The sequence below is a fragment of the Bergeyella zoohelcum ATCC 43767 genome (assembly GCF_000301075.1).
Taxonomy (GTDB): domain Bacteria; phylum Bacteroidota; class Bacteroidia; order Flavobacteriales; family Weeksellaceae; genus Bergeyella; species Bergeyella zoohelcum.
This window is the reverse complement of sequence record NZ_JH932293.1, coordinates 595,248-644,372: the sequence shown is the minus strand read 5'-3', so window position 1 is coordinate 644,372 and position 49,125 is coordinate 595,248. Positions and strand designations below refer to the sequence as shown.

Genomic DNA, 49,125 nt, shown 5'->3' with positions numbered 1-49,125 from the left:
ATGAACAAAACAACAATCAAGATCAGTGTGTTAGCGTTCTTAGGTTTTATGACCTATGGCTATGCACAGCAACAGCAGCAAGACCCTTACAAGGGTAAAGTAGGGGTAAACACTATAGAGCCGAGTGCTACGATGGACATCCGCCCAAGTACAGCCAATGCTCAGAAAGAAGCCACCACTAACGAAGGGATTATTGCTCCGAAGCTAAGCAAAACGAGAATTGCTAATATTGAAACTCCCGTAGAAGGTACTTTGGTGTATGCTACGGATGAAACTACTTCTCCTATTTCTGCTTACACGGGAGGAGATACGAAAGTAGCAAAGATTACGGAAAAAGGGTACTATTATTACAACGGTACCGAGTGGGTAAAAGCGGGGAGTGATGCTACTGACCAACTTTGGGCTCAGAGAGATAATGGTGGAGTTACAGAGACTTATTTGAAACCAGCCCTTACAAACAATGACATTGTAAGCTATCAAGAGAATAGACGATTATACAATAATTTAGGAGAATTTAAGTTTGATACGAATACTTTTTCATTAGGAACAAATTTATTAGGAGCAAAAGATTTACCATTCTTTAATGGAATTTCTTCTGATGCTTTGCCTATGGCAGCTAATTTAGGAGCAGGGAATCCTTTTACATTTGATAATGCTTATTTATTCAGTGCTAATGCTGGACAAATAAAACAGACACATGTGCAAAATGCACAAAATACAAGTAGTATTGGAGCAAAAAAATCTTATTCTGGTGGTGCCTCACTACTCTTTACAGATAGAGATGTAACAGGAGATTTAGGTTATTTATCAGGATTTAGTGCTAACGCAAAAGTGAATTCTAATGTTAATGTAGGGTTTTTATTTGGTTTAGGCACTAATCCTACCGCTGGTGATTTTGCAGGCAGTACAAATCCTAATGTAAGTGTAATGGAAGGGGTTAGAGTTTTTACATCGTCACTAGCGAACTCCACAGTTTCAAACCTAATTGGTATATCTTCTACACCTGTTGCTTACAAATCTAAAAATGATAATATTATAGGTGTTAACTCATTGGCAGAGAGTGGAAGTGGGTTTTGGTACACAAAAAATGATGGAGGTGTTTTTACTAAAACTACTCTAAAAAGTTTATTAGGTGTGAAATCAACCGCAGAAGCTAAACCTAATTCTACGATAAATGTACTCGCTTCATCATTTAATGTTTCTAAGTTTTATAATACTTCTAATGTTACTCATGGATACGGAATTTCTAATCATTCTTTTTTTGAAAACGGGGCAACAGTAAAAGATTTTAGTAGTTATGAAACGGGATTAAATGCTGATGGAAGTGTAAATATAGACAACTATGCAGTTTTTAAATTTTACAAAACTCCATCCCAAAACATGGAAAGTTTTAATCCTAAGAGAATGTTTGGACTTTGGTTATCAGACATTAATAATGGTACAGAGTTCAATTATGCTATCCATACAGGAGCAGGAAACATCCGTTTTGGAGATTTACAACATTCTGTTAGTACCAATGTAGCAAGTACAGGAGACCGTCCGGTATTCGTCACGGCAGATGGGGTATTAAAAGTAGGTACAGCTTCTACTATCAGATCTGCATGGGTTCCAGATACAGCGAGTAATTCTGTGCAGCTTGCCATTACATCTGCTAATGGAGATAGAACTACTCATCCAATAAGCATTACAGATGATGGAATGGTAAGAGCTACTTCTTTCCAAGGAGTTAATGGAGCCACTATCTTCCCAGATTATGTATTCCAAAAGTACTATACAGGGACTTCGTCTATCAAGGCAGATTATAACTTTAAATCATTGAGCCAAGTAGAAGATTTTGTAAAAGCGAATGGACACTTACCAGGGTATAAATCTGCGGCAACCATTAAAGCACAAGGATATGTAGATTTAATGGAAACTCAACTGACCAATGTAGAGAAAATAGAAGAGCTTTACCTACATCTTATGGAGAAGGAAAAAGAAGTGAAAGAGTTAAGAAATAAAAATCAAGAACTAGAGAATAGATTAGAAAGATTAGAAAAACTGCTAAAATAACTTCCTATTCTTCAAATCAATAAGCTGACCATAGGTCAGCTTATTGATTATTTAATGACAGCTATGTCCAGAAGAATGATGCATCTTCTTATCCGTTTTAAGTTCTAAACTCTCTTTCGGTGGAGAGAGATAGGGAATCCCCAAATCTAATCCTCTCAATACAAAGAGTACTCCCATCACAAACATCAGCATAGGAACCAATTTTAATACGCTATTCCTGAGCTTCTGAGTGATAAATCCACCAAATAAAACCACTGCAAACATAAAAGGAAATGTCCCTATACCAAATAATGCCATATAAGCAGCCCCTTGCCATACGCCACCAGCGGCCAGTGAAGCCGTGAGTGCTACATAGACCATCCCGCAGGGTAAAAGCCCATTAAGCAATCCCGTGATAAACCTTCCGCTGAGATTCTGACGCTGAAGAAATTTTCCTAAATTCTTTTTTACCGTATATAATAAACCATTGATGAAAGGAATTTTAGTAGCAAAATCTTTTCCACCAAAAGAGAACGCTGCCATGAGCATCATGATAATACCTACTCCTATAGATAGAGGCTGCTGAACGCCCGCCATCTCAAATCCTTGTCCTACAAGTCCTAAAACCCCACCTAAAAGTGCATACATACTAATTCTGCCGAAATTATAGCTTAGGTTATGAAGTTGAAATTTTAGTGCTTGAGTTTTCGTCATTCCCATAGAGAGTGCTATAGGTCCGCACATGCCTACACAATGAAATCCTGTGGCAAATCCTAAACCTAATGCAGAGATAACCATTGCTATTTCCATAATATATCGTAATCTATTTGATAGGGCGTATTATTTTTTGTCCATCTAAGTTTCAAGGTATAAGAGCCTGATGATAGTACTTTGGCTGGAATGGTAAATCCTAATTTACCTCCCATGTCTTCTTCTTTCTTAATATCTAAATTGGCATCATCTGTTCTAAATAATTCGAATTGAGTTTTTCCATTTTCAGGAAGAACAGAAACGGGAAAAACCACACTAATTCCTTGAGGTGTTTGGGTAACGGTAGGTTGTTCTTTGAGCTGTGCTGCATTATTTTTCGCATCAATTACTTCCTGATACCTCAGCTCTTCTTCATAATAGTTATGAGAAACCATTTCTGAATTTTGCCAATTTCTGGAAAAATAAAATATCATAGAAAGGATAAAGAGCATAAAGGACAATAATGCCACTACAATGCCGTGTCCCCAAGTAAATTTTTTAAACATAATGAATTAGAAATTAGAGGTGAGAAATTAGAGGTAAGAGCCATCAGCCCATCGTCTAAAACGCTATCTTAAACGGCCCTTCAAAATAAGTTTCAAAACTATCCACCATTTCTCCTTTTTCATTGAAAACACCAATCACAATATTCTGTTTAGACAGTTTTATTTCAGACTCTGGGAAAGAAACATTCGCAGAACCTTTTACCATTTTATCCCTCTTAAGATAAACTTTTTGGCTTCCACTCAGGGTAATCTTACCATGGTTCGGGCTGATTACTTTCACGGTAACCACTTTGTCTTCATTAGATTTGTTCAGGATGGTATAATTATAAATATTGGTAATCTGCCCTTCATTAACAAAATAATTGACTCCTGCAGGCTTAATAAACTTGGCTTCTAAATCTCCACGATTATAAAGCAAAAAGCCTAAAAACCCTACCAAAAGTGTAAGCACCACGGTGTAGGCTTTCATTCTATTGGTAAATTTGAATTTTTCCTCCTGCTCTATTTCTCTCTCTGTAGCATAGCGAATTAATCCTTTCGGTAAGCCTACCTTTTCCATCACTTCATCACACGCATCTATACACGCCGTGCAGTTTACGCATTCCAGCTGCTGCCCATTTCGGATGTCTATCCCCGTAGGGCATACCACTACACACTGGTTACAGTCTATACAATCTCCTTTTCCTAAGGCTTTTCTGTCTTCATTTTTTCTCCATTTAGAACGGTTTTCTCCTCGTTTAAAATCATAGTACACATTGATGGTTTCTTTGTCAATGAGTACTCCTTGTAATCTTCCGTAAGGACAAACCAAAGTACATACTTGCTCCCTAAACCAAGCAAATACAAAATAGAAAGCCCCTGTAAATACAATCATCACAATAAAATTGGTAGGATGAGCAAATGGCCCTTGCTTCATGATACGGAATACCTCATCTTTCCCTACGATGTACATAAACATAATGTGCGTAATGACTAGAGAAATCACCACATATATGGACCATTTCAATCCTTTTTTCCAAATTTTCTCAGCATTCCAAGGCTGGCTATCCAGCTTCATCTGTTTATTTCTATCCCCTTCTATGGCATATTCTATTTTTCTGAAAATCATTTCCATAAAAATAGTTTGTGGACACAGCCATCCGCAAAAAATTCTTCCGAAAACCACGGTAAATAAAATAATGAATACCAGCGAAGTAATAGCCCCCAATGCCAAAATAAAAAAGTCTTGAGGGTAGAAAGGTTGTCCCAAGATAAAAAACTCTCTTTCCAAGATGTTAATCATCAAAAAGGGATTTCCATCAATGGTAATAAATGGCAAACCAAAAAGCACAGCAAGTAAAAAATAGCTCACCCAAGTTCTATAATTGGTATATTTTCCTTTGGGTTTTCTTGGAAAAACCCACTTTCTCTTCCCTGTGCTGTCCATGGTGTTCACGGAATCACGAAAAGTCTCAGGCTCTACCACTTGTCCTTGTCCTCCTTTGTATTCTTTTATTTCTTTTTCAGACATTCTGATTACTATTTATTTGTACAAAATTACTAATAAAGCCGTAACCAATACCCAATAAAAAACTGATAAAACACCATGAAAAGGTATTTTAATTTAGAACAATTCTAATCAATGTGTTTTATAATCTATTTGAACATGATTATTGATGATTACTGAAAATAGGCTAAACATATAAGGCTTGTGTCAGTTGCTCATTAGCTGTTTTATATGGTTCAAACGAAAAAAGCAAGAAGAAAACAAAGCTATTGAGAGATTGTACGATGTGCAAAGTATAATGATTTTAGAAGTTAGAGATTAGATGTTAGAAATTAGAAGCTATTTGCCAAGAGCCAAAAGCTAAAAGCCAATCGTTAAAATCCCATTTCTTATGCTGACTCCATCGGAATCAAATGTCTATAGCCATAGCAACCGTTTTGTTATTCGACCCCATCGGGGTCGAATGTTATACCAAATCATGTCCCATGCTATAAACATAAGACTTTTACAAGGTCAGACCAAAAGCCTACTGCTTTTAGAATTTAGAAATTAGAAATTGTACAATGTATAAAGTATAATGTACAAAGATTTTGGAGGTTAGAAAGTGAAAAGCCTACTGCCTATTGCTTCCTGCCTCCTGCTTATAGCACTGTAAAACAAGGGCTGAACTATTTGGAAACCTTGAAGAAGCATTAGCGACTTTATTTCTCTTCAAAACATCATCTTTCATTATCCCTCCCAGTATAACTTTGTGTTTTTATTATCAGAAAATTTTAAACTGGCTCTTATAATAATTTTATGCACTTGACCGATTCCATTTTTGATTCCCATAAGAAAGTCATAACTTTGAAAGAAAAATGGGAATTATCCTTATCACTGGTGCCAATGGAATGTTGGCACAAAAGTTAGAAAAACAACTGAGCGTACATCACGAAGTACGATTTCTTACCCGAAAACCGATTCGAGAAAACGAATTTCTTTGGGATATAAAGAAAAAATTCATTGATGAAAAAGCATTAAAAAACATCACACATATCATTCATTTAGCAGGTGCAAACATCGGAGATGGAAGATGGACTCCAGAGCGAAAAAAAGATATTTTGGAAAGTAGAGTGCTGTCTGCCCAGCTTCTTTTAGAGGCAGTAAAAAGAAACAAAATTCAGTTGGACGCCTATATTTCGGCATCTGCGGTAGGCTATTACGGTGCAGTTACCCGAAACGAAACGCTCACAGAAAACTCCTCTACGGGAGATGACTTTCTCAGTCATGTTTGTACAGCATGGGAATCGTCTGCAAATGCTTTTCAGCCTTTTTCAAAAAGAGTCGTCATTCTGAGATTCGGTGCCATTATCAGTAGTAGTGGCGGAATGCTAAAAAAAATGATAGTACCTACCCGAATGTACATCAATGCTGTAATAGGTAGTGGAAAACAAAATATCCCATGGATAGATATAGAAGATGCTGCTAGGCTCTTACACTTTTGCTTAGAAAAAAACAATAGCCAAGGGATATATAACGCCGTAAGCCCTCAAAATGTGGACAACAGGACATTTACTATGATTTTGGCTAAAGTTTTAAAAAAGAAAATATTTCTTCCCGCCATTCCAGCATTCATTATAAGATGGATTTTCGGTGAAATGTCTGTACTCCTTTTAGAAGGCACCCCTATTTCAGCACAAAAAATCATAGCAGAAGGATTTGAGTTTCAATATGCGAATTTAGAAGAAAGCCTTAAGAAAGAACTCAAAAAAATAGGGCATTAAAAAACCACTTCTCAAAGAAGTGGTTTTTTGTAGTATCATAGAAAAATATCTTATTTCCATTTTGCTTCTTCTCCTTGTGGAGCTGCTCCTCCTTGAGCATCTGGAAGCTCTTGATTGATATGATAGATATAAGCCGCAACTTTCTCAATATCATTTCCTGTAAGCTGTCCATTCTGACCGAATGCCACCATGGCAGGGTTATTAGGAGAGCCGTTATACACCACATGGAATACACTTTTAAACAATGTTTCCTCTGGCTGATTTATCCAGTAGTTATCTGTTAAGTTCGGGCCAATACCCCCTGCACCACCATCCATATGGCAAGACACACAATTGGTTTTGAACACTTCTTCCCCTTCAGCGATAAGGTCAGAATTGTATTCTGCGGTCTCTATTGTTTTTTGAGGAACGGTTTTCATGTATTCATCAATCGCTGCTATTTGCTGTTTGTATTCCGTTTCGTACTCATCTGTAGGATTCGCAAAGCTAGTAAACGCAAAAGAGATGATATACACCACACAGTACGCTACACCAAACCAGAAAAGACCTAGCCACCATTTCGGAAGCTGATTATCTAGCTCCATAATACCATCAAATCCGTGGTCAATAAGAATATCTTTCTCATCTTTAGTAGACTGCTTTTTAAATGCAGACTCCCAAAGTGATTTGAAGTAAGGTTTGTTTTTTGCCTCTAAATAGGCTCTTCTTTCTTCTTCAGAAAGCTCTTTAAATTTAGCATTTTCTATCAAATCAGAGATTGCATTATGAATTAATGCTAATACACATGCAATTACAACTGTTCCCCAAAAGTAAGCAGAAGAAAGGAATGCTGTACTCTGAATGAACATATAGTAAACGATGAAAAGTATAGTGAGAATCACTAGTATGTTTACGATAATGGGCGTTCTTGGTTTCATAATTATTAATATTAAAACTTATAGAAGATTTTGATCATTTTCATCTCCTTCTAGAGGAGCATTGGCAGCATCACGATAGTGGTTTTTGGACCTACTCAGCGTATAGAGAATAATACCGATGAAAAATATCATGAAAAGTATCAAAGCCAATGTCTGATAAAATCCTGTTCCATTTTCACTAGCAACGAGTTCTTTTACACTTTGTGGTATCATGATGCTGACAATTTAAATATGATTCAAAAATATTTACTTAACACTCGCAGTTTGAATATCGGTAGTTTTGATATCCGTTCCTAGTCTCTGAAGATAAGCAATCAAAGCGATAATTTCTTTCTTCTCTAGCTCGCCTTCAGGTCTTGATGCATAAGCCTGCTTAAGGTCAGCCGCTTCAGAGAAAATATCTTTTACAATCGCTTTTGCCTGATTGTCTGCCCATGCTTCAGCCGTATCTATCTGTGCTTTAGTATAAGGCACATCAAAGGCATCTTTCATGAGTTGGAGTTTATTCACCATCTCTGAACGGTCAAGGTCATTCGCTATTAACCAAGGATAACGCGGCATGATAGATCCTGCAGAAGTAGATCTTGGGTTATACATGTGCTTGTAATGCCAAGAGCTTGGGTTTTTCCCTCCTTGTCTATGAAGGTCTGGTCCTGTTCTCTTAGATCCCCAAAGGAATGGTCTATCGTACACGAATTCTCCTCCTTTAGAATATTGCCCATTTTTACCATTAAATCTTACTACCTCATCACGGAACGGTCTAATCATCTGTGAGTGACACGCATTACACCCCTCTCGGATGTAGAGATCTCTACCCTCTAGCTCTAGTGGAGTATAAGGCTTTACAGCAGAAATAGTAGGTACATTTTCTTTTACCGTAATTGTAGGAATAATTTGTACGGCACCACCAATTGCTACTGCAATAAATGAAAGTACAGTAAGGTAAAGTGGCATTCTTTCTAACCAAAGGTGGAAGCCTTCCCCTTCTTTTCTTCCATCTCCAATATTTGCTAACGCAGGAGCTTCTGCTGGAACTTCTTTTTGGAATGAACCTTTTCTCACCGTAGCCACCACATTGATTACCATCAAAATAGCACCTGAGATGTACAATATTCCTCCTACAAATCTAGAAATATAGTGTGGAATAATAGCCGTTACAGTATCTAACCAGTTTTTCCAAACCAGCGTACCATCTGGGTTAAACTGTTTCCACATAAGTCCTTGAGTAAACCCTGCTATATAAAGTGGTACGGCGTAGAAAATAATCCCCAAAGTACCTAACCAAAAATGCCAGTTAGCAAGTTTAGTGGACCAAAGTTTCGTTCTCCACATAATTGGCAATAGGTAATAAATCATACCGAATGCGATGAAACCATTCCACCCTAATGCACCGATATGCACATGCCCAATTACCCAATCGGTATAGTGACCAATCTTATTTAAAGTTTTAGTAGCTAAAAGTGGTCCTTCAAAAGTAGCCATACCATAAGAAGTAACCGCCACTACAAAGAATTTCAATACAGGATTTTCTCTCACTTTATCCCATGCACCTCTCAATGTCAATAGACCATTAAGCATACCTCCCCAAGATGGAGCAATAAGCATGATAGAGAAACCTGTTCCTAATGCCTGAGCCCACGCAGGAAGTGCTGTGTACTGCAAGTGGTGTGGCCCTGCCCAAATATATACGAAAATCAATGACCAGAAGTGGATGATAGATAATTTATATGAGAATACAGGTCTATCTGCCGCCTTAGGCAAGAAGTAATACATAAGCCCTAGTACTGGTGTAGTTAAGAAGAATGCCACAGCATTATGGCCATACCACCACTGAACCAAAGCGTCTTTTACTCCTGAATAAGCAGAGTAAGACTTCCACATATTTAATGGAACAGCAAGGTTATTGAAAATATGAAGCATCGCCACAGCTAACCAAGTTCCGATGTAAAACCAAATTGCCACATAAAGGTGACGCACTCTTCTTTTAGCAATGGTACCAAACATATTAATCCCAAATAATACCCAAGATACCGTGATTAAAATATCTATTGGCCATTCATGTTCAGCATATTCCTTAGAGGTATTAATTCCCATAAAGAATGTGATGACTACGGACACTATCATAATTTGCCATGTCCAGAAGTGAATCCAAGATAGTGCATCACTGTACATTCTCGCTTTTAGCAAACGCTGAAGTGAGTAATAAATCCCAGCGAAAATACAGTTCCCCACGAATGCAAAGATTACTGCACTGGTGTGCAACATTCTGATTCTACCGAAGCCGAATGCCCCATTGGTATTAATAAGCCCTTCAATATTCCCTGCTGCCAATGACTTAATGGTAGAGTCATCGGTACCGAAAAGGTACTCCGGTAATTCAGGATAGAAGAGCATCAAAGCGGCCGTGAGTCCTAGCAAGAACCCTACAACCCCAAACACCACAGTAGCATATAAAAATGCTCTTACGATGCTGTTGTCATAACTGAACTTTTGTGTTTCCATATAGTATATTACTTATTTTTTTCTTTTTTTGTTTTTTGTTCTTCTGCATCTACCTCTTGCTTTTCATCCCTCAGCTCATCATCTAATAATATCCTCACTGCGGGAGATTCATCATCTTCAAACTGACCTTTCTTTGCATTTATGATGAACATAATGAGAAAAATAACAGCCAAAGAAACACTGCATATAATCATCAAATACAATATATCCATCAGAAGTACAAATTTAGGGTTTATCCGCCCCCAAATTTAATGATTTTTAATGACTTTAATCATGAAATGTTAAAAAAGGTTAATTTAAAACCGTTCTAAATTAACTTTTTCTCAATAAATACAAGAAAAACTACACATAAAAACAAAATAAACCCAATAAAAAACCGAATAATTCAATTTGAGAAAATATTATTTTTCATCAAGTATCAATTTTTCCTCAACTCGAAATATTTAAAGCTCCTTAACCATGTAGCCAAAGAAGTAAAAGCAATGACAGAAATGGAACTGATAGGCATCAAAATAGCTGCAAATAATGGAGACATATATCCCATCACTGCAAAACTAATCCCAAAGACATTGTACGCCAAGCTAATGGCAAAAGTCATCTTTACTATGGTGATGGCATCATGGCTGTACTTCATATACTGATGCAGATTCGTTACCCTTTCTCCGTGCATGATAACATCCGATGCTGGAGTGAAAGAGTTAGAGTCATCTGCAATGGCAATACCTACATTGGATTGCTTTAACGCCCCTGCATCATTCAGTCCATCTCCCAACATAACAACTCGCTTACCCTGCTCTTGTAAAGATTGTATATACAATAATTTTGATTCGGGATTTTGATTAAAAACAAATGCACCTCCCTCTCCAAAGATAGCCATAAGCCTCTCTTTTTCAGATTCATTATCCCCACTGAGCACATGCAGCTGATAACCAGAAAGTGCCTCCACCATAGTGTTTAGCCCTTTTCGGTATTCATTTTCAAAAACAAATCGCCCTAAAAGCACATTATTTTTAGAAATATAAACTGCCGTTTCCAGTGTCTTGGCTTCTGTTCCATTAAAACTCGCTGCACCTATTTTATACAGCTGCCCTCTTACTTTTGCACTATACCCTTTTCCTGTTTGAGCTTCGAAATTTTCCACCTCATAATATCCATCTTCCACATCTAAATATGCATACAGTGCCTTAGACAGCGGATGAGACGAATTTTTAAGCAAAGATTTTATATTTTCTTGGTCAAAATCCGAAAGTGGTGCTCCGTGAAAAACGATAGAAGAAGATTTAGAATGCGTAAGTGTCCCCGTTTTATCAAAGACCACGGTATCCATTTTTGCCAATTTTTCTACCGTGAGTGCATCTTTTACATAAAACTGATTTCTACCAAAAATCCTCATCACATGCCCAAAAGTAAAAGGAGCTGAAAGCGCCAACGCACACGGACACGCCACGATAAGAACCGCAGAAATCACTTGCCACATCTTCTCCGTATCGATTTGATACCAATATCCTCCCGCTACAATGGCAATACCTAAAATAATGAAAGTAAAATACTTACTTATAGCATTAGTCAGGGTATCCAGTCCCGTTTCTTTTTTCTTAAACGCCTCTTTATTCCAAAGCTGTGTAAGGTAACTTTGATCCACACTTTTAATGACTTCCAGCTCTAAAATAGCTCCCATCTGTTTTCCTCCCGCAAAAATTTTATCCCCAGATTTTTTAGCAATAGTAGCACTTTCTCCTGTGATAAAACTATTATCTATATTCCCTTCGCCTTTAATGAGAATAGTGTCCACGGGGATGATTTCTTGATCTCTCACCATGATCCTATCTCCTACTTTCAGCTCAGAAAGCAAAATATTTTCCTGAGCACCATCAGATTTGAGCCGAGTAACCGCTATAGGATAAAAAGATTTATAATCTCTATCATAAGAAAGTGTACTATAAGTTCTTTTTTGGAAATACTTCCCTAAAAGCATGAAAAAGAGCAAGCCACAAAGTGTATCAAAATATCCTGGCCCATCATAAGCACTAAATGCCTCATAGATACTTCTAAAATAAAGCACCAAAATCCCTAAAACGATAGGCACATCTATATTTACTACTTTATTTCTGAGCCCATACCATGCCGATTTAAAATAATCAGATGCAGAATAAAATACCACTGGTGTGGACAAAAGGAAAAGAATATACCTAAAAAGATATTTGTACTTCTCCATCCAGTAATCTGTAGTACCCATGAGCTGCTCCGCGTATTCTGGATAGCTAAAAAACATCCCATTTCCAAAAGCAAAACCCGCGATGCCCAGTTTTATCAAAAGGGTTTTATCCATTTTTTCCTCTTTCTTATCGGCAGTTTCCAGATTCACCACAGGCTTGTAGCCCAATCGGGTAAGAAATTTTGCCAGCTCACTGAGTTTTAAATCATTTTGATTAAAAGAAACCTGAACTGTCTTTCGGGTAAAGTGCACTTGAGAATAGTGAATTGCAGGATGAATGGTGGCCAAAGATTCCAACAGCCAAATACATGAAGAGCAATGAATCACAGGAATCTTAAATGTTACCAAAGAGGTATTTCCTTCTGAAAAATCAGTTACCTTATCAAATATTTCTGGCGTATCTAAATAATCAAACTCCGAAACATTTTCATCAGGACGAGTTCCCGCCTGACGATTGAGCTGATAGAAATTATCCAGACGATTACTATGCAGTATTTCATATACCGACTGGCACCCATTACAGCAAAATATCTTTTCATCATACTGAATGGGCGTCTTATCTGCAGGCTGTCCACAATGGTAACAAGAAGTTTTCACACGCTAAAGAAATAAAAAGACAAAATTATGATAAAATACTTTGCCAATGGCTACAAAAACCATTACTTTTGCTGATAAATATCATGACACAGTACCGATATGCAGGAAACCATAATGAAACCCAGTGATGATTTTATTTCATTTTTTGATGAAAGCTCGCTTGAGCACCGCATTCCAGAATGCTTATTAAAAAGGGTAAAAGAGCATAAAGTATCCATAAAATACAATAAAGGAGAACATCTTTTTGACGAAAAAGAAAGTCCTGAAGCAGTATATATCATTAAGAGTGGAACCGCTAAACTTTCTAAAGTAGGAGCTTATAAAAAAGAACAAATCCTAAGATTCATTACCGAAGGAGACCTCATCGGTTATCGTTCCCTACTCTGTGGAGAATCTTTCCGTGCCAAAGCCGAAGCACTTACCGAAGTAGAAGCACTTAAAATCCCTTCAGACCTCTTCGTAGAACTCCTCCAAGAGGATAAATCTTTGGCTTTTGAGATGCTCAAAAAAATCGCCTACGAACTGGGGGAAAGCTGTGATACCATTACCTTCCTTGCCCAAAAAACCGTAAGAGAAAGACTGGCAGAGATGCTCCTCACCTTAGAGCAAAAACTGGGTACTGACCCTGAGGGATTCATTAAAATCACCCTCACCAGAGAAGAAATAGCCAACCTCATCGGTACCGCTACGGAATCCGCCATAAGACTCATCTCTGAATTTAAATCCGATAAAATCATCGAGACCGAAGGAAGAAACATCAAAATCATAGACCGAGAAAAGCTTATGAAGCTAGGACATGTTTAGTATATTGTACCATGTACAAAGTATAAAGTACAAAGACTTATGCGTATGGCTTCGCGGTTTCCTGCTTGATTGTACAAAGTTCAGAAAATTTAAACCATCTTTTTAATCTTTTTAATCTTTTTAATCTTTTTAATCTTTTTAATCTTTTTAATCTTTTTAATCTTTAAATTAAAAAATGTCTATCCACTCTGAAATAAAAAAAGTAACCACCACTTCCCTACTCAAAATGAAAGCAAAAGGGGAGAAAATCTCCATGCTTACCGCCTATGATTTTACCACTGCAAGGATGGTAGATGCAGGAGGCGTGGACACTATACTAGTGGGAGATTCTGCAGCCAATGTCATGGCAGGGTATGCCACTACCCTTCCCATCACGCTAGACCAAATGATTTATCACGCACAGTCCGTGGTACGAGGCGTACAGAGAGCATTGGTCATCGTGGATTTACCTTTCGGAACTTACCAGAGCAACCCCGAAAAAGCCTTAGAATCTGCCATCAGAATCATGAAAGAAACAGAAGCCAATGCCATCAAGCTAGAAGGCGGTGCAGAGGTGGCCGATTCCATTAAAAAGATAGTAGATGCAGGAATACCCGTCATGGGACACTTAGGGCTCACCCCTCAAAGCGTAAACCAATTGGGCGGTTATGGTCTGAGAGCAAAAGAGGATGCCGAAGCCCAAAAACTACTGCAAGACGCACAGCTTTTACAGGAAATAGGCTGCTTTGGCTTGGTACTAGAAAAAATCCCCGCTGCTCTTGCGAAACAAGTTACCGAAAGCCTTCGTATCCCTACCATTGGTATTGGAGCAGGAGTGGATTGTGATGGGCAAGTACTGGTGTATCATGATATGGTGGGCATGAATGACGGCTTTGCCCCAAAATTCCTTAGAAAATACCTTCATCTGTATGCTGAAATCACAGGAGCCATCGCTCAATATGTAAAAGATGTAAAAGAAAAAAACTTCCCAAACGAAGCGGAAAGTTATTAAAAATTAGACTATAAGATATAAGAAAATGCCCGAGAAAATCTCTCAGGCATTTTTTATTTTAGTTGACACGGGTAAATAATAAAGTATACCTGTCATTCACTCCATCACCATTGAAGTCCTCACCGCCCGTATCATCAGCAACTTCAAGCTCTGTGTCAGTAAGTTTTAAAACTTCATCAGTAAAGGTTCCAACAGGAGTTTCCATTCGTAGCATTTTCGTATTGGCATTATATGTATATGTACCTTGATCTGTTCCCATATCTTCACATACTCCATTGAGCTCTTCGAAAGTATGACTTTGTAGCTTTCCGTCATTAAAAAATTGTATAGTGTTTTTATTTTCACAAGGAGCAACATCTTGACTTATCAGGAGTGCATTTGTCTTTCCATCATATACATTCTCTTTAGAAATTTTCCAAGTTCCAACGATAGGAGAGTCCGAATCTCTATCACACGCCACGAAAGACATCGCTACCAATGTCGAAAGTAATAACTTTTTCATTTTGATTAATGTTTAAATTTTTAGCAAAAATAAAAATAATCATTGGATATACAAAGTGAGAAAAGAAAAAAACTTCCCAAACGAAGCAGAAAGTTATTAAAGACGAAAAGCTACAATCCCTCCCATACAATCTAACACATAAGGTGTACTATCTGATTTTCTATCTTGTGCAATGAATGCACAAGCTCGTGCAAGTCCTACACAAGATGTACTATTGAATTTCCTATCTTGTGCTATGAATACACCACCTTGTGCAAAAGGTACACAAGATAGATTTTTAAATTATTCATCTAGTGCAAGGAATACACAAGATAGATTATTCAAAGCACAAGATAATTTATTGAAAAAAAATCATTATCTTAGCCAAACGATAATTAAAAATATAAAATTATGGCTAGAAAATCTTTCGCTGAACTCTGCACTTCAGCACAATTATTAGTAGAAGCAGTTAATAAGAGAGAAGGGAATTTACCTGTAGGGGTAACTTCTGAACTAAAAGACCAACTCAATACCGCACAACAAAGAGCAGTACAAGCCAATGTGGAACAAGAAAAACTAAAAGCATTGCTCAAAGAAAAAACCGCTGAGCTGGATAGCTACATCGCCCAGATAGAGAACACCTACGCTCATCTTAAAAAATACATTAAAATGGGGGTTCCTCAGGAACTATGGCGTGAGTTCGGTATAGAGGATAAACGATAAACATTTTCAGAAAAACTGTTTCCATTATTGGGAACAGTTTTTTTATTTAAAAAATTAAGACAAGTCACAGCTAGCCTATCAAATATAAAACAAAAAACACTGCTTCCTGCTTATAAAAAACATCGTACTTTTGCACCCAAGGAATAAAGCTACTATGGAATCACAAATCATCTACGAAGACAATCACCTCCTAATCATTAATAAAAAAGTGGGACAGCTGGTACAAGGCGATAAAACCGGCGATGCTTCCCTACTGGATGTACTCAAAAACTTTATCAAAAAAAGAGACCAAAAACCAGGCAATGTATTTCTAGGGCTCGTACATAGAATAGACAGACCCACTTCGGGATTGGTGATTTATGCCAAAACTTCCAAAGCCCTCTCTCGGCTTACTCAGATGGTGAAAAATAGAGAAATCAAGAAAACCTATTGGGCCATAGTTCCCAAAGAAATGATTCCTCAGCAGCAACGGCTAGTGCATTATCTCAAAAAAAATGAGAAAAATAACAAAGCCATCGTCTTTCCTTCCGCTGCCCAAGGAGCAAAAGAAGCCATCCTTTCCTATACCATTATCCAAGTGCTGGATCATTATCAGTTACTGGAAATCAATCTAGAAACAGGAAGACATCACCAAATAAGAGCCCAACTCTCCAAAATAGGCGTTCCTATCAAAGGTGACCTCAAATACGGAGCTCCGCGTTCTAACCCCGACGGTGGCATTTCCCTACATGCCAGAAAACTGGAATTCATCCACCCCGTTACTAAAACTCCGATGACCGTCATCGCACCCGTCCCTGAAAAAGATACCCTGTGGGGTAAGTGTGAAGAAAACGCTGAAAGATGAACCACCACAGCACTCACTACCAGATACCCCATCACACATCAGAAGAATTTCTAAGCTTGCCTTACCATTGAAAACCTTGTTTTTTAGTATAATCAACTAAAAACTCTTATCTTCGCAAAAATTTGAATAAAAAAATAAAAATGAACCCAATGTCAAAGTTCAACGAATATAAATCCCTTGATTTAATCCATGTTTCGGAACAAATAGCTCAATTTTGGAAAGAAAATGATACTTTCAAAAAATCCGTAGAAACCCGAGAAGGACACCCCGAATTTGTGTTCTATGAAGGACCACCTTCTGCCAACGGAATGCCCGGTATCCACCATGTCATGGCAAGAGCCTTAAAAGATATTTTCTGCCGTTTCCAAACTCAGAATGGGAAGCAAGTGTTTCGCAAGGCAGGTTGGGACACACACGGACTTCCTGTGGAGCTGGGCGTGGAAAAAGAACTGGGAATTACCAAAGAAGACATCGGTAAAAAAATCTCGGTAGAAGAATACAACCAGGCTTGTAAAAACGCCGTGATGCGCTATACCGATGTTTGGAATGACCTTACTGAAAAAATTGGTTATTGGGTAGATTTGGACAATCCTTATATCACCTACCAACCGAAATATATGGAGTCTGTATGGTGGCTTCTGAAACAGCTTTACAATAAAGATTTGCTTTATAAAGGCTATACCATTCAGCCATATTCTCCAAAAGCAGGAACAGGACTCTCCTCCCACGAGCTGAACCAACCTGGAACTTACCGCGATGTGAGCGATACCACCATCGTAGCACAGTTTAAGGTAAAAAAGCGCTCTCCTGCTCTAAGCAATAAACTCAATGCAGGAAACATCAATTTAGAAAATGAAACTTGTGGTGGGGTTAATCATTGGAAAGAATTTGACCAAGAAACTAACAACCAGCAGCCCATCTCCATTTTAGCCTGGACCACTACCCCTTGGACTTTACCTTCTAATACCGCTTTAGCCGTAGGTAAAGACATTGATTATGTTTTGGTAAAAACTTTCAATCAATATACTTTTGAGCCGATAAATATTATCTTAGCGAAAGTTCTTTTAGAGAAAAACTTTGGTAAAAAATATACTATAGGAACTGAAGAAGATTTTGCTCATTATACCAGTGAAAGCAAAACTATTCCTTACCAAATCCTTGCCGAATTTAAAGGTAGTGATTTAGCAGGAACGGAATACGAACAGCTTATCCCTTGGTTCAGTCCTGCGGAAAATGCAGACCAAGCATTCCGCGTTATCGTAGGAGATTTCGTAACTACGGAAGACGGAACGGGAATAGTACATATTGCCCCTACTTTTGGTGCCGATGACGCTCGTGTAGCTAAAGAAAACGGCATTCCACCTATGCTCATCAAAGATGAAAACGATAACCTTGTACCATTGGTAGATTTACAAGGGAAATTCGTAAAAGGTGAAAATGTTCCTGAAACTTTCGGTGGAAAATACATTAAAAATGAATATTACGATAGCGATGCCCCTGAAAAATCTTGGGATGTAGAACTCGCTATTCTTTTAAAAACTGAAAATAAAGCCTTTAAGGTAGAGAAATACGCTCACTCCTATCCACACTGCTGGAGAACGGATAAACCAGTACTTTACTACCCGCTAGATTCTTGGTTTGTGAAAATGACTGCGGTGAGAGACCGACTTATTAATTTAAACAAAGAAATTAACTGGAAACCAAAAGCTACAGGAGAAGGGCGTTTCGCTAACTGGCTGGAAAATGTAAACGATTGGAATTTATCTCGTTCCAGATATTGGGGCATCCCGTTGCCAATCTGGAGAAGTGAGGATTTGAAAGAAGAAAAAATCATTGGTTCCGTAGAAGAATTGGTAACCGAAATTCAAAAGTCTATCCAAGCGGGATTGATGTCCCAAAATCCTTTTGAAGGCTTTAAAGTGGGCAACATGTCTGAAGAAAATTATGCTAAAATAGATTTACACAAGAACATTGTAGATGAAATTATTTTGGTTTCAGACAGCGGTAAACCAATGAAACGCGAGAGTGACCTCATCGATGTATGGTTTGACTCTGGAGCGATGCCTTACGCTCAGCTACACTACCCTTTTGAAAACAAAGATTTAGTAGATAACAACAAAGCTTTCCCTGCAGATTTCATTGCGGAGGGTGTGGACCAAACGCGTGGTTGGTTCTACACGCTTCACGCGATTGGGACGACTGTTTTTGATTCTATTGCTTATAAAAATGTGATGTCTAACGGATTGGTTCTCGATAAAAACGGACAAAAAATGTCTAAACGATTGGGGAATGCCGTGGATCCATTTGAGACATTGGCAAAATATGGCCCTGATGCTACGCGTTGGTACATGATTTCCAATGCTATGCCTTGGGAAAACCTGAAGTTCGATGTAGATGGCATAGACGAAGTTCGCCGTAAATTCTTCGGAACACTCTACAATACCTATTCATTCTTTGCCTTGTATGCCAATGTAGATGGCTTCAAATATGTAGAAAAAGACATTGAGAACAGACCAGAAATTGACCGTTGGATTCTTTCCGAACTGAATCTTTTAGTAAAAGAAGTAACGGAATATTACAACGATTATGAGCCTACCAAAGTGGCAAGAGCCATCAATACTTTTGTAAATGACAATTTGAGTAATTGGTATGTGAGACTTTGTCGTCGCCGTTTCTGGAAAGGGGATTATACAGAGGATAAAATTTCGGCGTACCAAACGCTTTACACTTGCTTGGAAACCGTAGCAAAAATTTCTGCTCCTATTGCTCCATTCTTCATGGACAAACTATACCAAGATTTGAACGCCGTAACTGGGAAAGACCAAGCAGAAAGCGTACACCTCACTGATTTCCCTGTAGTGGACGAAAGCCAAATAGATACCGCATTGGTAGAAAAAACACACTTGGCCCAAACTATTACTTCTATGGTATTCTCTCTCAGAAAGAAAGAAAACATCAAGGTAAGACAGCCTTTACAAAAAGTGATGATTCCAGTATTGGACAAAAAAACGGAAGAACAAATTTTAGCGGTTGCGGAACTCATTAAACAAGAAGTAAATGTAAAGGAACTTCATCTTATCAATACAGAAGAAGCCGCTGACCTTATCGTAAAACAAATTAAACCTAATTTCAAAACATTAGGTGCGAGATTGGGGAAAGATATGAAAGCCGTAGCTACAGAAATTCAGAATTTCACAGGAGAGCAAATTTCAGCTTTAGAGAAAGAAGGAAAAACCACAGTAGCAGGACACGAAATTACGCTTAACGATGTAGAAATATCAGCGAAAGATATCCCCGGTTGGACGGTAGCCAGCGAAGGAAAAACTACAGTAGCTTTGGACTTAACAATAACGGAAGAGCTAAAATCTGAAGGTATTGCAAGGGAGTTCATCAACCGAATTCAAAATTTAAGAAAAGATAAAGATTTTGATTTGACGGATAGAATTTCCATTCAGCTGGAAGAAGAGAATCCTTTCAAAAAAGAACTCACAAGCAACGAAGCTTATATTTCAGCAGAAGTGCTTTCAGATAATATCACATTCGTAACATCATTGTCGGATGCCAATGAGATAGAAATAGATGAAGTGAAATTTAAAGTCTTAGTAGAAATTAACAAATAATGATTCAAAAGAAATCTTAATAGAGAAAACCGCCGTGTAAAACGGCGGTTTTTTTATTTGGTTAAAAAACAAGGAATAGTTAAAAAATTATAGAATAAAATCGGCTTATTTTCTGTCATTTTCAGAAAGTTTTAATATCTTCATTACCTAGATAAGGAGTTGGAATAAAAATTGCTAACTCCAATGAAATAAAAAACCATTTTACTAAAGAATACAATTATGAGTACTGAAAGACAAAGATATAGTGACACTGATTTGCAAGAGTTTAAAGAACTTATTCAGCAAAAAATAGAGAAAGCAGAAATGGATTTGGCGAGAATTAATGAAAGCTTCATTAATGACCAAAATAATGGTACAGATGATACTTCTCCTACCTTTAAGGCCTTTGAAGAAGGAGCTGAAACGCTCAGTAAGGAACAGAATGCCATTTTAGCAGGAAGGCAAGAAAAATTCCTGAGAGATTTGCGTAATGCCCTCATCCGAATAGAAAATAAAACCTATGGGATTTGCCGTGTAACAGGTAATCTTATCCCTAAGGAAAGACTGAGAGCAGTACCCCATGCTACACTAAGTATAGAAGCAAAAAATAAGCAAAGATAGAAATGGGGAATATAATCTGATAAAAACTTTTTTCCTCTATTCACCACAAAAAAAGCCACCTTTTCAGGTGGCTTTTGATTTTATAAAAGATTAAGCATCTTTATCTTCAGAAACTTTTTCAGCATCTTTTGCTTTTTCTTTTTCTGCTTTTCTTTGAGACAATCCCTCTTTAATAGAGTCAGAAACTACTGAAAGAATCATATCTATAGATTTAGAAGCATCATCGTTACCTGGAATTACGAAATCTACTTTTCTTGGGTCAGAGTTCGTATCTACGATAGCGAATACAGGAATACCTAATTTCTTAGCTTCTGTTACAGCGATGTGCTCTCTCAAGATATCTACTACAAAGATAGCAGATGGAAGACGCACCATGTCAGCGATAGAACCTAAGTTTTTCTCAAGGTTTGCTCTTTGTCTATCTACCTGAAGTCTTTCTTTCTTAGAAAGCGTCTCAAAAGTACCATCTTTCTTCATTTTATCGATAGCGTTCATCTTCTTTACCGCCTTACGGATAGTAACGAAGTTGGTAAGCATACCTCCTGGCCATCTTTCTGTAATGTATGGCATGTTAAGTTCAGAAGCGTGCTTTGCTACGATTTCTTTTGCTTGCTTTTTAGTTGCTACAAAAAGTACTTTCTTACCAGCAGAAGTTAATTTTTCTAATGCTACACAAGCGTCATCTAATTTTACAGCGGTTTTATGTAAATCAATGATGTGAATACCATTTTTCTCCATAAAGATGTATGGAGCCATATTTGGGTTCCACTTTCTCGTCATGTGACCAAAGTGTACACCTGCCTCTAGGAGGTCTTTAACATTTGCTTTTGCCATGATTTTAATTAAATGTTAGTTTACTTTCCGCTTTTTTGGCAATCAACTTTACGATGAGTGGGAGTAAAGTTTGGGTGCTAAACATAACGGGCAAATTGTTATTAGCTTTAGGCTTCAAGCAATAAGCTTTAAGCTGTCAAGCGGTTTAAAATTGTTTTTTGGAATAAGCCTATTGCATAAAGCATAGGGCTTAAAGCATTTTTAACGCTTAGAGAATTGGAATCTCTTTCTTGCTTTCTTCTGTCCTGGTTTCTTTCTTTCTACCATTCTAGAATCTCTTGTAAGCAATCCGTGTGGTTTCAATGCCAATCTGAATTCTGCATTGATTTCACAAAGTGCTCTTGAAATTCCTAATCTGATCGCTTCTGCTTGACCAGTAATTCCTCCACCGAATACATTTACAGTAACATCATACGCTCCTACTGTTTCTGTAAGGATGAATGGTTGGTTTACTTTATATACCAAAACATCTGTACCGAAATATTCCTTTACATCTCTACCATTAATAGTGATTGCACCACTTCCTGGCTTTGCATAAACTCTTGCAACGGAAGTTTTTCTTCTTCCTATTTTATGAACTGTTGACATACCTTAGATTATTTAAATTCGGTTACATTAATGGTTTTTGGCTGCTGAGCTTCATGCTTATGCTCTGTACCTTCATAAAGATAAAGGTTTTTAAGAATTGCAGCACCTAATCTGTTTTTAGGCAACATTCCTTTCACAGATTTCTCAAGTACTTTAAGCGGATCTTTCTTCAATAATTCCGCAGCAGTCTGAGACTTCTGTCCACCAGGATATCCTGTATGCCAGATATAGGTCTTGTCATTCCACTTGTTCCCAGAAAGAGTAATCTTTCCTGCATTCAAAACGATTACATTATCTCCACAGTCTACATGCGGAGTAAAGTTCGTTTTGTGCTTACCTCTCAAAATCTTAGCAACCGTAGAAGCCAATCTTCCTAACGGCTGTCCTTCAGCATCTACCACAACCCATTCTTTATTAGCGGTAGCTTTGTTTGCTGATACAGTTTTGTAACTTAAAGTATTCACACTTTTTGTATTTAACGATTAAACATAATTCTCCCCTAACGGGTGTGCAAAGGTACATTTTTTTTACGAAATGCAAAAAAATATGACCATTATTTTTTTCTACCAATCCAAATGTACATATTTGTGGTATGGAAAAAGAAAAAATCATTCTCGGAATAGACCCTGGCACTACTGTGATGGGCTTTGGTATTATTTCGATTCAAAGAAATGATATTAAGCTCATCGCCATCCATGAATTAATACTGAAAAAATACCCTAACCATGCCACCAAACTCAAGTACATCTTTGATAAAACCCTTGCTCTCATTGATGAATATCTCCCTGACGAGGTAGCCTTAGAGGCTCCTTTTTTTGGAAAAAATGTTCAGAGCATGCTGAAATTAGGGAGAGCCCAAGGGGTGGCCATGGCGGCTAGTCTCTATAGAGATATCCCCATTACAGAATATTCTCCTAAAGAAATAAAACAAGCCATCACAGGAAATGGAAATGCAAGTAAAGAACAAGTAGCGGGTATGCTCCTCCATCTGTTACAACTGAAAGATTTCCCCACTGCTACTCTAGATGCCACAGATGGACTTGCCGTAGCGGTTACTCACCATTTCGCCCAATCGTCCCCGCTATCTAAGCTCAAAAAAGGAAATTCATGGAAAGCATTCCTTAAGAATAATCCTGATAGAATCCTATGATCTTCTTAAATATGGATGAGTACAAAAGAAAGATACAGCATCCATCATCACTCTCCCAGCTGGTCAATGATTTTTTCAGCGATGATTTCTGCCATTTTTATTTTACTCTGATGCGTCCACCCTGCAATATGAGGAGTGATAAGTGCTTTTTCGGAAGAAAGAAGATATTGTAACTCTTCGGATAGGTGGTCTAAATTTTCAAAAGAAGATTTTTCATATTCCAAAACATCAAGCCCCACAGCCTTTATTTTCCCCGATTTTAAAGCAGATGCTACCGCACTGGTTTTTACATTTTTCCCTCTTGCAGTATTAATGAGGTAGAAAGGTTTTTTCATCTTGGCAATGAAGTTTTCATCTACTAAATAGTGTGTAGATTCAGTAAGCGGGACATGAAGACTCACAATATCCGCTTGGCTATACAGCGTTTCCATATCCACTTGTGTAGCATACGCATCCTCTAGATGAGGAAGAATATCATGAAATATCACTTTACACCCGAAGCCAGAGCATCTTTTTGCCGTAGCTTTTCCCATATTACCATAACCGATAATCCCCACCGTCTTCCCCATAAGTTCGTCTCCACGGTTTTCTTCTCTGAGCCAAATTCCATTTTTCACTTCATGGGAAGCTATTTCCAAACGATGTACAAGCAAAAGCAACATTCCCAAAACATGTTCTGCTACCGCATCTCTGTTGCCCTCAGGAGAATTAATCAGTGTAATGCCTTTTAGTTTAGCCGTTTCTATATGGATATTTTCCATTCCGGCACCTACCCTAGCGATGAATTTCAAATTACTATTGAGCAAAAAATTTTCATCTATAGGAATTCTACTACGAATAATAATTCCTTGATAATCATTAATTTTATCAAGCACAGACTGATAATCCGAATGAAAATCATCTTCCACAATACACCCATGCTGTTCCAATCGGTTTTTTAAAACATGGTGATTACTATCCAACTGTAAGATTTTCATTGTTAATCTTCAAATAATTTTCTCAGTTCCACAGATTCTTTAGCAGACATTCTTCCTGATAGGATAAGGGATAGTTCTTTTCTTCGGAGTGCCGCCGCATGTCTCTCTTTTTCCAAATCAGTTTCTGGTATCATCTCAGGAATAGATAATGGCTTATTATATTCATCTACCGCTACGAAAGTATAAATCCCTTCATTGGTATGAATTTTTTCTCCTTTAATAGGGTCATCTAACCAAACATCTACATAAACCTCCATGGATGTAGAGAAGGCTCTAGAAACTTTGGATTCTAAAATTACGATCCCTCCTTCAGGAATAGGATGATTAAATGACACATGGTTTACCGAAGCGGTAACCACCCTTCTGGCACAATGCCTAGTGGCAGAAATGGAAGCACAGCGGTCCATTCTGGCAAGGAGTTCTCCTCCGAAAAGATTTCTGAGAGAATTGGTTTCATTAGGAAGTACAATATTGGTCATCACCGTAAGTGACTCTGAAGCTTTCTTAGGTTTCATTAAAGTATAAATTTATTTTTGAACGGTTTTAGAGGCTGGCTCTGTAGAAATATTGGATTTTTTGCCGAAAATAATTTCAGGTTGGGTCATTGCCACTATCCCTAAAATAAGAATAATGAGAAGGGTGATTAGCACCCAAATGGTACGCTTAGATGTGGTACTCTTTCTTTTATGCTCTAACCCACTGAGGTTAATGGTTTCAAGACCATAAAAATCAGGATTGTTTTTTACTATTTTTTCACCTTGCAGGATAATTTCATCTCCTACCCGGATAAATCTGCCTAATTTTTCTATGACCAAAGTTTCGCCATGATAGAGTTTTGTCTTCCAAACATCTATCGTTTCAGAGAAAAACTCTTCAGCGACCTTCGTATCCAAATTATTTTGTGAAGCAAAGGCTCTGATAAGCCCACTTCCTTCTGTACGATAATCAGCATGAAAGCAAATTTGCTGAGCGGGAGGAGAAAATATTTTGGTAGCCTCATCAAAGGCGGCTTCTGTTTTCTTTAATGTGAACACACCGAAGTGAGGTACCTTCGCCTTTCCGTTTTCAGCCAAATATTGTAAAATAAATTGTGCTACACTCATTCCACAAAATTACGGTTTTTTATAGTATGTTATGGGAAAATATTTTAACCTTGAACAAATTGAAAATAAAGGCCATCCATTCGTTCAAATCAATTATCATTTAAACTTTCACAAAAGGTTTAAGCAACCTAAAGCACCTGTCATCATTTAGGATAACCACATTGGAATTTCAAAAAAAAAGAAACCGAAGAACCTCCGAGATATTGAACTATTGACCCAAAAAATGCAATGAAATCTCCTTAAATTAAAATTACTCAAACACCACCAAGGGGATAGATAACCCCAAATTCATAGTAAAACCTTTTGGGAGATGGGCTCTGCTATTATAAGGAAACATATACCCCAAATCTATTTCAAGAAGCCCCAATAATGCAGCCCCTACTTTTGGGGTGATAAAATGGGTAGTAGCATCTACCCCCGCAACATAATATACAGCATGCGAAATATCCCTCCCTTTTTGATAATTAAATAAAATATCTGCACTGCCCTTAGGCATTACGGTAAAGGTACCATCATACTTTCCCATCAAAGCGGAGACCCCCAATCTGTATGCGATATCATCTTCTTTCAGCAATAGCACCCTTCCACCCAGCTCACCACCATGGTAGTTTTTATGGTAAGTATATCCTGCATTGACCAAATAATGTGCAGTATATTTCTGTGCAAACAAAGTAGATGTACCCAATAATAAAAAGAAAAAAGAGTACCATAAAAAGTGTTTTTTCATAAGAATATTTTTTGAAAAAAAATAATACAACTGCCCCATGTTAAACAATGAAGCAGTTGGTTTTGAATATTCATTTACAGCTGAAAAGCCTTTTTGATATCCTCTATTCGGTCTAGTTTTTCCCAAGTGAAAAACTCTAAATCTTTAATGGTACGCTCCTCTTTCGTACCCTTATTGAAAGTTTTATCTGCCACGAAATGCGTCCTCCCCATATGCCCATACGCTGCTGTCTCTTGGTAAATAGGATTTCTCAATTTTAGGCTCTTTTCAATAGCATACGGCCTAAGGTCAAATAAACCTTTTACGATATTGGCTATCTCACCATCATTCTTATCCACTTTGGAAGTGCCATAAGTATTTACATACACGCCGCAAGGCTCTGCCACCCCAATAGCGTAAGAAACTTGCACCAATACCTCATCTGCTACTCCTGCTGCTACTAGATTTTTAGCAATATGTCTTGTAGCATACGCAGCACTTCTATCCACTTTAGAAGGGTCTTTTCCCGAAAAGGCTCCTCCTCCGTGTGCCCCTTTTCCTCCGTAGGTATCTACAATGATTTTTCTTCCCGTAAGACCTGTATCTCCATGAGGACCTCCAATCACAAATTTCCCCGTAGGATTAATGTGATACTTTATATCCTCTGTAAAGAGTACCTGAATTTCGGGCTTTAGTGTTGATTTTACCCTTGGAATGAGGATTTCTATAATATCTTTTTTAATTTTTTTAAGCATCGTTGCTTCATCTGCAAATTCGTCATGTTGCGTAGAAATCACTATGCTATCTATTCTCACGGGTTTATGGTCATCAGAGTACTCTATAGTAACCTGAGATTTAGCATCTGGTCTCAGATAATCTATTTCTCCTGTTTTTCTCAATATGGAAAGCTCTTTGAGAATAGTATGTGCTAAGTCTAATGCCAGTGGCATATAGTTTTCCGTTTCATTTGTTGCGTATCCAAACATCATCCCTTGGTCTCCCGCCCCTTGGCTATTAGCACGGGTTTCAAAGTCTTCATTTTCCACAGCTCTGTCCACACCTTGGTTAATGTCAGGAGATTGTTCATGAATAGCAGAAATCACTCCACAAGAATCTCCATTAAACATATATTCCCCTTTGGTGTAACCTATTTTATTAATTACTTCTCTGGCAATGGATTGCACATCTAAATAGGCTTCTGATTTTACTTCTCCTGCCAGCACCACCTGTCCTGTGGTAACGAGCGTTTCACAAGCTACTTTTGAATTAGGGTCATACGCTAAGAAATGATCAATCAGTGCGTCTGAAATTTGGTCAGCTATTTTGTCTGGATGTCCTTCAGAAACGGATTCTGAGGTAAATAAATAAGGCATAATCTTTTTTTTAATGGTGGAAGAATGCCTGATTGCGTAACGAAGAGAATTCTGTTTTAGCATTTTTTCATGAGGTTGCAATCAGTCAAATTTTTCCTCTTTGTTTTTCTGATGCAAAAGTACAATGTATTTTCTTATTGACAAAATTTTTGGCATCTCAAATCTTGGCGGTCTATAGGCTTCAAAAAAATTGCCTTAGAAAAAAATCTAAGGCAATCCTAATCACTAAAAATTACTAATTATGAAAAAAAAATAACTATTCTACTCTATGGAGCGTGGTTACAATAGTAGTAATCACTTTAGTTTCTTCGTTTTGAGTAACGATTTTAAGATTCATCACATTAGCATTATGAAACGCGATATCTCCCTCTTGATGATCTGTATAAATAGACTGCATACTAAATTTCCCATCTCCACTTAATTGATAATTAAACGGTGTATCAAAATCTTCTACACAAGTGTCATGTCTTTTAGATTTCTTCACTAATCTTCCTGAAAAATCAGCGTTAAAAGTATAACGGGTACCTTGCTGACAATCATCCAAGGTATATAGCTCAGAAACTGCGGTATTCTGTAAATCCACTTGGGTAACCACCTCTTTCACTGGCTTCCAAGTACCTATGACAGAGAAGTTTTCTGCATTAGAAGTTTCTTCTCTACAAGAAAACAACATCGTCATCAGAAATGACAATACAAATAAATATACCGTTTTTTTCATCTTGAACTAAATTTGGGTTAAAAGTAAACATTTCTTTTCAAACCACGAACAAAACTATAAAAAAATATTCATAAAGATAGCTATTTTCAAGAGCAGTTAGTAGCCAAAAGAGATTCACTATGCTTTATTAGCTGATTGGCTGTTTTATTATTACTCTCAATTAAATAAAAAAAATCAAGCGGCAAGACGCTTAAAGAGTAACACATCACCGAAAAAAGATGTGCGTAAAAGTGATGATAAAACCCGAACAGTATAACATTTAGTTTCCTACTATTGGCATATTATTTGTCCGTATAGACCAATGTTTAAATTTAAAGTAAAGTATATGATTAAAAAAATGCTACTATCCACCATGATGGTTGTTTCAGGAGTTACAATGATAAGTTGTAATAGAGATGATGATAGAATAAACAAAGAAACGGAAAACTCCGAGATAGGAGCAATATCTTTAAAGGAATTTTCTCTGGAAAAAACAGAAATTTCTGTGAAAAGGGGAAAAACAGAAAAAATTAGAATCCTTTCTGGAAATGGGAACTATAACTACACTCAAAACCTTCAAGTAGCCATAATAAATCTCAGTAAGGACAAAGAATATTTAGAAATTACAGCACTTCAAGATGGAGGGACGGCTTCTACGCATGTTACTGATATAAAAAGCGGAAAAAGAATAAAAATAACTATTCACACTACAAAATAAAGTTTGAAAAAAGAGAAAATCTGAGTAATTTAGGCTCGGATTTTTTTATGATTTATAAGGAGCTGAGTATATATTTCCAAGAAATATTGCCTTACCTTTGCAAAAATACAAGCTATGCCTAAGATTTCCATCATTACTCCAAGCTATAACTGTGAGAAATTTCTTCCCGAAACCGTTACCTCTGTAACCAATCAAACTTTTGCGGACTGGGAATGGATTATCTGTGATGATGGCTCCACGGATGCCTCAAGAGAGATTTTAGCAAAAATTCAAGATCCAAGGGTAAAAGTACTCTATTCTAAAAAAAATCTAGGGGCAGGAAACGCAAGGAATGAAGCTCTAAAAGAGGCTACAGGAGATTTTATTACTTTCATTGATGCAGATGATTATTGGCATCCTACTTTTCTGGAGGAAATGACGAATTTCATGACGGAAAACCATGCAGAGCTGGCTTACTGTAATTATTCTCGATGCGATGAAAACATGAACCCTACCATTGGAGATTTTAAGGCAGATAAGGTGGTTACTTTTAATAATCTACTAAAAACTTGCAGACTATCTCTTCTGAGCAGCATGTATTCATGCAAAAGAATCGGGAAAATATACTTCCCTACAGGAACCAAAAGAGAAGACCATGTAATGTGGCTAGAAGTATTAAAAAAAATCCCTCAGGGATTACCCTACCCCAAAACATTGGCTAAATATAGAATGCACAGTAATAGTATAAGCAGAAAGAAACAGTCCATTGTAAAAGACCAATATTTAGTGTATAAGAAGCATATGAAATTCAGCACCTTGAAATCTCTATATTACACATGTCTTTGGGCGATAAACGGATTCATGAAATATTCTAAGATTTTTAATAGATAAAGGCTATCCTTATCGGATAGCCTTTATTCTTTGGTTTTGGTAAAATATTATTTCGTTTCTTTAGACTCTGTGGTATCAGGAAATCTATTTTGTGTAAATTCCCTCGAAATAGCAGCATGTTCAAACTTCAATTTTCCTGATAGCGTTTCTATTACCACACCATCGTCTTGAATCTGAGCTACTCTCCCATGAAGTCCAGAAGTGGTAACCACTCTTTGTCCTATTTTAAGGTCTTGCTGGAATTTTTTCTCTTGTTTTTGTCTTTTCATTTGTGGACGAATCATAAGAAAATAAAAACCTGCAAACATGGCTACCATCATGAGGAGCATAGTCATTCCTCCATCTTGTGGAGGTGCCGCTTGTAATATTGTCATTTTCATTTTTTCTATTATTTAGGTTGGATTTCAGCAGAGAAAGAAAGTACGATAGGGGCATTTTCTACATTTGCAAAGACCTCAGCAGATTTGTTTACTACCCCATCAAAAGAAGAAGAATCAAAACTAAGTACCACTTCTCCTTTTTGCCCTGGAAGAATAGGGTCTTTAGTAAAGCTAGGAGCAGTACATCCACATGCAGGTTTTACCTCTGTAATGATAAGCGGCTGATCTCCTGTATTAGTAATCTCAAAGGCATGATCTACCTTATCTCCCTTATTAATTTTACCAAAATCATAATGGCTCTGTGCCAAAACGACATGGGTAAGTGGATTCGCTTTTGCTTTAGCAAGTGATTCTTCATTCGGATTTACGGCTACCTCCGTATTTTCTACCTGTGTAGTAGTATTCGTCTCTTCTATGGTATCTGCTGGAATTTCTTTTTTTCCGCAAGAAATGGCTACTCCCAAAAGGATGGCCATAATGATGGACTTTTTCATAATGCTATTATAATCTTTGTTTTTCTTTTGTATATTGGTCTAAGATTCCATTGACAAAAATATTAGATTTATCAGTGGCATAGACTTTTGCTATTTCTATAAACTCATTGATGATGATTCTAGAAGGCGTCTGAGGGAAATAATCTAATTCAGTAATCGCGGTTACTAAAATCACTCTATCCATCAAAGAAACTCTATTCAGTTCCCAATTTTTAAGCAAAGGAGCGATCTTTTCTTCGGTAGTTTTCCAGTTTTTGATACTTTCCCAAAGGAGTTTGGTAGCAAATGTTTCGTCGGCCTCATTTTTTATCATTTTAATGAGTGTATGAGGGTTTTCTCCTTCTTTTAAAGCTCCTATAGTTTTCTGCACCATAGAATTGGCTATATGAATATCATCTGCCCAGCTTAGCTCCTTATCTTCCAAAATATCATGCAAGTCGTCATTTTCTGCGATATATCTCAAAAATAACTTTCCGATGAATTTTTGCTCGTCTTGAAAGCCACTCGCCTCCCTGCTAATATAATCCTGAAATCTCTTTCCTGCAACTATCTTCTTAAATGTTTTCACCAAGAATTCATCATGCAAGTCCCATTTCAGCTCTTGATGCTTACTGGTATAGGAAAGCCTTTCATAGTTTTCTTCAATGAGTCCCAAAACGCTATTATTAATAAATTTAGCATTCGGATGGAGCTTGTTTTCATCTTTTAGGAACTTTGTTTTTCCTATTTCTATCTGCTGCTCTGCCAATTGTTTAAGTGCTACCAAAAAGTTCAATTCATAGATGTAGAGGTTATAAATTCTCTCTATTCCTAAGAGCATCCTCTTTTGTAACTCATCATACGCGATAGGGTTTTGATAGTTAGCGTACAGTGTACAGACTACTTTTTCTCTTATTTGCCTTCTTCCCAGCATTTCAATGATCTTTTTAAGGTGCAAAGATAAGAAAAAAAGATTACCTCCTGAGCATTAAAAAGTTGGATAAGGCTTGATATTGGTTTAAAAAGCCTCCAAAGAAAAGTCATTTGCCATTCGTTAAAAGCTTATACTGACATTGAAAATTTGATCGGTTTTGATATTACTTGAAAACCATGAGCGTTTTCTAATCTAATGAAGGATAATAAATATCAATGTCAAATTCTACATTCACTTTTCGGATAAAGTCATTGTATCTTTTACTAAGATGAATCCATGGCGTTGATTCTTCTCTATTATTTAGAAAAATAGCACAAGAAAATTCACAATAGTACCTCTCTGATAACTCTTTTAAAACGAATATCTTCGGTTCCAGAACATCCAAAATTTTATCCATTTGATTATTAAAGTCATCTTTGTTTTCATAAGGAGTTCCCAAAATCCAAGCATTACTCTTTGAGACCCTATTAAATTTAGGATTCATCTTTTCACCTTTAACATATATCTTATAAGGCTTTATACCTAGTAGATTAGTAATATCTTCATGGGTGATATCTTCATAATCCCAGATGCAAAACCTTAGATTTACATCATTACTAATTTTACCCATAACTTAGTACATTTTACTAAAAACTATTGAGTTTAATCTTAATATATATTCTAATTTCACATTCATCAGTTAATAAATTTCAAACAAAGCCAATTACTTTATTCATCTCGGTATCTGATTTTTGATTTCCGGTAATTTCTTTTAATGGTAGCAATTTCCACATTTAAATATATGAGACCTTTGCAAGAACCGTTTACCCTCTATTTTTCTCATATTCGGATGGTTTTTTTTAGAAAATGTGTTTCTGAAAATTCGAAATTTTGTTCTTTTTCATCATTTTTTGTCCTTTTTTCGGGATGATTTTAACCAAAATCACCCTCTTTTGAGCCTTTTTTCATTAAAAGGCAGGAAGTATCTCCATCTTCAGCCACTTCCTTGAAAAGATGGTCTTGTTTTTCAATTTCCTCCTCGGGCAATTCGTCTTCTTTTTGGTCTTGGGCAATTTCAAAAGTTTTTGGCTTTTTCGAATGAAACGAATTCTGCGTAATACTGGCATCTACCTTTACGCCTTGATGAATGATAATCCTATGTTTTTCCAACTGATGGTTGATTTCCGAAAGCAAAGAATCAAAGGCTTTCTTTTCGGTAAGCTCGGTACGAAATCGGCTTAAAACACTATAGCTCGGAACATTATCCTCCAGCTGCATACCGCAGAACTTCATCGCCGATAGACTGTCGTTTATATGCTCTTCTACCTTGACATCCGATAGGTTGTTCCACATCCCGATGAGTAGCATTTTGAACAGCAGGAGTCCATCATAAGGTTTTTCACCTGAGGCGGAAAGTCCTTTTTGATAGTGTCTGTCGATAATAGCGGAAATGGGTTTCCAATCGATAATCGTATCGACTTGTGTGTACAAAGAGCCTTTTCGGGTGCGTCTTTCTACATCGTAAGCAGCAAAGGACATAGCAGATAGGGCTTTGGTGCGTTTCATAAAGTAAATATAAAAAAATAATCAACTAACAATCAATTATTTAAATTATTTTTCCATTTTTTACCGTGTAAAGGTCTCGTAAAATACAAGGTGTAGTTTTTTACTAAAAGTCAATTGCAATGATATATTATTCCAAATCTCTTAATAATTTCTCTAGCATATCCACTGCACATTTTGGGATATTGGAACCTGGACCAAAGATAAAATCGGCACCATTTTCATAGAGAAAATCATAGTCTTGCTGTGGGATAACGCCACCTACCACAATGGTGATATCATCTGCTCCTAATTTTTTAAGTTCTTCCACTACTTGTGGAACAAGGGTGTTATGTCCTGCTGCCAATGAAGAAACGCCCAAAATATGGATGTCATTTTCTACGGCTTGTTTGGCTACTTCCTCAGGTGTTTGGAAGAGTGGGGCTACATCTACATCAAACCCCATGTCAGCATAAGCGGTGGCTACTACTTTGGCACCACGGTCGTGGCCATCTTGTCCCATTTTGGCGACCATAATTCTGGGACGACGACCCTCGATTTGCTCAAACTGTTGGGCTAAAGCAATGGCCTTATCAAAATATTCATTTTTCTGTGCGTTCATTGCATAAACACCTGATATAGTTTTAATACTGGCTTTATATCTTCCGAAACTTTCCTCCATGGCATCACTCATTTCACCTAAGGTTACTCTTCTTCTTGCGGCTTCTATACATAGCGCAAGGAGATTTCCTTTGCCTGATGTAGCACAAGCACGGATTTGGTCTAAAATTTCATTCACTGCTTCGGGATTTCTCTCCGCTTTGATTTTGTTGAGCCTTTCTATTTGCTTTTTTCTTACCTCAGTATTATCTATGGCAAGAATTTCGAATTCAGGCTGCTTTAAACTGGATTTAAATGAGTTTACTCCAATGATAAATTCTTCACCACTATCTATTTTCGCTTGTTTTATGGCTGCCGCTTCCTCTATCCTCATTTTGGGAATCCCCGCTTCTATGGCTTTGGTCATTCCACCTTCCGCCTCTACTTCGTCTATGAATTTCATGGCTTCGTCTATCATTTGCTGGGTAAGGGCTTCCACAGTGTAGCTACCCCCCATAGGATCCACTACATGGCAAATTCCACTTTCTTGTTGGAGAATGATTTGTGTATTTCTTGCAATCTTTGCTGAATAATCTGTGGGAAGAGCGATGGCTTCATCCAAGGCATTGGTGTGGAGAGACTGAGTGCCACCCAGTGCCGATGAAAGAGCTTCTATAGCGGTTCTAGTAATGTTATTAAATGGCTCTTGTTCCGTAAGTGACCAGCCTGAGGTCTGCGAATGCGTTCTGAGTGCGAGAGATTTAGGGTTCTGAGGATTAAATTGTTTCAATAAATTCGCCCAAATGTATCTTGCGGCTCTCATCTTTGCTATTTCCATAAAGTGATTCATCCCGATGGCCCAAAAGAAGGACAATCTCGGTGCGAAATCATCTATATTCATCCCTGCTTTTATCCCTGTTCTTACATATTCTAAGCCGTCAGCAAGGGTATATGCCATTTCTAAAACGGGAGTAGCACCTGCCTCCTGCATGTGGTAACCAGAAATAGAAATAGAATTGAACTTCGGAATATTCTGTGAAGTGTATTCGAAAATATCAGCGATGATTTTCATAGAAGGCGTTGGTGGATAGATGTAAGTATTTCTCACCATAAACTCCTTGAGAATATCATTTTGTATGGTTCCCGAAAGTTGGTTTTGAGCCACACCTTGCTCTTCTGCTGCCACAATGTAAAATGCTAAAATAGGTAATACGGCACCATTCATGGTCATCGAAACAGAAATTTGGTCTAATGGAATTTCATCGAACAAAATTTTCATATCTTCCACCGAATCAATGGCTACACCTGCTTTTCCTACATCACCTACCACTCTAGGATGATCAGAGTCATACCCCCTATGAGTAGCCAAATCAAATGCTACGGAAAGTCCTTTCTGTCCTGCCGCTAAGTTTCTTTTATAGAAAGCATTGGACTCTTCAGCGGTGGAGAATCCTGCGTATTGGCGTATTGTCCATGGTTTCTGAACATACATGGTGGAGTAAGGACCTCTAAGATAAGGAGTGATACCAGCATCATATTTTTTTTCTGTCAATGCTTTTGCATCGTCATAAATATATTTTGACTGAAGAGCAAGTCCATCTTTTTCAAAGGGGTATATTTCTGTTTTGGAAGAAAATACATCAGAAAAATTAGGTTTTTTATTTTGAATGGTTGGTCTCATTTTATGGTAATTAATGATAGTGTAAAGATAGTGATTTTTAAGAATTTCGTAAGAGGTGAGAGTACGAGTAGAAAGAAGCGGTATAAAAACAGATCATTGTTTGGGGGACAAAAAAAGGACGAATGATTTTTCGCCCTAATTTTTCCACTCACTATTTGTGAATAATGTATTTAATAACCGTCCTCTTCTCCTTTCATTTTCTCGGCATTTTCTGCCATAATAACAGCATCTATCATTTCCTGGATATCGCCGTTCATGTAAGCATCTAGATTGTAGATGGATTTATTAATTCTATGGTCAGTTACACGCCCTTGAGGGTAATTGTAGGTTTTGATTTTTGCTGAACGATCTCCTGTAGATACCATAGTTTTTCTTTGTGCCGCAATATCTCCTACCACTTCTTGAAGTTTAATGTCATACAGCTTTGCACGGAGCATCTCCATGGCCAATTCACGGTTGGCAAGCTGAGAACGCGCTTGCTGGCACACTACCACGATGCCCGATGGTTTATGGGTAAGTTGTACTTTGGTCTCTACCTTATTTACATTCTGTCCACCAGCACCACCTGAACGGGAAGTCTGCATTTCAATGTCTGCAGGATTAATTTCCACATCCACTTCCTCAGCTTCTGGGAGCACGGCTACGGTAATCGCCGAAGTATGCACACGCCCTTGAGATTCGGTCTCAGGGACACGCTGTACCCTATGCACTCCTGATTCAAACTTCATAATACCATATACGCCATCACCTTCTACTTTCATAATGAGTTCCTTGTAGCCCTTAGATGCCTCATTAGAGTCGGTGATTTCATGACGCCAACCTTTGGTCTTAAAGTACATAGCATACATTCTATAGACATCTTCTACAAAGATAGCTGCTTCGTCTCCACCAGTTCCTGCACGGAGTTCCACGATGACATTCTTATCATCGGCAGGGTCTTTAGGGATAAGAAGCACTTTAAGTTCTTCTTCTAAGGACGGGATTCTATCTTGGGCTTCTAATTTTTCCATTTTTGCTAAATCTACCAAGTCTTTATCGGAGCCATCGGCGATGATTTCATCGGATTCGGTAATGGTATCGAGGGCGTTTTTATACTCTTCATATACTTTTACGATTTTCCCAAGGTCGCTGTACTCTTTATTCAGCTGGCCGTATCTTTTTTGGTCAGAGATTACATCTGGCTGTATAATGAGGTCTGCCACTTCGTTATAGCGTTGTTTGATGGCTTCTAATTTAGGAACTAAACTTTTTGACATGGTTTGAAATTATGGCACAAAGATACGGAAAAGAAAAATATGCCTACGATACCTTTGCAAGAACCGTTCATCCTCTATTTTTCTGATATTCGGATGATTTTTTTAGAAAATGGGGTTTTGAAAATTCGAAATTGTATTCTTTTTCATCGTTTTTCTCACTTTTTGGAGTAAATTTTAATCAAAATCTCCTTTTTTTGAGTTTTTTTCATTAAAAGGCAGGAAGTATCTCCATCTTCGGACTTTGCTTCAGATTATAGGCAATGGCTTCCAAAATAACCCCAATTCGGTTTAAGCACATTCAAAAAATAACTGACCATCATTGACTTTTTGAATATTGAGAGACGGTTTTTTGGGAAAAAAGCAATACGCAGTTAATGCTCCCAGAATATTCATAATAAAATTATTGACACTCCTATGCCGACTATGTTCTATCTGACAAAGGTTTTTCAGTTCATCATTAATGGTTTGTTCACTTGTAATTTTCAATTCATAGGTATTCACGAATGCTTTGCATTTCAATAATGGCTCTTTTTCTGAGTAAAATTTTGTCTTCCAAAGACATTAAGTGGTTCTTCATATTCTTTTTAAGCTTGGTAAATAACTGAATACCATCAGAAAACAACATCTGCCACAACGCTTTTGAAAGGTAACCTTTATCGCCAAAAAGTTTTCCAAATAATTGTTCTGTTAGCTTTTTTATATGCTTTGGATTTCTATCATCCACATTTCCTTTTGTGAGATAAAATGATAATAATTCGCCTTTTTCATTGCAAATTAAATGCAATTTAAAACCGTAAAACCATCCCATAGAAGACTTTCCTCTTCCTGCTATTCCTTTGAAAACCTTATGATTATGTATTCGTTGATTCTTGCAGACTTTTAATGTGGTACTATCAATAAAACTAATTCCAGTACATTTCCCCAAGCATTTTTGCTTTAAAAATAGAAAGAAAACTAAAAAATAACGATATTTTATCTCTACAAATCTGCTGTAAGACAATGTTTTAGAAAATAAATCTTTCCAATATTCGCAAACAAAATTTTGATAGTAATGCTTAAAAGTTTTGTGATGTCCAAGATGGAAGCCTATCATAATAGTAAGAATCTCCGCATCGGACATTGTACATGGATGATTGCGAGTCTTTTTGCCATTGTTACCAGTGCCGATTTTCTTTAATTTTCTGATTTCTACATCAAGTTACCTCAGTTTATTCTTTTGTTTTTCAGCGGTTTCGGTGATTACTTCGTAGTTCTTTACAAAAATCATCTACTTTTACAAAAATATCCGTAATTTGCTCTCTCAAATTCATAGGTAATAATTCGGTTTATATATTTGATTTTCAAAATTTTAAATATACGAATTATTACCTTTTTTTGCAAATATTTTTTACTTTTTCTTATCCCGAACTCAGGTTAAAATAGATTTTTAGAAACTATAATTATACTATCACTAACTTTAAAACACTACCAAGCAGAACAATCTATTCTTTATCTCTAATAAGTTCTCTATATTTTTTTAACTTATCATTATAATCATCAGAAAACACATCTAAAATTATTTTCTCCAATGAGGATTCTAAATCCCATAATATTCTTTGTTCTGATTGGTCTTGAAACATGTTTTCAGAGTTTTCATTAAAATAATTTAACCATGAAAAAAAGACAATGCTTTCTTCTTTACTAAGTTCCATCAGAATTTTTTTGTTTTTTTCTTTAATTTTCATAAACTTCCACGATTAATAACATTTTTAGCTGAGAAGAATTTAGTTTCCAGCCACTAATAACATTTCCAGAAGGTGTAGATATCACATTTAATCTCGTTTTGGGATTAACATAATGCATTACATTATTTCCTCTATGAGTTCCATTTATATCTTTTACCCCTTTAGAATTAATATGCTGATTAATAACAGAATTAAATTTATTTCCAGCAGCATTGCTCCAATTGCCCTGAACACCAAAATCTGCAGCATGTTTAAATTTAGCTTGTAACTGCCTTTTTGTTATACCTAATATTCTACTACTATTTTTAGCAACTCCCTTAGCTATAAGTTTTTGCTCCTTCTTTCAATGCAATATGAGCTGCTACACCTTCTCCAGAGGGAACGGTTACAATATCAAAAATAGTAATCCCTACATCTACTGCCCCCAGTGCATAATCCCAACCCGCTACCTGTCCATCTCCATTATAATCAAAATAATCCGCAACCCATTCTCCAGCAGTATATAATATACTTTTCTCTGGAGGTGGAGGATTTTGTCTATGTGCCACATGATTCAATCCTGCCACAACGCCACCTATTACCGCTCCTTCCCAGAAGTTACCCCCACTAAGTTCTGCTCCTATTCCTCGGCTCAATGCTCCAAAAGCGATAGTTCCTACTGCAAAAATATTGCGGTTTAATCATCTTATACTTTAAGACATTTCTATCCATTCTGACTCCAATATCCCATACTCCTCTTCTGCTATTTCCATACATGATTTAACATTATCTTGTAAAGAATCATAAATAATCCTTCCATTTTTTATCACATAAAAATAGCAGCCCACTTCCGGATAATCTTCTTCTATTCTATAAATTACACCTTTTTTTTCTACTATATAAATTCTATATTTCATAATTATTTAGGATATATTCTATGCTATCCAGATAATGCATCTCGCCATTTTCCTTTTCTAAAAACTTCAAGATGTATATGAGGCTTATCCCCATGCGAATTCTTAATATCAAATCTTATTTTTCTTAGTCCATCTTTTGAAATAAAAATATTATCTCCTGCTTTATTTGTTATTACTTTATAATCTTTTCCCAACCATGTTTTTGCTTGTTTCGCTGCCTTAATGGTACTTCGATTCACTGTTTTTTTAACAGTATTCTTTGCTATAGTTTTCGCTCCTTCTTTCAATGCAATATGAGCTGCGACACCTTCTCCAGAGGGAACAGTTACAATATCAAAAATAGTAATCCCTACATCTACTGCCCCCAGTGCATAATCCCAACCCGCTACCTGTCCATCTCCATTATAATCAAAATAATCCGTAACCCATTCTCCAGCAGTATCTAATAAACTGTTCTCTGGTGGCGGAGGATTTTGTCTATGTGCCACATGATTCAGTCCTGCCACAACGCCACCTATTACCGCTCCTTCCCAGAAATTACCTCCACTAAACTCTGCTCATATACCTCCACTCAACGCTCCAAAAGCGATAGTTCCTATCGTGCTTTTTGCAAATTTTCCAGCTACCGCTTGAAATCCACTCGCACCTAAACTTCCTAATGCTCCTGACCAAAACGCTTGTCTAAAACCTTCGCCTTGGAATACAATAATACCCCTTGGGCTACGGCATGAGTTCCTGCTTGCACGATAGCTAAACCAAAATCTCCTACCGACTTTTGTATCAATGTTCCTATTTGGGTCAACTTTCCCGCTTGTGAGGCAACATTAAATATTTCTCCCACCCCAAAGGTTACCGCTCCACCTATTGCTCCAAAAAATGTCGCCTTAAATGCATCAAACAAATTCCAATTATGAATATTCCCCGTAACGCCTAAAGCAATGGTATAACTTGCCAAACCTACCGCTGCTCCATCATAAGATTATTAAAGCACTAGTACAACATAACATTGTATATTATACTCTTTCTCAATCTTAGCTATACTATTAATATACTCCTTTGCTATATTATGACTTCTTTGTATATATTCCTCTTCATTTTCGTTGTCCAACTCATCACAATACCAGTTAAGGTATATATATTCATCACCTAATATTTGGTATAAATATTTCAAACCTTCTTCATATTCTAAAAGAACATCCGCTCCTAAAATGGGCATTTTCTCTTTTTCCAATAAATTGACAGCCACAAGTGCATCACTAACGGTTAATGCCACTTCATCACTATCAGGATTTACCCCTGCTAAACTTCTACCATTTTTCTTTCTAAAAGCCCAATAACCGATATCACTCATTTTAACTATTTTGAAATTTTAAAATATCTATGATTAATTACCCCTTTGTTATCTTTAATGTACTCAAAAGTCCCTGTTTTCCCTCGATAACTACCATTTAACTTTAACCATTGATAAGTTTTTCCATCTTTCCTTACATTTATTGTTCTTTGTCCATATTTATTTGCATAACCATCCACACTCTTAGGGAAAGAATGAACAATATCTTTTTTATTATTCATTTGCCTTATCACCTTTTGTTCCTTTGAAAAAGGATGATTTAAACCCTCCCCCCCCTCTTACTCCAAGACCATATCTCATAAACTCCCTCTTCACATCTCAAGCATAGCCCTACGCCGTAATAGAGAAACATGTATTTTTAAACTCCAATATCTCTCAGAATTTATCTATAGCGTTTGTTATTATAGTTTTTAGATATATCTATATTACAATTTCAACATAAGCATGATCATCCAAAGGATAATTATCTATATAAGTTTGTGTTTTTTCTATACTTCTTTCAACATACATTAAATACATTTCATTTTCCAATTGGTCACAAAACCAGTTATCATATGTTAAATGTAATTCCCCATTTCGCATTATCCATATATCACCACCTTTTACTGCTATATTCAACCTCTTTAGGATATTAAGAACTTTTTTGATATCTTGGATATTGAAAGCTATATTATTCACTCCATAATTCACTAAAGATATACTTTTTATATCTTTTAATTGCTCTATTCTTTTCATTCTTTACTATTTTTTAGGTCTGAAAAGTCTATGATTTATTATTCCATTTGACTCTTTTATAAATTCAAAGTTTCCATTTTTTCCATTATAGCTTCCTGGAATAGTTAACGTTGTTCTTCTAATTCCATCTCCTCCTTTTATAACAGAAACTTTTCCATATTTTTCAAATGCCTTCACAGACTCTGGGAAAGAATGATTATCTCCTTTTTTATTTGTCTCCAAAGTTTATTTGAATATCTTAGTGTCTCTGAAAAAAGAATTTTATTTCTAATCACTCTTATGATTATTTTTTACAAGCCCTATAAGCTTCTCTAAAGAAGCAATATACGCCTCACTTTGCCCATATATTTCACTATCATCTTCTAGGCCTTTAAATTCATATAATCTTTGCTTTATTTGATTAAAAAGAGTATCATCGCATTTCCTTTTTTCTCCCTCTAAAATAGATACCACTAAGCCATAATAATATCCATCTAATTCCATGAGCTCTTCAATCCAATTTGCAAAATTATCATCATTTGGGAATGATGGAAATTTTATATTTTTATGTTTTTCTAATATCTCTTTTTTATTCATATCTAATCCCAAAAAGTTACAATTTTTCCACTACTCGTCCAATATCTTCCACTACGCTGAGTTTTACCATTAATTATTTGTTTAGTTTGAATTTTAATTCCTTGGGTTCCATCTTTTAAAATCACTTTTTGTCCTAATCCTTTATTTTTATTAAAAAACTTCATTGCATCCTTAGTATATTGTACAGCTGTTCTTCCATTACCATGTTTTCTATAATGATACATCACTGATTGAGTTTTATTAGGAAAAGTACCTTTATGCCAAGAGTTAAATAAATATTTGCTACCTTTGTTATTAATTGTTAATGCACTTCCCCTATAATAACCTCTTGCCCCCATTCCATAGCCTATAAACTCCCTCTTCATATCTCGGGCATTTAGCCCTACATGGAACATCGCTCTATCCATAGTAGATGGATTGGTTGCTTCAAAAGCCAACATTGCTCTTGCGTCATCTACAGCTCCTCCGCTAATAAAGTTTGTAAATTCCGTAAATCAATTGTCTTCATCAGGTGGTCCAATATTTTGTTTTTCTTGTTGTGCCACATGATTCAATCCCGCTACTATACCTCCTATCACTGCTCCTTCCCAGAAATTACCTCCACTAAGCTCTGCTCCTATACCTCCACTCAACGCTCCAAAAGCTATAGTTCCTCCTGCACTACTCGCAAAATCTCCTGCGATAGCTCCAAAAGCACTCGCCCCTAAACTTCCTAATGCTCCTGACCAAAACGCTTGTTCAAAACTTCCACCTTGCATTACAGAAAGTACTCCTTGTCCCACAGCATGTAATCCCGATTGTACAAAAAGCTGTTCCTAATTCTCCTAAATTCTTAGCAAATTGTGTGGCTACTTGTACTCCATCTTTGGCAACACTAAATAAATTACCTATTCCAAAAGTCATGGCTCCACTTACCGCTCCCCAAAATGTAGCTTTTAACACTCCACCTAAACTCCACTGATAGAGACTGTTAGAAACTACAAAGGTATTAGTTTATATGACATATTTTTTCCTTACATACATTAACCCTCATTCTCCATTATAAGAATTTTATCAGAAATATAGTCTATTAACTCACTATCTTCGTCCCACAATAATAGGTAGCTTTCGATAAACGAAAATATATAAAGGCATTCCCATCTTGATAATTTATTGTGAATAAACTCATTATATATCTTTTCTATTAAGCTTATTTTAACACTAACATTTTCCTCATAATTTGGATGGAAATAATAAGACCCTCTATTTTCATATGCCTTAATAAAAGTATTTAGGCATTCTAAATCTATATTCAAATTACCTTTTAATATTTCATGTATCTTCATAATCTATTTACTATATCGTGGTATATTTTTAAACTCAGGATAAATATTTCGTCTATGATAAAAAGAACCATCTATCGAATATGAATCTTTATACATCTTTGAGTCTATCTTGACTTTTTGAAAACAAACAAGGAATTATGATTTTTGTGGTGTGAAACATAAAAACCTAAGACCTTGTTTGTAGTACTGGACAAAGATACGATAGTAGAAGAAATTATCCCACATTTACCTAAAAGAAAAAGAGGATTTAAACCAAAATCGTCTATTAGTGAGATAATTAACTGTATTTTATACAAATTGAAAACAGGTATTCAATGGGCACTTTTACCAATGGAACAATTGTTTTCAGAGGTAGTTCCGAGCTATAAAACCGTGTTTGGGCATTACCGGAAATGGTGTGAAGAAGGTGCTTGGCAGACTTGTTGGGTAGAAATTTTGAAGAAAAACAAATCGAAAATAGATTGTTCAAGTTGCGATTTTGACGGTAGCCAAACACCCGCAAAAAAAGGCGGCGAAGAAGTCGGTTATCAAGCTCGTAAAAAAGCAAAAACAACCAATAGTTTGTACCTGTCTGATAGGCAAGGTTTGATGTTAGCAATGTCTCAGCCTATATCTGGCCAGCATCACGACTTGTATAATATAGAGACTCATTTTCAAGAAATTACATCCGTTTTGAAAAAGGCTAAAATCTCCACAGAAGGTTTATTTGTGAATTTTGATGCAGGTTTTGACAGTGAAAATCTTCGGAAAATAACCGCCTCAGAAGGTATCATAGCCAATATTTGTGAAAACAAAAGAAACCAAAAATCCCCCTCTGAAACGGAACATTATTTCGATAAAAAACTCTATAAAGAGCGTTACGCCATTGAAAGAAGCAACGCTTGGATGGATAGTTTTCGTTCGGTTTTAAATCGTTTTGATACTACCGTAAGTAGTTGGATAGGTTTTAATTACCTTGCCTTTATCGTCTTAGGACTCAGAAAATTTAAACAAAAGAGAAAGTCGAGATGAGTTCTTTATCATAATTACCATTTGAATTGAAAACTTTATAATATTTCGCAGAAGCCTGTCCTGATAAATTAGAAGCTTTTACCGTTTTTTCATATACATTAAATTTACCATCTATATTTTTCTTATAAGTATAGCCTTTGACCGATTTTTGTTTTATTGTTGAACGAACTCCTACACTTTTTGATATAGCATTTGACGATTTCCCTCTGAATATAGAAATATCAAAATTCAAAACCCCTTCAGACAACATTCCAATAGCATCCCATATTCCTAACGGATCTCCTAATCTTCCAATAAACTGTATTGGATCATCATTCATTATTAGTTTTTTTTAACCAACTCTCTTCTTACTTCTTCAGGAGATTTCTTCGGTGGGCCATTTCCTCCTAACTTATGCATTGTAGCATTAAGCCCCGCTACTATACCTCCTATCACTGCTCCTTCCCAGAAGTTACCGTCTGATAACTGTGTTCCTATTCCTCCGCTTAATTAATGTGCTATGAAAATAGATTATTAATGTACCTCATATTATGTTTTCAACACCACCGAATTAGACTCTATTTGCCCTTGAAATAATTTTACTTTTTTATTTCTTCTTATAAGATTTATTTTTTTCATTTCTTCTTTTTTCATGAAAGTACTATCCGCATTGATTGTAATTTTTATTTTATAACTACTTCCTTTTTCAATATCTGGAAGTAAGCCAGATTCACATCTATTGTTATAATCTAATGACATAAAATTTAATATGATATAATTATTCGGAGGTACAAGTTTAATAAAATTTTTGGAACAGCTATCTTTTTTCATCATAATAATGGAATCTATTTCATGTAGATCGGTATCATCATCTGGAAAAATAAAATCATCTATAAGGATAAGAGAAGACTTTACAGGTTCACCATTACGAGTTATTTTTACATTTAATGAGTTTTCAGCTTCTGAGTAATCCAATCTTTCATTCTTTAAAAACAATAGTTGATTTTTATCTGTATTGTTTTTTAATTTTATCCTTAATGTATCTTTCATACTTATGCCATTATTAAGAATAAAAATTTCAACATCTTTCTTCTTACAAGAAATAAAAGGTATTACAAAAAGTAAAAGAAAATATTTCAACTTCATGATCTTGATTATTTTAAATTCCCATAATGTTTATTAAATTGATCTTCCCATGATTGTTTCATAGAAGGAACATCATATAATTGTATCCAAGAATAAGCACCTCTTTCCGTATTATAGATAGCTTTATCTATATACTCTTTTTTAAAACCATTGCTCCAATAACTCATTAATCCACTAGTATAATGATAAGCGTGAATAAGTTCATGCCCAATGGTTAAATATAATGCCCTATAACTTGCAAAAGCTTTTTTACCGAAGGTAATATTTCCATTTTTATAACTTCCTGGTTCCTTTTTATTACCATCTAATGTAATAGTTGGATACCCCCCCTTCTTTGTACATTTGTTTAAGATTTTCATCTCTTATGGTCAAATCAATAACGGTTTCCTTCGCAAATTTAGCTTTATCCTTTGAATTTATCCCTAGTTTTTTTAGTGCTTGTTTTACTTTACTACTCTCCTCAACTTTATGCAAACCATGATTCAGCCCTGCCACAACGCCACCTATTACCGCTCCTTCCCAGAAATTACCTCCACTAAGCTCTGCTCCTATACCTCCACTTATTGCTCCAAAGGCTATAGTTCCTTATCGGGGCTTTAATATATTGGGATAAAAAACAAAACAATATGGCATATAACACAAGTAACCCAGTAAATATTATAGATAAAATTAATCTATTGTGTTATATCCAACTCATATAAAGACTCTTTTTCTATCACATATCTTAATTTTTGATAAGAAATACCTCTTAAGATTGTATCTTGTTTTAAATTTTGAATAAAATATTTCAAATTTCGTTTATTTACACTATTAGGATTCATTGAATAAGTTGTATCTACCGAAACCAACAAATATGTGTCATTGTATTTTACATCTACCATTCCACTATCAATGAACAATTTACTATTTTTAATAAGTCGATTTTGATTTCCTCCTTCATATATAGCTTTATAACCCTGTGGTAATTCTTCTACCGAATCTGACATATTACAAGAGTATAATAACAATTGTGTCATTGAGATAAAAAGAGTTTTTTTCATATTAAACTATGGTTTTATTGTATTGACTCCACTAAAATTAATTTAACACTGCATATTCCCTATAGCTTTAAATTTATCCTTCCGTGAAAAAACAAAGAATTCTTTACTTACACATATTAATTCCTACCAAATCAAACAAAAAAGTGAATATTGGTTTCTTATCAAGAACAAAAAATAATAGTATAGCAAATAGACCAATTATTGATTGTCCTATATAAGTGTTTCCAATTATTTCAAAAACACTTTTGTGTTCATCTTTAAATACAAAATCATTATACCTTATTTACAGGTAAATATAAATAAGTATGAATATTAAAAAAATTATGGCTTGGAATATATAATTACAATACATATTATTATCTTCTATTTATTTTCTTTGATGTATTACCAACTGAGGCTCCTATTATAGCTCCCTGAATTTCAAATTTATAGACACCATAATTTACATGCATTTAATAACCATAATATTTCGCCATCATCATAACAAAATTACAAACTTTCTTTTCACGATAATATTCAAAATATGAAAAGCATTGTTATCTTAAACATCTGCTTAGTCGGAGAACTGAAGCCTCCTCCTATAAAAGCCACCACTCCACTTACTGCCTCCCCCCAAACAGATAACTTTTAACACTCCTCCTAAACCTTAATGATGAAAACCCACACCCGACTATAAACCAGCTATATAACTCCTCCTGTAATAATCTCCAATACGAAGAATATATTGTTAATGAACTGCTACGCCCCTAGAAGACTAAAAAATCATCTCATTTCTTTCCACTTTTGCTCAAACTCTTTTTGCGTAACTCCTACAGCCATAAAAAAAGCAACAAAATCTTTGTATTCCAAACTATTATCCGTCCAATATCCATAATTTTTTTTATAGGGCATTTTTAAAATAACTTTACCTTCATCATCTATACCAATTTCCCTGATAGGAATATTTTCCTCATCAAATTCCACCATCCAATATTCAACCCTATCTATAAAATACTCATAGTCTGGATTAGACGACAACCCTAAATAAAAAACAATATTTTCTATAAAACTCTTTTTCCTTTTATTACCACTATTCTCCCATGGAGATTTGAATTTTAAATATCTCATAATTTCATTTTTCATTATTACAGCTTAACTCATGGAAACACGATGTTTTTTCGCTCTTTAATATCCCAATACTCCTACTAATTATCTCCACTAGCCTCATCATTTTGTAAGGTAAAATCAGATACAATCCAAGATTCACAATGAAAGCTCTTAACTACAGCACCTTTTTTCCAAGGAAAAAGAAACCTATTATTAAAAGTTTCTGTAATATATTTCAATTGACCATCAATAAAATAACCATACTGATAAATGGTCTTTATCAACTTATTTTTATAAAAAAATGAGTTATCTTTATGCTATTGGATAATACTGCCTTGACGATTTTAAAAATCTCATCTTTCTCTTTTTCATTGTTTTGAAAATCATAGAACTCCCCTATTATCAAATACTCATCATTATTTGGACAAGTCAATTGCAATTCTACGCGCGGTTCATTATCATCTTTAGAAAAGACAATAACGAACTCACACTCATCTCCTTTAATTATATAAGTCTCATACTTGTCATCTTCTTTTAACAATACATTTACATGACTTGCTAAACTCTGTATATAAACATATACATTTCCATATATTTTTTGCATTTGTTATGATAAACTAGATATACTTTCTCATACAATTAAATCCCTATGACTCCCCGCCAATAAAATTGACTATGCTTCAATAACACGCCCTATTTCATTCAGGTTCAAACCACTCCTTCCTCTTCACTACTTCTATCATATGAGCAATGGTTATTGGTGGATAGACTGGGAGGTTTTTATTTTTTATACAAAATAACCATTTAATAAAATCACTAAAAGTCTGTTCATAGAAGTACTTGTCTACATCAAAATCTTCAGGATTTTTTATTAAATTAAATATCGTAAAAAATTCTTCAAACATTTCTATCAGATCTAGATAGTCTCGATCTGTTGTATTCAATACTGTATGAATACCATCTCTGTCAGAATAAGCTCCATGTTGCTTAAAGAATAATATTACATCTTCTTCCGTAGGATTATTTATAATTTTGAAATGTAGCATGTTATTTATTTTAGTAAATTAAAAACTCCCATCCTTAAATTTTTCATAATGACGGTAATAAGAAAATAATTCAACTCTACTATGTTCTAAGTAACATCTGCCTATACACCTTTCTTCCCCATTTAATCTTCATTTTCTATTACAAAAATTTTCTCTGAAATACAGTTCATTAATTCATTATCCTCATCCCATAATAAGAGATAACTTTCTATAAATGAAAGTATATACAAATACTCCCATTTTGATATTTTGCCATCTTGATAATCTTCATTTATTTTTTCTATATGCCCTTTTCCTACTCTTACGCCTTCATAATAAGCTGGACATAGGCTATAAGAACCCTTATTCATATACGCTCTCATAAAAGCATATATATCATTTTCATCTATAGATATATCATTATTTATTACATCTATTATTGAGTCTATCTTGACTTTTTGAAAACAAACAAGGAATTATGATTTTTGTGGTGTGAAACATAAAAACCAAAGACCTTGTTTGTAGTACTGGACAAAGATA

Annotated in this window: 58 protein-coding genes and 2 pseudogenes; 13 read left to right on the top strand and 47 right to left on the bottom strand. The window is 36.0% G+C overall.

Annotated elements, in window-relative coordinates:
• Nucleotides 1-2,052 (top strand): annotated as a pseudogene (locus HMPREF9699_RS02955) (hypothetical protein); the annotation flags it as partial.
• Between the two features lie 51 nt (nt 2,053-2,103).
• Here HMPREF9699_RS02955 and HMPREF9699_RS02950 read toward each other — a convergent pair.
• From HMPREF9699_RS02950 to ccoG, 3 genes are read right to left on the bottom strand one after another with little or no spacing between them, the layout of a single operon-like run.
• The gene (locus HMPREF9699_RS02950; RefSeq protein ID WP_172539686.1) at nt 2,104-2,841 is read right to left on the bottom strand and encodes a sulfite exporter TauE/SafE family protein; all 738 of its coding nucleotides are present in this window, start codon (nt 2,839-2,841) and stop codon (nt 2,104-2,106) included.
• Nucleotides 2,832-3,287: a FixH family protein gene (locus HMPREF9699_RS02945; protein WP_002662294.1), complete on the bottom strand. Its 456-nt coding sequence runs from the start codon at nt 3,285-3,287 to the stop codon at nt 2,832-2,834. The genes HMPREF9699_RS02950 and HMPREF9699_RS02945 overlap by 10 nt, the downstream gene beginning before the upstream one ends.
• A gap of 55 nt (nt 3,288-3,342) precedes the next feature.
• A complete protein-coding gene (ccoG, locus tag HMPREF9699_RS02940) occupies nt 3,343-4,797 on the bottom strand; it encodes a cytochrome c oxidase accessory protein CcoG (RefSeq protein ID WP_002662293.1) in 1,455 nt (484 codons plus the stop codon).
• 833 nt (nt 4,798-5,630) lie between these two features.
• Here ccoG and HMPREF9699_RS02935 point away from each other — a divergent pair.
• On the top strand, nt 5,631-6,536 hold the full coding sequence (locus HMPREF9699_RS02935; RefSeq protein WP_002662292.1) for a TIGR01777 family oxidoreductase: 906 nt from the start codon (nt 5,631-5,633) through the stop codon (nt 6,534-6,536).
• 50 nt (nt 6,537-6,586) lie between these two features.
• Here HMPREF9699_RS02935 and HMPREF9699_RS02930 read toward each other — a convergent pair whose 3' ends face one another.
• The 5 genes from HMPREF9699_RS02930 to HMPREF9699_RS02910 form a co-directional block, all read right to left on the bottom strand.
• Nucleotides 6,587-7,453, bottom strand: a complete 867-nt coding sequence (locus tag HMPREF9699_RS02930) for a cbb3-type cytochrome c oxidase N-terminal domain-containing protein (RefSeq protein ID WP_002662291.1) — start codon at nt 7,451-7,453, stop codon at nt 6,587-6,589.
• Nucleotides 7,454-7,471: 18 nt separating this feature from the next.
• The gene (locus HMPREF9699_RS02925; RefSeq protein WP_002662289.1) at nt 7,472-7,666 is read right to left on the bottom strand and encodes a cbb3-type cytochrome oxidase subunit 3; all 195 of its coding nucleotides are present in this window, start codon (nt 7,664-7,666) and stop codon (nt 7,472-7,474) included.
• A 33-nt stretch (nt 7,667-7,699) separates the two neighbouring features.
• Nucleotides 7,700-9,955 carry a cytochrome-c oxidase, cbb3-type subunit I gene (ccoN, locus tag HMPREF9699_RS02920; RefSeq protein ID WP_002662287.1) on the bottom strand — a complete coding sequence of 752 codons (2,256 nt, stop codon included), beginning with the start codon at nt 9,953-9,955 and terminating at the stop codon, nt 7,700-7,702.
• An 8-nt stretch (nt 9,956-9,963) separates the two neighbouring features.
• Entirely contained in the window at nt 9,964-10,167 is a 204-nt protein-coding gene (ccoS, locus tag HMPREF9699_RS02915) for a cbb3-type cytochrome oxidase assembly protein CcoS (RefSeq protein ID WP_002662286.1), read from the bottom strand.
• A 206-nt stretch (nt 10,168-10,373) separates the two neighbouring features.
• Nucleotides 10,374-12,767, bottom strand: a complete 2,394-nt coding sequence (locus HMPREF9699_RS02910) for a heavy metal translocating P-type ATPase (protein WP_002662285.1) — start codon at nt 12,765-12,767, stop codon at nt 10,374-10,376.
• A gap of 99 nt (nt 12,768-12,866) precedes the next feature.
• On the opposite strand from HMPREF9699_RS02910, the gene HMPREF9699_RS02905 reads away from it, so the two are divergent.
• A complete protein-coding gene (locus tag HMPREF9699_RS02905; RefSeq protein WP_051008191.1) occupies nt 12,867-13,571 on the top strand; it encodes a Crp/Fnr family transcriptional regulator in 705 nt (234 codons plus the stop codon).
• Between the two features lie 175 nt (nt 13,572-13,746).
• Complete coding sequence (gene panB / locus HMPREF9699_RS02900) at nt 13,747-14,562, top strand: 3-methyl-2-oxobutanoate hydroxymethyltransferase (RefSeq protein WP_002662283.1); 816 nt, start codon at nt 13,747-13,749, stop codon at nt 14,560-14,562.
• Nucleotides 14,563-14,620: 58 nt separating this feature from the next.
• On the opposite strand, the gene HMPREF9699_RS02895 is transcribed toward panB, so the two are convergent.
• Nucleotides 14,621-15,064: a lipocalin-like domain-containing protein gene (locus HMPREF9699_RS02895; RefSeq protein WP_002662282.1), complete on the bottom strand. Its 444-nt coding sequence runs from the start codon at nt 15,062-15,064 to the stop codon at nt 14,621-14,623.
• Between the two features lie 172 nt (nt 15,065-15,236).
• Here HMPREF9699_RS02895 and HMPREF9699_RS11285 point away from each other — a divergent pair, with 172 nt between their 5' ends.
• The 5 genes from HMPREF9699_RS11285 (at nt 15,237) to HMPREF9699_RS02875 (ending at nt 20,830) form a co-directional block, all read left to right on the top strand.
• The gene (locus HMPREF9699_RS11285; protein WP_002662280.1) at nt 15,237-15,503 is read left to right on the top strand and encodes a hypothetical protein; all 267 of its coding nucleotides are present in this window, start codon (nt 15,237-15,239) and stop codon (nt 15,501-15,503) included.
• The gene (locus tag HMPREF9699_RS02890) at nt 15,455-15,766 is read left to right on the top strand and encodes a hypothetical protein (RefSeq protein WP_002662279.1); all 312 of its coding nucleotides are present in this window, start codon (nt 15,455-15,457) and stop codon (nt 15,764-15,766) included. Before HMPREF9699_RS11285 ends, HMPREF9699_RS02890 begins: the two co-directional genes overlap by 49 nt.
• A 154-nt stretch (nt 15,767-15,920) precedes the next feature.
• Nucleotides 15,921-16,610: an RluA family pseudouridine synthase gene (locus HMPREF9699_RS02885; protein WP_002662278.1), complete on the top strand. Its 690-nt coding sequence runs from the start codon at nt 15,921-15,923 to the stop codon at nt 16,608-16,610.
• 149 nt (nt 16,611-16,759) lie between these two features.
• Nucleotides 16,760-20,230, top strand: a complete 3,471-nt coding sequence (gene ileS, locus HMPREF9699_RS02880; RefSeq protein ID WP_002662277.1) for an isoleucine--tRNA ligase — start codon at nt 16,760-16,762, stop codon at nt 20,228-20,230.
• Nucleotides 20,231-20,449: 219 nt separating this feature from the next.
• Nucleotides 20,450-20,830: a TraR/DksA family transcriptional regulator gene (locus HMPREF9699_RS02875; protein WP_002662276.1), complete on the top strand. Its 381-nt coding sequence runs from the start codon at nt 20,450-20,452 to the stop codon at nt 20,828-20,830.
• A gap of 90 nt (nt 20,831-20,920) precedes the next feature.
• Here HMPREF9699_RS02875 and rpsB read toward each other — a convergent pair whose 3' ends face one another.
• From rpsB to rplM, 3 genes are all read right to left on the bottom strand, one after another.
• A complete protein-coding gene (rpsB, locus tag HMPREF9699_RS02870) occupies nt 20,921-21,664 on the bottom strand; it encodes a 30S ribosomal protein S2 (protein WP_002662275.1) in 744 nt (247 codons plus the stop codon).
• Between the two features lie 201 nt (nt 21,665-21,865).
• Nucleotides 21,866-22,252 carry a 30S ribosomal protein S9 gene (rpsI, locus tag HMPREF9699_RS02865; RefSeq protein ID WP_002662274.1) on the bottom strand — a complete coding sequence of 129 codons (387 nt, stop codon included), beginning with the start codon at nt 22,250-22,252 and terminating at the stop codon, nt 21,866-21,868.
• A gap of 8 nt (nt 22,253-22,260) precedes the next feature.
• Entirely contained in the window at nt 22,261-22,716 is a 456-nt protein-coding gene (gene rplM, locus HMPREF9699_RS02860; protein WP_002662273.1) for a 50S ribosomal protein L13, read from the bottom strand.
• A 128-nt stretch (nt 22,717-22,844) separates the two neighbouring features.
• On the opposite strand from rplM, the gene ruvC reads away from it, so the two are divergent.
• Nucleotides 22,845-23,402: a crossover junction endodeoxyribonuclease RuvC gene (gene ruvC / locus HMPREF9699_RS02855; RefSeq protein ID WP_002662272.1), complete on the top strand. Its 558-nt coding sequence runs from the start codon at nt 22,845-22,847 to the stop codon at nt 23,400-23,402.
• A 47-nt stretch (nt 23,403-23,449) separates the two neighbouring features.
• Here the strand turns inward: ruvC and HMPREF9699_RS02850 are convergent, their stop codons facing one another.
• The 6 genes from HMPREF9699_RS02850 to HMPREF9699_RS02825 all read right to left on the bottom strand — a co-directional run bounded on the left by HMPREF9699_RS02850 (nt 23,450) and on the right by HMPREF9699_RS02825 (nt 28,279).
• Complete coding sequence (locus tag HMPREF9699_RS02850) at nt 23,450-24,379, bottom strand: NAD(P)-dependent oxidoreductase (protein WP_002662271.1); 930 nt, start codon at nt 24,377-24,379, stop codon at nt 23,450-23,452.
• Between the two features lie 2 nt (nt 24,380-24,381).
• A complete protein-coding gene (locus HMPREF9699_RS02845; protein ID WP_002662270.1) occupies nt 24,382-24,894 on the bottom strand; it encodes an acyl-CoA thioesterase in 513 nt (170 codons plus the stop codon).
• A 12-nt stretch (nt 24,895-24,906) separates the two neighbouring features.
• Nucleotides 24,907-25,482 (bottom strand): HU domain-containing protein, encoded by a 576-nt coding sequence (locus HMPREF9699_RS02840; RefSeq protein WP_002662268.1) that lies wholly within the window; start codon nt 25,480-25,482, stop codon nt 24,907-24,909.
• A 250-nt stretch (nt 25,483-25,732) separates the two neighbouring features.
• Entirely contained in the window at nt 25,733-26,209 is a 477-nt protein-coding gene (locus tag HMPREF9699_RS02835; RefSeq protein ID WP_002662267.1) for a hypothetical protein, read from the bottom strand.
• Between the two features lie 74 nt (nt 26,210-26,283).
• A complete protein-coding gene (metK, locus tag HMPREF9699_RS02830; RefSeq protein ID WP_002662265.1) occupies nt 26,284-27,561 on the bottom strand; it encodes a methionine adenosyltransferase in 1,278 nt (425 codons plus the stop codon).
• Nucleotides 27,562-27,817: 256 nt separating this feature from the next.
• Nucleotides 27,818-28,279 carry a lipocalin family protein gene (locus HMPREF9699_RS02825; RefSeq protein ID WP_002662263.1) on the bottom strand — a complete coding sequence of 154 codons (462 nt, stop codon included), beginning with the start codon at nt 28,277-28,279 and terminating at the stop codon, nt 27,818-27,820.
• Between the two features lie 337 nt (nt 28,280-28,616).
• Here HMPREF9699_RS02825 and HMPREF9699_RS02820 point away from each other — a divergent pair, with 337 nt between their 5' ends.
• Together HMPREF9699_RS02820 and HMPREF9699_RS02815 are read left to right on the top strand one after the other, a co-directional pair.
• A complete protein-coding gene (locus tag HMPREF9699_RS02820; protein ID WP_245946080.1) occupies nt 28,617-28,976 on the top strand; it encodes a hypothetical protein in 360 nt (119 codons plus the stop codon).
• Between the two features lie 114 nt (nt 28,977-29,090).
• On the top strand, nt 29,091-29,846 hold the full coding sequence (locus HMPREF9699_RS02815) for a glycosyltransferase family 2 protein (protein WP_002662259.1): 756 nt from the start codon (nt 29,091-29,093) through the stop codon (nt 29,844-29,846).
• 47 nt (nt 29,847-29,893) lie between these two features.
• On the opposite strand, the gene yajC is transcribed toward HMPREF9699_RS02815, so the two are convergent.
• The 21 genes and pseudogenes from yajC to HMPREF9699_RS11400 all read right to left on the bottom strand — a co-directional run bounded on the left by yajC (nt 29,894) and on the right by HMPREF9699_RS11400 (nt 42,755).
• Nucleotides 29,894-30,226: a preprotein translocase subunit YajC gene (yajC, locus tag HMPREF9699_RS02810; RefSeq protein WP_002662257.1), complete on the bottom strand. Its 333-nt coding sequence runs from the start codon at nt 30,224-30,226 to the stop codon at nt 29,894-29,896.
• Between the two features lie 8 nt (nt 30,227-30,234).
• Nucleotides 30,235-30,720 carry a DUF1573 domain-containing protein gene (locus tag HMPREF9699_RS02805; protein WP_002662256.1) on the bottom strand — a complete coding sequence of 162 codons (486 nt, stop codon included), beginning with the start codon at nt 30,718-30,720 and terminating at the stop codon, nt 30,235-30,237.
• 7 nt (nt 30,721-30,727) lie between these two features.
• The gene (locus HMPREF9699_RS02800; RefSeq protein ID WP_002662255.1) at nt 30,728-31,633 is read right to left on the bottom strand and encodes a transcription antitermination protein NusB; all 906 of its coding nucleotides are present in this window, start codon (nt 31,631-31,633) and stop codon (nt 30,728-30,730) included.
• Between the two features lie 187 nt (nt 31,634-31,820).
• Nucleotides 31,821-32,243 (bottom strand): DUF4279 domain-containing protein, encoded by a 423-nt coding sequence (locus tag HMPREF9699_RS02795; protein ID WP_002662253.1) that lies wholly within the window; start codon nt 32,241-32,243, stop codon nt 31,821-31,823.
• Between the two features lie 302 nt (nt 32,244-32,545).
• Nucleotides 32,546-33,178 (bottom strand): IS5/IS1182 family transposase, encoded by a 633-nt coding sequence (locus HMPREF9699_RS02790; protein WP_002662251.1) that lies wholly within the window; start codon nt 33,176-33,178, stop codon nt 32,546-32,548.
• 127 nt (nt 33,179-33,305) lie between these two features.
• Complete coding sequence (gene scpA / locus HMPREF9699_RS02785; protein ID WP_002662248.1) at nt 33,306-35,435, bottom strand: methylmalonyl-CoA mutase; 2,130 nt, start codon at nt 35,433-35,435, stop codon at nt 33,306-33,308.
• Between the two features lie 170 nt (nt 35,436-35,605).
• A complete protein-coding gene (gene prfA / locus HMPREF9699_RS02780) occupies nt 35,606-36,691 on the bottom strand; it encodes a peptide chain release factor 1 (RefSeq protein ID WP_002662246.1) in 1,086 nt (361 codons plus the stop codon).
• A 288-nt stretch (nt 36,692-36,979) separates the two neighbouring features.
• Nucleotides 36,980-38,001, bottom strand: a pseudogene (locus HMPREF9699_RS11620) (IS982 family transposase).
• 171 nt (nt 38,002-38,172) lie between these two features.
• Nucleotides 38,173-38,415 carry a hypothetical protein gene (locus tag HMPREF9699_RS02770; protein WP_002662243.1) on the bottom strand — a complete coding sequence of 81 codons (243 nt, stop codon included), beginning with the start codon at nt 38,413-38,415 and terminating at the stop codon, nt 38,173-38,175.
• Nucleotides 38,405-38,698, bottom strand: coding sequence for a colicin D domain-containing protein (locus tag HMPREF9699_RS11540; protein WP_081580574.1), 294 nt, complete (start codon nt 38,696-38,698; stop codon nt 38,405-38,407). Before HMPREF9699_RS11540 ends, HMPREF9699_RS02770 begins: the two co-directional genes overlap by 11 nt.
• A 34-nt stretch (nt 38,699-38,732) precedes the next feature.
• Entirely contained in the window at nt 38,733-39,050 is a 318-nt protein-coding gene (locus HMPREF9699_RS02765) for a hypothetical protein (RefSeq protein ID WP_002662240.1), read from the bottom strand.
• A gap of 57 nt (nt 39,051-39,107) precedes the next feature.
• On the bottom strand, nt 39,108-39,311 hold the full coding sequence (locus HMPREF9699_RS02760; RefSeq protein ID WP_002662238.1) for a hypothetical protein: 204 nt from the start codon (nt 39,309-39,311) through the stop codon (nt 39,108-39,110).
• A gap of 23 nt (nt 39,312-39,334) precedes the next feature.
• Nucleotides 39,335-39,817 carry a hypothetical protein gene (locus HMPREF9699_RS10765; RefSeq protein ID WP_002662236.1) on the bottom strand — a complete coding sequence of 161 codons (483 nt, stop codon included), beginning with the start codon at nt 39,815-39,817 and terminating at the stop codon, nt 39,335-39,337.
• Between the two features lie 149 nt (nt 39,818-39,966).
• On the bottom strand, nt 39,967-40,266 hold the full coding sequence (locus HMPREF9699_RS10760) for a hypothetical protein (protein WP_002662234.1): 300 nt from the start codon (nt 40,264-40,266) through the stop codon (nt 39,967-39,969).
• Nucleotides 40,267-40,293: 27 nt separating this feature from the next.
• A complete protein-coding gene (locus HMPREF9699_RS10755) occupies nt 40,294-40,662 on the bottom strand; it encodes an Imm40 family immunity protein (RefSeq protein ID WP_002662232.1) in 369 nt (122 codons plus the stop codon).
• Nucleotides 40,663-40,667: 5 nt separating this feature from the next.
• On the bottom strand, nt 40,668-40,883 hold the full coding sequence (locus tag HMPREF9699_RS02745) for a hypothetical protein (RefSeq protein ID WP_002662230.1): 216 nt from the start codon (nt 40,881-40,883) through the stop codon (nt 40,668-40,670).
• 199 nt (nt 40,884-41,082) lie between these two features.
• Nucleotides 41,083-41,397: an Imm40 family immunity protein gene (gene imm40, locus HMPREF9699_RS02740; protein WP_002662228.1), complete on the bottom strand. Its 315-nt coding sequence runs from the start codon at nt 41,395-41,397 to the stop codon at nt 41,083-41,085.
• A gap of 6 nt (nt 41,398-41,403) precedes the next feature.
• Nucleotides 41,404-41,619, bottom strand: a complete 216-nt coding sequence (locus tag HMPREF9699_RS02735) for a hypothetical protein (protein WP_002662225.1) — start codon at nt 41,617-41,619, stop codon at nt 41,404-41,406.
• Nucleotides 41,620-41,664: 45 nt separating this feature from the next.
• Complete coding sequence (locus HMPREF9699_RS02730) at nt 41,665-41,973, bottom strand: hypothetical protein (RefSeq protein ID WP_002662224.1); 309 nt, start codon at nt 41,971-41,973, stop codon at nt 41,665-41,667.
• Between the two features lie 2 nt (nt 41,974-41,975).
• Nucleotides 41,976-42,413, bottom strand: coding sequence for a hypothetical protein (locus HMPREF9699_RS11405; RefSeq protein WP_002662222.1), 438 nt, complete (start codon nt 42,411-42,413; stop codon nt 41,976-41,978).
• 54 nt (nt 42,414-42,467) lie between these two features.
• Complete coding sequence (locus HMPREF9699_RS11400) at nt 42,468-42,755, bottom strand: hypothetical protein (protein WP_002662220.1); 288 nt, start codon at nt 42,753-42,755, stop codon at nt 42,468-42,470.
• A gap of 717 nt (nt 42,756-43,472) precedes the next feature.
• Here HMPREF9699_RS11400 and HMPREF9699_RS02715 point away from each other — a divergent pair.
• Entirely contained in the window at nt 43,473-44,309 is an 837-nt protein-coding gene (locus HMPREF9699_RS02715; RefSeq protein WP_002662216.1) for an IS5 family transposase, read from the top strand.
• On the opposite strand, the gene HMPREF9699_RS02710 is transcribed toward HMPREF9699_RS02715, so the two are convergent.
• From HMPREF9699_RS02710 to HMPREF9699_RS02670, 8 genes are all read right to left on the bottom strand, one after another.
• A complete protein-coding gene (locus HMPREF9699_RS02710; RefSeq protein ID WP_002662214.1) occupies nt 44,284-44,628 on the bottom strand; it encodes a hypothetical protein in 345 nt (114 codons plus the stop codon). The two genes, HMPREF9699_RS02715 and HMPREF9699_RS02710, sit on opposite strands and share 26 nt — an antisense overlap.
• Nucleotides 44,629-44,837: 209 nt before the next feature.
• On the bottom strand, nt 44,838-45,434 hold the full coding sequence (locus HMPREF9699_RS02705; protein ID WP_002662213.1) for a hypothetical protein: 597 nt from the start codon (nt 45,432-45,434) through the stop codon (nt 44,838-44,840).
• A gap of 8 nt (nt 45,435-45,442) precedes the next feature.
• Complete coding sequence (locus HMPREF9699_RS02700; protein WP_002662211.1) at nt 45,443-45,793, bottom strand: hypothetical protein; 351 nt, start codon at nt 45,791-45,793, stop codon at nt 45,443-45,445.
• Nucleotides 45,794-46,108: 315 nt separating this feature from the next.
• Nucleotides 46,109-46,420 (bottom strand): hypothetical protein, encoded by a 312-nt coding sequence (locus HMPREF9699_RS02695; protein ID WP_245946082.1) that lies wholly within the window; start codon nt 46,418-46,420, stop codon nt 46,109-46,111.
• Nucleotides 46,421-47,236: 816 nt separating this feature from the next.
• Nucleotides 47,237-47,596 carry a hypothetical protein gene (locus HMPREF9699_RS02690; protein ID WP_245946083.1) on the bottom strand — a complete coding sequence of 120 codons (360 nt, stop codon included), beginning with the start codon at nt 47,594-47,596 and terminating at the stop codon, nt 47,237-47,239.
• Nucleotides 47,597-47,840: 244 nt separating this feature from the next.
• Complete coding sequence (locus HMPREF9699_RS02680; protein ID WP_002662205.1) at nt 47,841-48,164, bottom strand: hypothetical protein; 324 nt, start codon at nt 48,162-48,164, stop codon at nt 47,841-47,843.
• Between the two features lie 94 nt (nt 48,165-48,258).
• Complete coding sequence (locus HMPREF9699_RS02675) at nt 48,259-48,606, bottom strand: DUF1493 family protein (protein WP_002662204.1); 348 nt, start codon at nt 48,604-48,606, stop codon at nt 48,259-48,261.
• Between the two features lie 122 nt (nt 48,607-48,728).
• A complete protein-coding gene (locus HMPREF9699_RS02670) occupies nt 48,729-48,968 on the bottom strand; it encodes a hypothetical protein (protein WP_002662203.1) in 240 nt (79 codons plus the stop codon).
• Between the last annotated feature and the right edge of the window lie 157 nt (nt 48,969-49,125).

Excerpts from the sequence above, each read along its gene's own strand:
- HMPREF9699_RS02950 (WP_172539686.1), bottom strand. The coding sequence starts at position 2,841 with ATGGAAATAGCAATGGTTATCTCTGCATTAGGTTTAGGATTTGCCACA.
- HMPREF9699_RS02945 (WP_002662294.1), bottom strand. The coding sequence starts at position 3,287 with ATGTTTAAAAAATTTACTTGGGGACACGGCATTGTAGTGGCATTATTG.
- ccoG (WP_002662293.1), bottom strand. The coding sequence starts at position 4,797 with ATGTCTGAAAAAGAAATAAAAGAATACAAAGGAGGACAAGGACAAGTG.
- HMPREF9699_RS02935 (WP_002662292.1), top strand. The coding sequence starts at position 5,631 with ATGGGAATTATCCTTATCACTGGTGCCAATGGAATGTTGGCACAAAAG.
- HMPREF9699_RS02930 (WP_002662291.1), bottom strand. The coding sequence starts at position 7,453 with ATGAAACCAAGAACGCCCATTATCGTAAACATACTAGTGATTCTCACT.
- HMPREF9699_RS02925 (WP_002662289.1), bottom strand. The coding sequence starts at position 7,666 with ATGATACCACAAAGTGTAAAAGAACTCGTTGCTAGTGAAAATGGAACA.
- ccoN (WP_002662287.1), bottom strand. The coding sequence starts at position 9,955 with ATGGAAACACAAAAGTTCAGTTATGACAACAGCATCGTAAGAGCATTT.
- ccoS (WP_002662286.1), bottom strand. The coding sequence starts at position 10,167 with ATGGATATATTGTATTTGATGATTATATGCAGTGTTTCTTTGGCTGTT.
- HMPREF9699_RS02905 (WP_051008191.1), top strand. The coding sequence starts at position 12,867 with ATGCAGGAAACCATAATGAAACCCAGTGATGATTTTATTTCATTTTTT.
- panB (WP_002662283.1), top strand. The coding sequence starts at position 13,747 with ATGTCTATCCACTCTGAAATAAAAAAAGTAACCACCACTTCCCTACTC.
- HMPREF9699_RS02895 (WP_002662282.1), bottom strand. The coding sequence starts at position 15,064 with ATGAAAAAGTTATTACTTTCGACATTGGTAGCGATGTCTTTCGTGGCG.
- HMPREF9699_RS11285 (WP_002662280.1), top strand. The coding sequence starts at position 15,237 with ATGAATGCACAAGCTCGTGCAAGTCCTACACAAGATGTACTATTGAAT.
- HMPREF9699_RS02890 (WP_002662279.1), top strand. The coding sequence starts at position 15,455 with ATGGCTAGAAAATCTTTCGCTGAACTCTGCACTTCAGCACAATTATTA.
- HMPREF9699_RS02885 (WP_002662278.1), top strand. The coding sequence starts at position 15,921 with ATGGAATCACAAATCATCTACGAAGACAATCACCTCCTAATCATTAAT.
- ileS (WP_002662277.1), top strand. The coding sequence starts at position 16,760 with ATGTCAAAGTTCAACGAATATAAATCCCTTGATTTAATCCATGTTTCG.
- HMPREF9699_RS02875 (WP_002662276.1), top strand. The coding sequence starts at position 20,450 with ATGAGTACTGAAAGACAAAGATATAGTGACACTGATTTGCAAGAGTTT.
- rpsB (WP_002662275.1), bottom strand. The coding sequence starts at position 21,664 with ATGGCAAAAGCAAATGTTAAAGACCTCCTAGAGGCAGGTGTACACTTT.
- rpsI (WP_002662274.1), bottom strand. The coding sequence starts at position 22,252 with ATGTCAACAGTTCATAAAATAGGAAGAAGAAAAACTTCCGTTGCAAGA.
- ruvC (WP_002662272.1), top strand. The coding sequence starts at position 22,845 with ATGGAAAAAGAAAAAATCATTCTCGGAATAGACCCTGGCACTACTGTG.
- HMPREF9699_RS02850 (WP_002662271.1), bottom strand. The coding sequence starts at position 24,379 with ATGAAAATCTTACAGTTGGATAGTAATCACCATGTTTTAAAAAACCGA.
- HMPREF9699_RS02845 (WP_002662270.1), bottom strand. The coding sequence starts at position 24,894 with ATGAAACCTAAGAAAGCTTCAGAGTCACTTACGGTGATGACCAATATT.
- HMPREF9699_RS02840 (WP_002662268.1), bottom strand. The coding sequence starts at position 25,482 with ATGAGTGTAGCACAATTTATTTTACAATATTTGGCTGAAAACGGAAAG.
- HMPREF9699_RS02835 (WP_002662267.1), bottom strand. The coding sequence starts at position 26,209 with ATGAAAAAACACTTTTTATGGTACTCTTTTTTCTTTTTATTATTGGGT.
- metK (WP_002662265.1), bottom strand. The coding sequence starts at position 27,561 with ATGCCTTATTTATTTACCTCAGAATCCGTTTCTGAAGGACATCCAGAC.
- HMPREF9699_RS02825 (WP_002662263.1), bottom strand. The coding sequence starts at position 28,279 with ATGAAAAAAACGGTATATTTATTTGTATTGTCATTTCTGATGACGATG.
- HMPREF9699_RS02820 (WP_245946080.1), top strand. The coding sequence starts at position 28,617 with ATGCTACTATCCACCATGATGGTTGTTTCAGGAGTTACAATGATAAGT.
- HMPREF9699_RS02815 (WP_002662259.1), top strand. The coding sequence starts at position 29,091 with ATGCCTAAGATTTCCATCATTACTCCAAGCTATAACTGTGAGAAATTT.
- yajC (WP_002662257.1), bottom strand. The coding sequence starts at position 30,226 with ATGAAAATGACAATATTACAAGCGGCACCTCCACAAGATGGAGGAATG.
- HMPREF9699_RS02805 (WP_002662256.1), bottom strand. The coding sequence starts at position 30,720 with ATGAAAAAGTCCATCATTATGGCCATCCTTTTGGGAGTAGCCATTTCT.
- HMPREF9699_RS02800 (WP_002662255.1), bottom strand. The coding sequence starts at position 31,633 with ATGCTGGGAAGAAGGCAAATAAGAGAAAAAGTAGTCTGTACACTGTAC.
- HMPREF9699_RS02795 (WP_002662253.1), bottom strand. The coding sequence starts at position 32,243 with ATGGGTAAAATTAGTAATGATGTAAATCTAAGGTTTTGCATCTGGGAT.
- HMPREF9699_RS02790 (WP_002662251.1), bottom strand. The coding sequence starts at position 33,178 with ATGAAACGCACCAAAGCCCTATCTGCTATGTCCTTTGCTGCTTACGAT.
- scpA (WP_002662248.1), bottom strand. The coding sequence starts at position 35,435 with ATGAGACCAACCATTCAAAATAAAAAACCTAATTTTTCTGATGTATTT.
- prfA (WP_002662246.1), bottom strand. The coding sequence starts at position 36,691 with ATGTCAAAAAGTTTAGTTCCTAAATTAGAAGCCATCAAACAACGCTAT.
- HMPREF9699_RS02770 (WP_002662243.1), bottom strand. The coding sequence starts at position 38,415 with ATGAAAATTAAAGAAAAAAACAAAAAAATTCTGATGGAACTTAGTAAA.
- HMPREF9699_RS02760 (WP_002662238.1), bottom strand. The coding sequence starts at position 39,311 with ATGAAATATAGAATTTATATAGTAGAAAAAAAAGGTGTAATTTATAGA.
- HMPREF9699_RS10755 (WP_002662232.1), bottom strand. The coding sequence starts at position 40,662 with ATGAGTGATATCGGTTATTGGGCTTTTAGAAAGAAAAATGGTAGAAGT.
- HMPREF9699_RS02745 (WP_002662230.1), bottom strand. The coding sequence starts at position 40,883 with ATGAATAATAAAAAAGATATTGTTCATTCTTTCCCTAAGAGTGTGGAT.
- imm40 (WP_002662228.1), bottom strand. The coding sequence starts at position 41,397 with ATGAAAAGAATAGAGCAATTAAAAGATATAAAAAGTATATCTTTAGTG.
- HMPREF9699_RS02730 (WP_002662224.1), bottom strand. The coding sequence starts at position 41,973 with ATGAATAAAAAAGAGATATTAGAAAAACATAAAAATATAAAATTTCCA.
- HMPREF9699_RS11405 (WP_002662222.1), bottom strand. The coding sequence starts at position 42,413 with ATGTTGGCTTTTGAAGCAACCAATCCATCTACTATGGATAGAGCGATG.
- HMPREF9699_RS02710 (WP_002662214.1), bottom strand. The coding sequence starts at position 44,628 with ATGAATGATGATCCAATACAGTTTATTGGAAGATTAGGAGATCCGTTA.
- HMPREF9699_RS02705 (WP_002662213.1), bottom strand. The coding sequence starts at position 45,434 with ATGAAGTTGAAATATTTTCTTTTACTTTTTGTAATACCTTTTATTTCT.
- HMPREF9699_RS02700 (WP_002662211.1), bottom strand. The coding sequence starts at position 45,793 with ATGAAAATCTTAAACAAATGTACAAAGAAGGGGGGGTATCCAACTATT.
- HMPREF9699_RS02695 (WP_245946082.1), bottom strand. The coding sequence starts at position 46,420 with ATGTCAGATTCGGTAGAAGAATTACCACAGGGTTATAAAGCTATATAT.
- HMPREF9699_RS02690 (WP_245946083.1), bottom strand. The coding sequence starts at position 47,596 with ATGAAAAATGAAATTATGAGATATTTAAAATTCAAATCTCCATGGGAG.
- HMPREF9699_RS02680 (WP_002662205.1), bottom strand. The coding sequence starts at position 48,164 with ATGCAAAAAATATATGGAAATGTATATGTTTATATACAGAGTTTAGCA.
- HMPREF9699_RS02675 (WP_002662204.1), bottom strand. The coding sequence starts at position 48,606 with ATGCTACATTTCAAAATTATAAATAATCCTACGGAAGAAGATGTAATA.
- HMPREF9699_RS02670 (WP_002662203.1), bottom strand. The coding sequence starts at position 48,968 with ATGAGAGCGTATATGAATAAGGGTTCTTATAGCCTATGTCCAGCTTAT.